Source organism: Bacteroides hominis (assembly GCF_033042785.2).
Classification (GTDB): domain Bacteria; phylum Bacteroidota; class Bacteroidia; order Bacteroidales; family Bacteroidaceae; genus Bacteroides; species Bacteroides hominis.
In genome coordinates this window covers 288079-345749 of record NZ_CP178829.1, presented here as the reverse complement: position 1 = coordinate 345749, position 57671 = coordinate 288079, and the positions used below count along the sequence as shown (strand labels likewise).

Genomic DNA, 57671 nt, shown 5'->3' with positions numbered 1-57671 from the left:
TTTATGAATGCCTATTCTTTTAATATAAAGAAGTGGAAATGCTTTTTGCCTTTGGTTGCTTTTATTCTGTTGCCGATGTTGCTGATCGTGTTACAGAAAGAAACCGGTTCGGCATTGGTCTATCTTGCTTTTTTCTTGATGCTGTATCGCGAAGGTATGCCCGGAGTTGTTTTGTTTTCAGGGGTATGTGCAGTAGTATATTTTGTGGTAGGTATTCGTTTTGATCAGGTGTTTATTGCCGACACACCTACACCGATCGGAGAATTTGCTGTTTTGATGATGATACTTTTGTTTGCAGGTTCCATGGTTTGGGTGTATAGAAAGAAATGGGAGCCTGTGCGGAATATTATAGGTGGTAGTTTGCTTGCATTGTCGATTGCCTATCTTGTTTCTGAGTATCTTGTTCCTTTTAATCTGGTTTGGGTAGAGTGGGGACTTTGTGTGGTGGTTATCTGCTATCTGCTTTACTTGTCTCTGAGCGAGCGGCAACGTGCTTATCTCCTGATAGCATTGTTTGCTTTGGGATCTATTGGTTTTCTCTACTCAAGCGATTATGTTTTCGACAATATCCTTGAACCTCATCAGCAGATTCGTATAAAGGTAGTGTTGGGAATGGAAGAGGATCTGGCTGGTGCCGGTTATAATGTTAACCAGTCTAAGATAGCGATTGGTTCTGGAGGATTGACCGGCAAGGGCTTTCTGAATGGTACGCAAACGAAGTTGAAATATGTGCCTGAACAAGATACAGACTTTATTTTCTGTACTGTAGGCGAAGAACAGGGATTTGTTGGTTCAGCTGCTGTCCTCTTACTTTTCTTGGCATTGATACTGCGTCTTATAGCGGTATCGGAGCGGCAGACCTCAACTTTTGGACGGGTTTATGGCTATTCGGTCGTGAGTATCTTCCTTTTCCATTTATTTATTAATGTCGGAATGGTGCTTGGTCTGACTCCTGTAATTGGTATTCCGTTACCTTTCTTTAGTTATGGGGGGTCGTCTTTATGGGGATTTACTATTCTGCTTTTTATTTTTCTGCGTATTGATGCAGGACGTAGCAGGAGGTTATAAGTGCTCGATTTTCAGTCCCACATCAATGATTCCGGTTATTTGTTCATCTTTCATTCCGTGTACAACTTTAAAAGTATAGTTACCGGGATGCTTGATGGAGCAGTCTTTTAAGGGGAGAGCCGATTGGTAAAGACTTCCCCAGCCGGTTCCTTTCCATTTACCTTCCTGGTCAGTCAGAGTAAACTTCAGAGTGTCTGTTTTCCATACAGTTGAATCTTCCAGATTGTAACTGATAAGGATGTCCAGATTCTGATAAGGATAATTACTGCTGTTGCGTACACCGGCAGACAATCGCAGATTGATCAGGGAGTCATTCAAAGGGACATTGAAAAAGAGTGTATCACTCTTTTTCCATCCACCTTGAGGGGTGGATTGATATGAGTGATACACAGTGTTATCGTCACATGCAGTCAGTATCCATGTCATGAGAAGCATGCAGATGCTATTCTTGAGCAGGTTTTTCATTTCCCTGGGGTTTCTCGGTGCGTTTAGGTTGTTCGTTGTTACGTGGTCCGCGGGGTTCGCGTGGAGGGCGCTGCTCACGGGGTTCATTCTTACGTGTTTCCCGATTTTCATTATTGCGCGGTTCACGAGCCTCATTATTTTTGCGCGGCTGATTGTTGCTGCGGTTATTGTTTTTGGGGCGTTCTCCTCGTGTGCGTTGTTGCCCTTGTACCGGTTGAGCTCCACTGTTCTCTTTGTTTTCTATAGCCGTCGGCGATGGGTTTTGTGTTTCAGCATTGGCGGCTTGTTGCGGACGGTTGTTATTGTTCTTTTTCTTCTTTTTGCGGTTTCCGTTTCCACCTTCTTCTTTTCCATTTCCATCTTTTCCGTTACGGCGACGGTCACGGTCAAAACGTGTCAGACTTTCTTGTTCCAACAGGTCAATTGGCTTTTTAGGTTCCGGTTTGCGTTCAGCTTCCAATAGACTATCCGGTTTGATGCCCCTTTTGTTCAGTCCTATCACTTCGAATGCCCGCTTCCCGCTGATAGTGACTAAGTTTGCGGCGAAATTCTTGTCTGTTGAATACGAAATCTGGTTGCTGAGAATATCTGCTTTGAAGAAATAATAGGTTCCGTCTTTAGTTTCCAGTTCAATCTCTCTTGAAGGCAGGCGCTTCTGCGCTTCTACATAGCAATCTACTTCGTAGTTCAGGCAACATTTTAACTTAGCACACTGTCCTGCCAGTTTTTGAGGATTGAGTGAAATGTCCTGATACCTTGCTGCGCTGGTCGATACAGACACAAAACTTGTCATCCAGGTGGCGCAACACAATTCACGTCCGCAAGGACCGATACCTCCGATGCGCCCTGCCTCCTGGCGCGCACCGATCTGTTTCATTTCGATACGTACTCTGAAAGCTTCAGCCAACACTTTAATTAACTGCCGAAAGTCGACGCGTTCGTCAGCGATGTAGTAGAAGATAGCTTTGTTGCCGTCTCCCTGATATTCTACGTCGCCAATTTTCATGTCCAAATTCAGGCTGGCCGCTATCTGACGCGCACGAATCATTGTGGCGTGTTCTTTGGCTTTGGCTTCTTCATATTTCTCCATATCCACAGCTTTGGCTTTGCGGTAGATACGTTTGATTTCAGCATCTTGTTTAAAGTTTGCCTTTTTCATCTGGAGCGGCACTAATCGTCCCGTCAGGGTAACGGTGCCGATGTCATGTCCCGGTGTAGCTTCTACGGCTACGATGTCTCCCTTCTCTAATTTGATCTTGTTGCTGTTTCGGTAGTATCCCTTGCGGGTGTTCTTGAACTGAACCTCTACCATGTCACTCTCCTCCGCATTGCCCGGTATGTCGGCCAGCCAATCGTAGGTATTTAGTTTTTTATCTTGTCGGGAACAGCTCTTACAGCAAAGGCCTCCGCTCCCATTATGCAGTTTAAATTCCATATACTTTATTTTAAAGTTATTGCTTCAACAGTACGATCATCTTCAGTGAGAAGTCGAAAAATACCATTTTAGCGTTTACATTCTGTTCAATATGTTTTTGAGCTTCACTCAGTTCGTCCATGATGCCCATCACGTTTCGTTCGTTTACAAAAGGGGCAAACCGTGTAGCGAAGTTCTGTTCATCTAATGTCATATAAGTCAATTCTTTCCGATGCAGGTTGTAGATGAAATTCTCCCGGATCATCCGTTGGCAGTACTCCAGGAAGTTCTTCTGACGTTCACGTCCCATGCCTGATACTTGTTCGCTCCACAATTTCATTTCCCGGATTTTTCTTTGGTAAGAAAGGCGCATCAGGCTGACAAATAACTCAAAAAACAGTTGATTCTCTTCATTCAGATGAATGGTTTCAAGCGCTTTGATAAAGTTTCCGTTAGCCAGGTGGGCAATCGAAATACTGGTCGTCTGCTGCACTCCATATTTGTTTTGTAAAGCGTCGGCAATGCATTGTTCGTCTATTTTGCGTAGATTGAAACGTTGTGTGCGGCTCAGTATCGTTTGGAGAATTAATTCCGGATTCTCTGATACCAGTAAGAAAATCGTTTTCTGGGGTGGTTCTTCCAGCAGCTTTAATAACTTGTTGGCACAAGCTTGCTGCATCTTTTCGGGAAGCCAAAGAATGGTAATCTTAAATCCTCCTTCGCTGGATTTAAGGCTGAGCTTTTTCATGATCTCATCACTTTCTTTGGTGTAAATCACCGCCTGTGCATTTTCTGCGTTAATTTCATTTAGCCAGTGGTTAATCGTAAAATAGGGATTATTCAGTACCAGTTTTCTCCATTCCACAATGTAATCATCACTTCTTCCGTTTTTTACTACCGGAAAAACGAAGTGAACATCGGGGTGAACCAGCTTATTGAACTTCACACACGACGGACAGACTCCACAAGCGTCTGTCTCACTGCGGTTCGTGCAACTCAGGTAGCGTGCATAGGCTAATGCCAATGGAAACTTGCCCACACCTTCAGGCCCGCAGAAAAGTTGGGCGTGTGGTATGCGTCCTTCGCTGACTTCTTGTATCAGTCGCTGCTTGGCTGCCTCTTGTCCGATGACGTCTCTGAAAAACATAGTTTAATAAATCGCTTTGGCTACTTCTTTTATACTGTCCACTGCTCCGATGGAGTAAAAGTGGATACTGGGTACACCGGCGGCCATCAGCTCTTTACATTGGTTGATACACCATTCGATACCCACTTTGCGGGCTTCCTCGTCTGTTTTGCACTTCAGTGCTTCCTGGGTTAGTTCTTCCGGAAGGTCTACCTTAAATGTTTTCGGAACCATGCTTAGTTGGGATAACTTCTTGAAAGGTTTGATGCCCGGAATAATCGGGATGTGTATTCCTGCCTGGTGTACTCTTTCTACGAAATCAAAGTATTTCTTGTTGTCATAGAACAATTGTGTCACAGCATATTCGGCTCCGGCTTCCACTTTCTTTTTCAGCCAATAGATATCCATGTCGATGTTAGGTGCTTCTTCATGTTTTTCCGGATAACAGGCCACTCCATAAGAGAAAGGAGTATTTGTTACTTTCATCTCCGAACCGTCTACAAAGATACCTTTATTGAAATTATTGATCTGTTCCTGTAACTCTAAAGCATGATGATGTCCGTCTCCTTCGGGGGTAAAAACCGATTCGTGCTTTGCTTTATCTCCACGGAGAACCAACAGATCGGTAATTCCCAGGAATTGTAGGTCGAGCAGTACGTATTCAGTTTCTTCCTGAGTAAAACCACTGCACAGAATGTGAGGTACTACCGTCATATTATACTTGTTCTGGATAGCAGCTGCTACAGCTACGGTTCCCGGACGTCTTCGTAGCCGATTGCGCTGATAAAGCCCATTCCCCAGATCTCTGTATACATATTCACTGCGGTGCGTAGTGATATTGATATACTTGGGGTCAAATTCTCGTAATGTATCTATGGTTTGATACAGCTTCTCAATACCCGTACCTTTCAGAGGAGGAAGTATTTCAAAAGAGAAGGCTGTTTTTTCGTTGCTATGTATTAAGTCAATTACTCTCATTGTTTCTTTATTGGTCGTTGCTCTCCTTATAATAAGGTGCATATTGGGACAAAAATACGAAAAAAAGATGAAATGAAATCGTTGTGGAACCCTAAAAGATTGCTATCTCTTCCGGTTATGAATCTTTTTTGGCTGTTAACCGATACTTTTAATGAATGAAAGGCAGGATTTACATGGACAGATGCCCCTTTGGGGATATTTTTAAAGTTCGGTTTTGTTGTCCCTTCTGTTGATTTTGCTGGTGTATTTGTTCTTTTATTCCTTATGACAGAAGTCTTAGAACTACCTTATGACGGTACATCTTGTTTATTTTGAAAGACCTTTGCGCTTGAATTGCGAAAGAATCATAATTAGCTGATTTTGCTCTGGAAAACGATGAAAGAAAGTTTTTGTCTGTTACTATAACTGCTTTCATATGCTTTGGTAGAACATGCCTTGTTTTTTTGGGGGGGAGAGAAATTATGGCAAAATGTGCTTTTAACATTAGTCTTTTATCTTTTCTTTTCGTCCCGTTTCACTCTTTCCCGGTCTCTTTCCTTTTTTCTTTTTGTATCTTTCATCTCCCATCCGCTTTTCTCCTCTCCTCCGCGAAATGTATTTCTATCTTCCATCTTCCACCTTTTTCAATCTTTTTGTCTGATTATCATTTAGTTAATAGGGTGGAAGATCGCGTTTTCAGCCTGTTTATCTTCCACCCTCATCTTTCATCTTCCACCCTCTGCCATCGCTTGAAAAACTTTCCTAATTCACTCGTATTCAGAAGTATACTTTCTGTTTCTTGTCAGTTTTTCCCTTAAAAAGCATTTTCATATCCCCGCTTGTTTGCTTGAAAATGCTCTGCTTTTTTCCGGAAGTCCTTTGTTATTTGCCACTTGGGATATTCTTTGCCCCCCGTCCACCCCATTCCCTGTCCGCTGTTCCCTTTCTCCCGCTTTTCCTTCCGCCGGCGCTTTCCCTCAAGCATGGTCTGTCCGAAGCATACGTTGCCTTGACGCTGCCTTTACGCGCGTACCCCCGTAACCTTGAATGCGGGTTCCATTTACCAACCGGGGTAAACGCTTTTACATGCCGAGGTAAATGGCTTTACATGCTGAGGTAAATGCTTTTACATGCCCGGGTAAATGGCTTTACATCAAGAATAAAATTCAGGTAAATATACTCTTCTGATTATCAATGATATTTAACTGCTGACCCAGCTACACATTTATCCTGGTGCCTCCTGAGAATCCCTTTCCCATATCCCCCGGAGAAATTTGAAACCGCCTGGCGGTTCGTTCCCAACACAGAGATTCCCCTCCCTCCCCAATGAATCCCCCCCTCCTTGTTTTCCAAGTATTCCCCCTCTATATATTATAATAATGTGTCTCCCTTGGCCCTCCCTTTTCCCTTCTTTTTAAAGTATGCTCTAAAACCTACCTCTCCCTCAGTCCTTTACATCTAAATTTATATTTTTATTCAAAAAAACTTCCTTATATATTTGCCTTGTATTGGTAAATCGCGTATTTTTGCACCCGCTTTCCAAGAGAGGGAGAGCCGATTGAAATTGACATGTTGCAAGTGCGTATTGATTGCCTTAACGAACAACAAAAATAATCTCCTTTTTCTTTGGAGTTTAATATTAAAATTCGTTATCTTTGCAGTCCGATTCGCGATAAAAGGCGTTTATTCCGGTGCCTTTTCCTTTCGCTAAGAGAGCCAGAGAACAGACCGGGAAAAACATTTAAAAAAAACTTCCAAAACATTTGGTGTTTTAAAATAAACCTTTTACCTTTGCACCCGCTTTTGAAACGAAGCACAATCGAAAAGAAGAGTTCTTTGAAAAATTGATAAACAATACAAGTAGTACAAGTAAATTTAGAACCGTCAATACTTATTATATAGGTATATGAAAAAATGACCGTCAATAAATTTTCGACATCCTGAACAGAGCTAATATTATCCCTTACGGGATATATAACAATACTTTTACAATGAAGAGTTTGATCCTGGCTCAGGATGAACGCTAGCTACAGGCTTAACACATGCAAGTCGAGGGGCATCAGGAAGAAAGCTTGCTTTCTTTGCTGGCGACCGGCGCACGGGTGAGTAACACGTATCCAACCTGCCCTTTACTCGGGGATAGCCTTTCGAAAGAAAGATTAATACCCGATGGGATAATGATTCCGCATGGTTTCATTATTAAAGGATTCCGGTAAAGGATGGGGATGCGTTCCATTAGGTTGTTGGTGAGGTAACGGCTCACCAAGCCTTCGATGGATAGGGGTTCTGAGAGGAAGGTCCCCCACATTGGAACTGAGACACGGTCCAAACTCCTACGGGAGGCAGCAGTGAGGAATATTGGTCAATGGGCGTGAGCCTGAACCAGCCAAGTAGCGTGAAGGATGACTGCCCTATGGGTTGTAAACTTCTTTTATATTAGAATAAAGTGCAGTATGTATACTGTTTTGTATGTATAATATGAATAAGGATCGGCTAACTCCGTGCCAGCAGCCGCGGTAATACGGAGGATCCGAGCGTTATCCGGATTTATTGGGTTTAAAGGGAGCGTAGGTGGACTGGTAAGTCAGTTGTGAAAGTTTGCGGCTCAACCGTAAAATTGCAGTTGATACTGTCAGTCTTGAGTACAGTAGAGGTGGGCGGAATTCGTGGTGTAGCGGTGAAATGCTTAGATATCACGAAGAACTCCGATTGCGAAGGCAGCTCACTGGACTGCAACTGACACTGATGCTCGAAAGTGTGGGTATCAAACAGGATTAGATACCCTGGTAGTCCACACAGTAAACGATGAATACTCGCTGTTTGCGATATACAGTAAGCGGCCAAGCGAAAGCATTAAGTATTCCACCTGGGGAGTACGCCGGCAACGGTGAAACTCAAAGGAATTGACGGGGGCCCGCACAAGCGGAGGAACATGTGGTTTAATTCGATGATACGCGAGGAACCTTACCCGGGCTTAAATTGCAGTGGAATGATGTGGAAACATGTCAGTGAGCAATCACCGCTGTGAAGGTGCTGCATGGTTGTCGTCAGCTCGTGCCGTGAGGTGTCGGCTTAAGTGCCATAACGAGCGCAACCCTTATCTTTAGTTACTAACAGGTCATGCTGAGGACTCTGGAGAGACTGCCGTCGTAAGATGTGAGGAAGGTGGGGATGACGTCAAATCAGCACGGCCCTTACGTCCGGGGCTACACACGTGTTACAATGGGGGGTACAGAAGGCAGCTACCTGGTGACAGGATGCTAATCCCAAAAGCCTCTCTCAGTTCGGATCGAAGTCTGCAACCCGACTTCGTGAAGCTGGATTCGCTAGTAATCGCGCATCAGCCACGGCGCGGTGAATACGTTCCCGGGCCTTGTACACACCGCCCGTCAAGCCATGGGAGCCGGGGGTACCTGAAGTACGTAACCGCAAGGAGCGTCCTAGGGTAAAACTGGTGACTGGGGCTAAGTCGTAACAAGGTAGCCGTACCGGAAGGTGCGGCTGGAACACCTCCTTTCTGGAGCGATGTTGAAAACGACGTTCATTGGTTCTAAAATTGTACTACTGGTACTTGTTTATTTATAGAATATAGATCGACCATCTATAGCAATATAGATAGAGATAAACAAGAGAAAAACAGAAGCCGAGTCTAAAAACAGGACACGGTTGAACTAGTCCTATAGCTCAGTTGGTTAGAGCGCTACACTGATAATGTAGAGGTCGGCAGTTCAACTCTGCCTGGGACTACCAAGACGAGATTGATATCTTGTATGATTGGGGGATTAGCTCAGCTGGCTAGAGCATCTGCCTTGCACGCAGAGGGTCAACGGTTCGAATCCGTTATTCTCCACCATTGATACGCTGGCAACGCAAGTTGCTGAATGTTATCATACGATCTTTGACATGATGTACAAAAAAAGTAAATTTAGTAAGAGCTAAAAGTATATATCGAACCATTTGGTTCAGATCCTTTTTAAGAAAAGGAGATGAACCTGGCGATAAAAGAAAGTAAATAAGGGCGCATGGCGGATGCCTTGGCTCTCGGAGGCGATGAAGGACGTGATAAGCTGCGATAAGCTTCGGGTAGGTGCAAATAACCTTTGATCCGAAGATTTCCGAATGGGACAACCCGGCATTCTGAAGGAATGTCATCCAACCAAGTTGGAGGCTAACGCAGGGAACTGAAACATCTTAGTACCTGCAGGAAAAGAAAATAAATAATGATTCCCCTAGTAGTGGCGAGCGAACGGGGAATAGCCCAAACCACCCGTGTTACGGCATGTGTGGGGTTGTAGGACCACGCTCTCGCAAGAAAGTTATTGAGAAGAAGCGACTGGAAAGTCGCGCCATAGACGGTGATAGCCCGGTATTCTAAGGTAACTGAAGCGTAGTGGTATCCTGAGTAGCGCGGAGCACGAGGAATTCTGCGTGAACCAGCCGGGACCATCCGGTAAGGCTAAATACTCCCGAGAGACCGATAGCGAACCAGTACTGTGAAGGAAAGGTGAAAAGCACTTCGAATAGAAGAGTGAAATAGTCCCTGAAACCATGCGCCTACAAGCGGTCGGAGCAGCTTATGCTGTGACGGCGTGCCTTTTGCATAATGAACCTACGAGTTACTTTTTCCGGCAAGGTTAAGCATCTTGAGATGTGGATCCGAAGCGAAAGCGAGTCTGAACAGGGCGGATAGTCGGAAGGAGTAGACGCGAAACCAAGTGATCTACCCTTGGGCAGGTTGAAGGTTAGGTAACACTAACTGGAGGACCGAACCGATAAGCGTTGAAAAGCTTCCGGATGACCTGAGGGTGGGGGTGAAAGGCTAATCAAACTTGGAGATAGCTCGTACTCCCCGAAATGCATTTAGGTGCAGCCTTGAGAATTACTAATGTGAGGTAGAGCGACTGATAAGATGCGAGGGCTTCACCGCCTATCAAGTCTTGATAAACTCCGAATGCGCATTAGTTCGATCTCAGGAGTGAGGGCATGGGTGCTAAGGTCCATGTCCTAAAGGAGAAGAATCCAGACCATCAGCTAAGGTCCCCAAATAAACACTAAGTTGAACTAACGAAGTCAGATTGCTAAGACAGCTAGGATGTTGGCTTGGAAGCAGCCATTCATTTAAAGAGTGCGTAACAGCTCACTAGTCGAGGAGTTTGGCGTGGATAATAATCGGGCATTAAGTGTTTTACCGAAGCTATGGGATACGTAAGTATCGGTAGGGGAGCATTCCACTCTGCGTTGAAGGCGAAGCGTGAGCTTTACTGGAGCGTGTGGAAAAGCAAATGTAGGTATAAGTAACGATAAAGGGGGTGAGAAACCCCCTCGCCGCAAGACTAAGGTTTCCTGATCAACGCTAATCGGATCAGGGTTAGTCGGGTCCTAAGGCTCAGCCGAACGGTGATGCCGATGGCAGAACAGGTTAATATTCCTGTACTAGCATTAAGAGTGACGTGGAGACGGAGGAGTGACAACGCCGCGGACTGACGGAATAGTCCGTTAAAGGGTGTAGATGTTGATTATCCCAGGCAAATCCGGGATAAGAGTCGAACCTGATAGTATACCAATTTCCTCGGAAAACGGTAATAGTGCGTGTAAACATACTCCCAAGAAAATCCGCTAAACTTAATCTTAATGGTACCCGTACCGCAAACGGACACACGTAGTCGGGTTGAATATACTCAGGCGCTTGAGTGAATCACGGTTAAGGAACTAGGCAAATTGACCCTGTAACTTCGGGATAAAGGGTCCCTACCCGGTGACGGGAGGGCGCAGAGAATAGGTCCAGGCAACTGTTTAACAAAAACACAGGGCTGTGCAAAATTGAAAGATCACGTATACAGCCTGACACCTGCCCGGTGCTGGAAGGTTAAGAGGAGATGTCATCGCAAGAGAAGCATTGAATTGAAGCCCCAGTAAACGGCGGCCGTAACTATAACGGTCCTAAGGTAGCGAAATTCCTTGTCGGGTAAGTTCCGACCTGCACGAATGGTGTAATGATCTGGACACTGTCTCAACCGTGAGCTCAGTGAAATTGTAGTATCGGTGAAGATGCCGATTACCCGCGATGGGACGAAAAGACCCCGTGAACCTTTACTATAGCTTAACATTGAATTTGGGTAATTGATGTGTAGGATAGGCCGGAGACTTTGAAGCAGGTACGCCAGTATTTGTGGAGTCGCTGTTGAAATACGGCCCTTTGATTATTTGAGTTCTAACTCGCTGTTGCGAGGACACTGTTTGGTGGGTAGTTTGACTGGGGTGGTCGCCTCCAAAAGTGTAACGGAGGCTTCTAAAGGTGCCCTCACGCCGATTGGTAACCGGCGGCAGAGTGTAATGGCATAAGGGCGCTTGACTGGGAGACTTACAAGTCGATCAGGTAGGAAACTAGAGCATAGTGATCCGGTGTTTCCGTATGGAAGGGACATCGCTCAAAGGATAAAAGGTACTCCGGGGATAACAGGCTGATCCCTCCCAAGAGCTCATATCGACGGAGGGGTTTGGCACCTCGATGTCGGCTCGTCACATCCTGGGGCTGGAGAAGGTCCCAAGGGTTGGGCTGTTCGCCCATTAAAGTGGCACGCGAGCTGGGTTCAGAACGTCGTGAGACAGTTCGGTCTCTATCTATCGTGGGCGCATGAAATTTGCGTGGCTCTGACACTAGTACGAGAGGACCGTGTTGGACTGACCTCTGGTTTACCGGTTGTGCCGCCAGGTGCATTGCCGGGTATCTAAGTCGGGATTGGATAAGTGCTGAAAGCATCTAAGTACGAAGCCAGCCACAAGATTAGATTTCTTTTAGGGTCGTTGTAGACTACAACGTTGATAGGACGCAGGTGTACAGGTGGTAACATCACAGCCGAGCGTTACTAATTGCCCGATGACTTTCTTTTATTGTCTTTTATGGTTTATATATCCGTTTAGCTTTACTATCGGTTTGATAGACGGCTAAGTTTACTTTTGTACATTATGTCTGCCTTATTCAGGTGACTATAGCATCAGGGTTCCACCTCTTCCCATTCCGAACAGAGAAGTTAAGCCTGATCACGCCGATGGTACTGCGTAACAGTGGGAGAGTAGGTAGTCGCCGTTTTTTTCAGAGAGTTCATCCCCTCGGGTCAGAAGACACGAGGGGATGACTTGTTTATAGACGTAGGAAAAGAAGGAGGGAGGATAATAACCGAACTGATGCACTCGTTTATAAATAAAATACTACTTAAAATACGAATATTTACTGATAATTTGTATGTTATGAGGATTATTATTCGTATCTTTGTCGCCCGAATTATGTCTACCTACTTAAGATTCAGATGAAAATTAGTTAAGTAGTACATAACGTTTGGGCTTTTTTTGTACCTTTGCAACGATTAAAAAAAAGAAGCTTTGGGAAAGTTTGATAAATACAAAATTGATTTGAAAGGAATGCAAGCAGACTCATGTAAGTATGAGTTTCTACTTGACAATCTTTTTTTCGCTCATATTGATGGCCCTGAAGTTCAGAAAGGTAAAGTCAACGTAGAGTTGACGGTTAAAAAGACCTCTCGTGCTTTTGAATTGAGCTTCCAGACAGAAGGTATCGTATGGGTACCATGTGACCGTTGTTTGGATGAGATGGAGCAGCCGGTTACTTCCTCAGATAAGTTGATGGTGAAATTTGGCCGTGAATATGCTGAAGAGGGAGATAATCTGATTGTGATCCCTGAGGAAGAAGGGGAGATCAATGTAGCTTGGTTTATGTACGAGTTTATAGCTTTGGCTATCCCGATGAAGCATGTGCATGCTCCCGGTAAATGCAATAAAGCTGTGACCAGTAAGCTGAACAAGCATCTTAGAACAAGTAGTGATGACGATGCAGAAGAATCTTTTGGCGCTGGTGAGGATATCGTTGTGGAAGATGAAGCGGAGGAACAGATTGATCCGCGCTGGAATGAATTAAAAAAAATATTAGATAATAATTAAAGTTTAAAAGAAAATGGCACATCCTAAGAGAAGACAATCAAAAACAAGAACTGCAAAGAGAAGAACTCATGATAAAGCAGTAGCTCCTACATTGGCTATTTGCCCGAACTGCGGTGAATGGCATGTTTACCACACAGTATGCGGCGCTTGCGGATACTACAGAGGTAAGCTGGCAATTGAAAAAGAAGCTGCTGTATAATTGCAGTCTGAATAAGCTTATACTTATCAAACAGCCAGAGAGCATTGCTCTCCGGCTGCTTTAAGTATTAGATGTATTGCTAAATTAAAACAGAATTGATGGAAAAAATAAATGCAGTAATCACAGGAGTCGGAGGATATGTACCTGATTATGTCTTGACAAACGACGAGATATCTAAGATGGTGGATACCAATGACGAGTGGATTATGACTCGTATCGGAGTAAAAGAAAGACGAATACTGAACGAAGAGGGATTAGGTACTTCGTATATGGCCCGTAAGGCAGCTAAACAGTTGATGAAAAAAACGGGTTCAAATCCTGATGACATTGATTTAGTTATCGTTGCAACTACTACTCCTGACTATCATTTCCCCTCAACAGCTTCTATTCTTTGTGATAAACTCGGACTAAAAAATGCTTTTGCTTTCGATCTACAGGCTGCTTGTAGCGGATTCTTGTATCTGATGGAAACAGCTGCCAATTTTATTCGTTCGGGACGATATAAAAAAGTAATCATTGTTGGTGCCGATAAAATGTCATCAATGGTGGATTACACAGAACGTGCAACATGCCCTATCTTCGGTGATGGAGCGGCAGCTTTTATGCTTGAACCGACCACGGAAGACTTGGGAATTATGGATGCTATATTGAGAACTGATGGTAAGGGATTGCCTTTCCTCCACATGAAAGCGGGTGGTTCGGTTTGTCCTCCTTCTTATTTCACGGTTGACAATAAAATGCATTATATTCATCAGGAAGGTAGAACTGTGTTCAAGTACGCTGTCTCTAATATGTCTGATGTCAGTGCAGCTATAGCAGAAAAGAACGGGCTGACAAAAGATAACATTGACTGGATTGTTCCCCATCAAGCCAATATGCGCATCATCGAAGCGGTAGCTCATCGCATGGAAGTTCCGATGGAGAAAGTTCTGGTGGATATTCAGCATTACGGTAATACGAGTGCGGGTACGTTGCCATTGTGTATCTGGGATTTTGAAGAGAAACTTAAGAAAGGCGATAACATTATTTTCACTGCGTTTGGTGCCGGATTTACTTGGGGTGCCGTGTATGTGAAATGGGGTTACGACGGGAAAAAAGAATAGTAACGAAAGTTGCTAATATAAATCACATAAAACGCATCTTATTTCGATTCGATGCGTTTTTTTGTCTAAATCAATAAATGGAAGGCGATGCATAAAGCTGGTTTTGTGAATATAGTAGGAAATCCCAATGTGGGTAAGTCGACACTGATGAATGTGTTGGTAGGCGAACGTATTTCAATTGCTACGTTTAAGGCGCAGACTACTCGTCACCGGATTATGGGTATCTATAATACGGATGATATGCAGATTGTTTTTTCGGATACTCCGGGGGTGTTGAAACCTAATTATAAGTTGCAGGAATCTATGCTGAACTTTTCGACTTCAGCATTAGCGGATGCAGATGTCTTGCTTTATGTGACAGACGTGATTGAAACTCCTGATAAGAATAATGAATTTATTCAGAAAGTGCGTCAGCAGACTGCTCCGGTTTTGTTATTGATTAACAAGATTGACTTGACTGACCAGGAAAAGCTGGTGAAGCTGGTGGAAGACTGGAAAGAGTTGCTTCCACAAGCTGAGATTATTCCGATTTCGGCAGCTACAAAGTTCAATGTGGACTATGTGATGAAGCGGATCAAAGAACTTTTGCCTGACTCACCTCCTTATTTTGATAAGGACCAGTGGACTGATAAGCCGGCCCGTTTCTTTGTCAACGAGATTATCCGTGAGAAGATCCTGTTGTACTATGACAAAGAGATTCCGTACTCGGTAGAGGTGGTGGTGGAGCAATTCAAAGAAGATGCGAAGAAGATACACATTCATGCCGTGATTTATGTAGAGCGTGATTCTCAGAAAGGGATTATTATAGGAAAACAGGGTAAAGCCCTGAAGAAAGTTGCTACAGAGGCACGGCGGGATCTGGAACGTTTTTTCGGAAAAACTGTTTTTCTGGAAACCTATGTGAAAGTAGACAAAGATTGGCGCAGCTCTGACAAGGAATTGCGGAATTTTGGTTATCAGTTAGATTAAAAAAAGAAAATTCATACGACTGTGATAGTCGCAAAAATAAAGTGTGTAAACTATGGGAAATTTAGTTGCAATCGTAGGACGACCCAATGTGGGCAAGTCTACCTTATTTAATCGTTTGACGAAAACCCGTCAGGCAATTGTGAACGATGAAGCGGGTACTACCCGTGATAGGCAGTATGGTAAATCCGAATGGTTAGGGCGAGAGTTTTCTGTTGTTGATACCGGTGGATGGGTAGTAAACTCTGACGATATATTCGAAGAGGAAATCCGCAAGCAGGTATTGATGGCAGTGGATGAAGCGGATGTGATTCTGTTTGTGGTGGATGTGACAAATGGAGTGACAGATTTGGATATGCAGGTAGCTGCCATATTACGCCGTGCCAAAAGTCCGGTCATCATGGTGGCCAATAAGACGGATAATCATGAGCTGCGATACAATGCTCCTGAGTTTTATCGGTTGGGATTGGGCGATCCTTATTGTATCTCTGCGATTAGTGGTAGTGGTACAGGAGATCTGATGGACTTGATTGTTAGTAAATTCAAGAAAGAATCCGATGAGATTCTGGATGAAGACATCCCTCGTTTCGCTGTGGTGGGACGTCCTAATGCCGGTAAATCGTCTATTGTGAATGCTTTTATCGGGGAAGAACGTAATATTGTTACAGAAATAGCCGGAACAACCCGCGATTCTATTTACACTCGTTACAATAAGTTTGGCTTCGATTTCTATCTGGTAGATACAGCCGGCATTCGTAAAAAGAATAAGGTAAACGAGGATCTCGAATATTATTCGGTTGTCCGTTCTATTCGTGCCATAGAGGGGGCCGATGTATGTATTCTGATGGTGGATGCGACCCGTGGTATAGAAAGCCAGGATTTGAATATATTCTCGTTGATTCAGAAAAACTCAAAAGGGTTAGTGGTAGTCGTGAATAAGTGGGATCTTGTAGAAAACAAGACTGATAAAGTAATGAAGACTTTTGAGGAAGCCATTCGTTCACGTTTTGCTCCTTTTGTTGATTTCCCTATTGTGTTTGCATCGGCATTGACAAAACAGAGAATTCTCAAGGTGCTTGAAGAGGCACGTAAAGTTTACGAGAACCGTATGATTAAAATTCCGACAGCTCGCCTGAACGAAGAGATGCTTCCGTTGATCGAAGCTTATCCGCCTCCTGCGACTAAGGGAAAATATATCAAGATTAAGTACGTTACTCAGCTGCCTAATACGCAGGTACCCTCGTTTGTCTTCTTTGCTAATCTTCCACAGTACGTGAAAGAGCCTTATAGAAGATTCCTGGAGAACAAGATGCGTGAAAAGTGGGATCTGAGTGGAACGCCTATCAACATTTATATCAGACAGAAGTGATTTTTGTGTCGAATAGTATTGATATATAAATGTAAAAGCCGGACTATCATAATTCCGGCTTTCTTTTTGCCCATCATTTTTGAAATAATTGATTCTTTTTGTTTCTTATATAACTCTTTTTATTTATATTTGTACAGAGCAAAAAGAAACAAACCATAAATACAGACAGAGGCTACATGGAAACGAAGGCAGAAATACTATTGGTTGACGATCATGCACTGATTCTTGAAGGGATGCAACGCATGCTTGAGTTAGTGCCGGGGGTTAAAGTTGCCGATGCGGTGACTTCGGGAACGAGAGCTGCCGAATTGATTGGGGAGAGAGACTACGACATCTATGTTTTGGATGTAAGCCTCCCCGATATATCAGGATTCGATTTGGTTGATATGATTCGTGAGATTAATGAGAGTGCACGTATTATTATTAGTACTATGCATGAAGAAATCTGGATTATCAACCGTTTGATTCGTCAGAAAGTGAATGCCGTGATCCTTAAATCATCCGAAGCTATGGAAATAGGAAATGCCGTGAAGAGCGTGCTTGCAGGTGATTCTTATGCATGTCCGCGGTTTAAGTCCATTCGTCAGAGGTTAAGCCTCAGTCCTGTACAAATTCATCCTAAAGATATACCCACAAAGCGTGAGCTTGATGTACTGAAAGCTGTCGCGAGGGGATGTAATACGCATGAAGTTGCGGCTGAATTGAAGATATCAGAAAATACTGTCGAAACATTTCGCAAAAGGCTAATACAAAAGTTTTGTGCAAAGAACGCTATCGATATGGTAGTGAAAGCTATGGCAAAAGGATGGATAGAGATTGGATGATTCTATTTATTTCAATTTGTCACGGTTTTCGGTGATGTTTTGCTGCATTTTTTTTGTTATCTTTGATGTGTAATTGGAATTATTCTCTTTTTAAGTTTTATTGAGAACTTTGGGACAGTCAATATGTCGTGATGATATATGTCGATTCTATTAACTGGTTTTTTTATAACAAAAAGTGGGCTCATGAGTTGCGATGATTCATGAGCCCTTCTATTTCAATCTGTTGAGAAGATCAGCCTTCGAGGTTTTGTATTTCTACATCCTTTACTTTACGCAGCAGGTCGGAAGCGAAAATGAAATTGTTCAGCTGTTCGTTAGTCGAAGTGAAGATGTCGTTTTTCGTGCCTTCCCACTCTTTGGTTCCCTGATAAATATAGATAATCTTTTCGCCAATACCCATTACCGAGTTCATGTCGTGAGTATTGATGATGGTGGTCATGTTGTACTCCCGGGTAATATCGTGAATCAGGTCGTCTATTACCAAAGAGGTTTTCGGGTCGAGTCCTGAGTTCGGTTCATCGCAGAAGAGATACTGCGGGTTCAGCGCAATGGCCCGTGCGATAGCTACACGTTTCTGCATACCGCCACTGATTTCGCCGGGAAATTTATCTTTAGCTTCTGTCAGGTTGACCCGATCGAGGCAGAACATGGCCCGTTTGGTTTGTTCGCGCAATGTATCGGTACCGAACATGTTGAGAGGGAACATTACGTTATCTAAAACGGACATGGAGTCGAACAAAGCCGCGCTTTGGAAAATCATTCCCATTTCGCGTCGCAAATGTTTCTTTTCTTTTTTACCCATTGCCAGAAAGTTGCGTCCGTCATAGAGTACTTCACCCTTTTCCGGTGTCAGCAATCCGACGATGCACTTCATCAATACCGTCTTACCCGAACCGCTCTGACCGATAATCAGGCTGGTTTTTCCGTTTTCGAAAGAGGCATCTATATTATGCAATACCGTTTTACCTTCGAATGATTTATAGAGTCCTTTTACTTCGATCATCCCATTAAAAGTTTAGTTAATACCAGGTCGGCAAACAAAATCAGTACGCTGCTGGAAACCACCGAATCGGTAGATGCCTTTCCCACTTCTATCGAGCCGCCCTCTACGGTATAGCCGAAAAAAGAGGATACACTGGCAATGATAAAGGCAAAAAACAGTGACTTGATGATGCCGCACCACACAAACCATTCTACAAACATATACTGGAGTCCGTATTCAAGGTCGGTGGCCGTCATAATACCGCCGAACCAGCAGGTGGCGAATGCTCCGATGATACCTGCAAAGATGCTGAAGGTCACCAGAATAGGAATCATGGTAACCATTGCCGTGATTTTGGGTAATATCAGATAGTTGGCGGAATTCACTCCCATGATTTCGAGTGCATCAATCTGCTGTGTCACACGCATTGTACCCAGTTCGGAAGCGATGTTCGATCCCACTTTACCGGCCAGGATCAGACACATGATGGAGGAGGAGAACTCAAGCAAAAGAATCTCACGAGTGACGTATCCCACCGTCCAGCGGGGCATCCATGGGCTTTCGATGTTTAGTTTAATCTGGATGGTAATCACCGCGCCGATGAAGAATGAAATCAACAGCACGATGCCGATAGAGTTTACCCCCAGTTGCTCTATCTCTTTGATATATTGCCGGAAGAACATACGCATGCGCTCGGGACGTGAAAAAGTCCGTCCCATAAGCATCATGTATCTGCCGACGGTTCTTAATGCTTTAATCATAACTCGTATATTTGTTTGCAAATGTACGTTTTTTCGGCTTATTTTTGCTACATTTGCCGCAAAATAACAAAGGATATGGAAGAAAGCAAGATGGTGCTTCGTACCGAAGACTTGGTGAAAAAGTACGGTAAGCGTACGGTAGTGAGCCATGTTTCCATCAATGTGAAGCAGGGTGAGATTGTAGGTTTGCTGGGGCCGAATGGTGCCGGTAAGACCACTTCGTTCTACATGACCGTAGGATTGATTACCCCGAATGAGGGCCGTATTTTCCTGGACGATCTTGAAATAACGAAATATCCTGTTTATAAACGTGCTCAGACCGGTATCGGATATCTGGCTCAGGAGGCTTCGGTCTTCCGCCAGATGACGGTGGAGGACAACATTGCTTCCGTGCTTGAGATGACTAATAAACCTCTCGATTATCAGAAAGATAAGCTCGAAAGTTTGATTGCCGAGTTTCGTTTGCAGAAAGTGCGGAAGAATAAAGGTACCCAGTTGTCGGGTGGTGAGCGCCGCCGTACGGAGATCGCGCGTTGTCTGGCTATCGACCCCAAATTCATCATGCTCGATGAACCCTTTGCCGGGGTAGACCCGATTGCCGTAGAAGATATCCAGCAGATTGTATGGAAGTTGAAAGATAAAAACATCGGTATCCTGATTACCGACCATAACGTACAGGAAACATTGAGTATTACCGATCGTGCCTATCTGCTGTTCGAAGGAAAAATCCTGTTTCAGGGTACCCCTGAGGAGTTGGCTGAGAATAAGATTGTGCGTGAGAAATATCTGAGTAACAGTTTCGTTTTGCGCCGCAAAGACTTCCAGTTGAAAGATTAGTCTGCTGTTTCCGTTCTCCTGTGTATCGGGGGGAGCCGTTTGAACATAGAATACATAAAAAAAACCTTTTACCGGTTCTTCTGGTAAAAGGTTTCTTTTTAATTCTTTCTCCTATCGTCAATCTCTCGGTCTGGCTTCTTTGAGTACCATAGTACGGCCTTCGTATTCCGCTCCGTTTAATTCTGCGATAGCTTTTGTTGCAGCTGCATCGTCATCCATTTCTACGAAACCAAAACCTTTTGATCTGCCTGTTTCGCGATCGATGATTACTTTACAAGAAGTTACTTTTCCGTAGTCTTCCATAACTTGTTGCAGATCTGCTTCCTTAACACGGTAGTTAAGGTTTCCAACATAAATGTTCATAATGAAAATGATAAAAATAAAATAAATGAAATAAAAAACTCTCCGGAAGATGATTTAATAATAAAAAGATTAAAGAAACAGAGAGTTTACAAAAGCGTCTTGTCGACGGGAGTAAAAACCTTGTAATCGAAATCGAGAAACTAATCGATCATCTTTCCGCAACAAAGAAACACATAAAATCCGGAATTGCAATAACTTTTTCTCTGTTTTTGTGTGTGAAACCTGTGAAATTTAACTGATTGGAGAGATCTTAGGATGAAGTCGGAAAACATAAGTTGTAAAGAAGATACTGACTTCCCGGCGTTACGGTGAAGATGGCGGAAGTTTGATAGCATTTTGTCAAAATGACAATCGTATCCTCTCATATTTGTTTATTTCGGAGGACCATTCGTCTAAGTCAGAAAAAACGTCTTCCAGCCAGTTTAGCCATTATCTTTTTGTTTACCCGATGACCGGTTTCTGGACAGACTGAAAGAGAAACATATCCTCTTGATGCATCATGTACTTTTTTATGTCAAATACTTGTTCTTCCGATAGTCCGGCCGCGTCGTTTCGCGGAGAGCAACCAGAGTGAAAAAAGAGTTTGGAAGCTTCTTTTTCCGGAACAATATATGCAATTGGGGAAAACATTTAAAGAAATCCGGAAAAGAAGTAAGCGTTTTCCGGAAATGCTAACGTCTTTCGGGGCAAATGTACCCGTCTTTTCCGCAAAAAGAAGCTTGCTTTTCAGTAAAACACAGGTTTTGTTTCCGGAAGAGGCAGGCTTTGGGAGGCAAAAAGCCACCTTCCGGAGCTCTATTTCCTCCGGATGGAGCGGAGAAACGAAAAGCCGAGTCAGCGGAAAGAAGGATTTTTGATCCTTTTGACAGTATAATCTCCGATTGTTGCTATAATTGATATTTGTGGTAGCACTCCGTAAGCAATGAACCGGTTTCCGACCTCCTTATCCACATCCGGTTGTGTTGAACTTTACTGCTTTGCCGGCCTCTGTTCCGGACTTTTCCGTCCGGGTCTGTCTTTTTGTTTTCTTCTTTTTTGGTTAATAAAAAGTAAAACGGGTTCTTTTGAAAACGGATTAATGTCTTTTCTGCCGTATGTCCGGCTGCTTTCGTCCGAAATGGCGATTCTCTGCAAATGAAATAATTCTGCAATGTTTTTTGAAATTTGAAAGATTAGCACTAATTTTGCACCCTCGTTTGAGTATAGAATAAAGTATAAATCAAATAAATAATTGTCAGAATGAACGTTTCATTACAAAACATTGACAAAGTAAGCGCATTGCTTACCGTGAAGCTTGAAAAAGCTGACTACCAGCCTCAGGTAGACAAATCGTTGAAGAACATCCGTCAGAAAGCTCAGGTTCCGGGATTCCGTCCGGGCATGGTTCCTATGAGCTTGGTGAAGAAGATGTATGGTAAGTCAGTCATTGCCGACGAGGTGAACAAATTGCTTTCTGAGAAAGTATACGAATACATTAAGGAGAATAACGTAAACATCCTTGGCGAACCGATGCCTAACGAAGAAAAGCAGCCGGATATCGATTTCGATACAATGGAAGAATTTGAATTTGTATTCGATATCGCTTTGGCTCCGGAGTTCAAAGCTGAGGTTAGCAGCCAGGACAAGGTAGACTACTATACAATCGAGGTAACTGACGAAATGGTAGAAAACCAGATTAAAGCTTATACTCAACGTAACGGAAAATACGAACAGGTAGAGGCATACGAAGAAAACGATATGCTGAAAGGTCTGTTGGCCGAACTTGATGAAGAAGGCAACACGAAAGAAGGCGGTATTCAGGTAGAAGGTGCTGTAATGATGCCTTCGTACATGAAGAACGACGAGCAGAAGGCTATCTTCGCAAACGCTAAAGTAAACGACGTACTGGTATTCAATCCGGATGCTGCTTACGAAGGCAATGCTGTTGAAATCGCATCACTGCTGAAGATCGACAAAGAAGCTGCTGCCGAAGTAAAATCCAACTTCAGCTTCCAGGTAGAAGAAGTGACCCGTTTCGTAAACGGTGAACTGAATCAGGAACTCTTCGATCAGGTATTCGGCAAAGACGCAGTGAAGACAGAAGAAGAATTCCGTGCTAAAGTAAAAGAAAGCATCGCAGCCCAGTTCGTTGCCGATAGCGATTATAAATTCCTGATCGATGTCCGCAAGGTATTGGCAGACAAAGTAGGTAAGCTGGAATTCCCGGATGCACTGCTGAAACGCGTTATGTTGATGAACAACAAAGACAAAGGCGAAGAATTCGTAAACGAAAACTACGATAAGAGCATCGAAGAACTGACATGGCACCTGATTAAGGAACAGTTGGTGAAAGAAAATGATATCAAGGTAGAGCAGGACGACGTGATCAACATGGCGAAAGAAGCTACAAAAGCTCAGTTTGCTCAATACGGTATGCTGACTATACCCGATGATATCCTCGAAAACTACGCAAAAGAGATGCTGAAAAAGAAAGAAAGCATCGACGGTTTGGTGAACCGCGTAGTAGAAACCAAATTGGCCGCTGCACTGAAAGGCAAGGTTACATTGGAGAACAAAACCGTTTCAATGGAAGAATTCAATAAGATGTTTGAATAAGCTCTTCTTTTGAACAGGACATAAAGTCACAGAAACACAGAGTTTTTATAGAATTATAACTCTGTGTTTTTTTGTGTCTCTGTGTTCTTTTTTGTTTCTTTGCAGTTACATTATTAATAATAGAAAGGAACGTAAAACAATGGATGATTTTAGAAAATACGCAACCAAGCATTTAGGTATGAATGCAATGGTGCTGGACGATGTGATTAAATCGCAAGCCGGGTATTTGAATCCCTATATTCTGGAAGAAAGACAACTTAACGTCACTCAGCTCGACGTGTTCTCACGTCTGATGATGGACCGCATTATCTTCCTCGGTACACAGATTGATGACTATACGGCCAATACGCTGCAAGCACAGTTGCTGTATCTTGATTCGGTAGATCCGGGTAAAGATATCTCAATCTATATCAACTCTCCGGGCGGATCGGTTTATGCCGGGCTGGGTATTTATGATACGATGCAGTTCATCTCGAGTGATGTGGCTACAATCTGTACCGGTATGGCAGCTTCTATGGCTTCTGTACTGTTGGTGGCCGGTGCCAAAGGCAAACGTTCGGCGCTGCCTCACTCACGTGTGATGATTCATCAGCCGATGGGTGGCGCGCAGGGACAAGCCTCGGATATTGAAATCACTGCCCGCGAAATACAAAAATTAAAGAAAGAACTTTATACCATTATTGCCGATCATTCGGGTACTTCTTTTGACAAGGTATGGGCCGATTCGGACCGTGATTACTGGATGACCGCCCAGGAAGCAAAAGAATATGGTATGATTGACGAAGTGTTGATTAAGAAATAAACATGGCTGAATCAAAGAATAATAAAAAAAGGTGTAGCTTTTGCGGCCGTTCGGAGAATGAAGTCGGATTCCTGATTACAGGGATGAACGGCTACATTTGCGACAGCTGTGCGACCCAGGCTTATGAGATTACTCAGGAAGCCATGGGAGCCGGCAAACAGAGCGCGGGAGCTACCCGACTCAATTTAAAGGAACTACCCAAACCGGTAGAAATAAAGAATTTCCTCGACCAGTACGTGATTGGCCAGGACGATGCCAAACGTTTTCTTGCCGTATCGGTATATAACCACTACAAACGTCTGTTGCAGAAAGACAGCGGTGATGATGTGGAGATTGAAAAGTCGAACATCATTATGGTGGGCAGCACCGGAACCGGTAAAACCCTTTTGGCGCGTACCATAGCCAAACTGTTGCATGTACCCTTTACGATAGTGGATGCGACCGTGTTGACCGAAGCCGGTTATGTAGGCGAAGATATCGAGAGTATCCTCACCCGTCTGCTTCAGGTGGCCGATTACAATGTGCCCGAGGCAGAACAAGGCATTGTCTTCATCGACGAGATAGACAAGATTGCCCGTAAGGGAGACAACCCCTCCATCACGCGTGATGTCAGCGGTGAAGGCGTACAGCAGGGATTGCTTAAACTGCTCGAAGGCTCTGTGGTCAACGTCCCGCCTCAGGGAGGACGTAAGCATCCCGACCAGAAGATGATTCCCGTAAACACGAAAAACATCCTTTTCATCTGTGGAGGAGCGTTTGACGGCATCGAGAAAAAGATTGCCCAGCGTCTCAACACCCATGTCGTGGGATACAATGCTTCCCGTAAGACGGCTACTATCGACAAAAACAACATGATGCAATACATCGCACCGCAGGATTTGAAGTCATTCGGACTGATTCCGGAGATTATCGGCCGTTTGCCGGTGCTGACCTATCTGAACCCGCTCGACCGGAATGCACTTCGTGCCATTCTGACCGAACCCAAGAATTCCATTATCAAACAATACATCAAGTTGTTCGAAATGGATGGTGTGCAGTTGACCTTCCAGCCCGAAGTCTTCGAATATATCGTCGACAAGGCAGTGGAGTATAAACTGGGTGCCCGCGGATTGCGCTCTATCGTGGAGACAATTATGATGGATGTCATGTTCGAGATTCCTTCTGAAAACCAGAAAGAATATGAAGTGACACTGGATTATGCGAAGCATCAGCTCGAAAAAGCAAATCTTGCGAGATTGCAAACTGCTTAAAATCAAAAGGTAAGGGCAATAATGGAGGTGAGTTCCGTTTTTTCTTGAAAAATATTAGTCTGATTATGCTTGATATTTAAGAAGTTGTTTATAACTTTGTTAGAGCGCTTTCCAAGCAAAGCGAGTGTTTTTAAGTTAAACCATGAACTGAATAAAACAACCTATATTAAGATGGCAGGGAAGATTAATTTGACAGACCAACTGAAAAAGTATTTCGGATTTGATAATTTCAAGGGGAACCAGGAGCCGATCATCCAGAATTTGCTTGATGGTAATGATACCTTTGTGCTGATGCCTACCGGCGGTGGAAAATCTCTGTGCTATCAGTTGCCTTCTTTATTAATGGAAGGTACGGCCATTGTGATTTCTCCGCTGATCGCGCTGATGAAGAATCAGGTAGATGCGATGCGCAACTTCAGTGAAGAAGACGGTGTGGCTCATTTCATTAATTCTTCTTTGAACAAGGGTGCGATTGATCAGGTGAGGTCTGACATTCTTGCCGGAAAAACAAAACTGTTATACGTTGCTCCCGAGTCGTTGACGAAAGAAGAGAATGTGGAGTTTCTGCGTTCAGTAAAGATTTCATTCTATGCTGTCGACGAAGCACATTGTATTTCCGAATGGGGACACGACTTCCGCCCGGAATATCGCAGGATACGTCCGATTATTAATGAAATAGGAAAAGCACCTCTTATTGCGCTGACCGCAACGGCCACGCCGAAGGTGCAGCACGATATTCAGAAGAACTTGGGAATGGTGGATGCACACGTCTTCAAGTCTTCGTTCAACCGTCCGAATCTGTATTACGAGGTACGTCCTAAAACTCAGAATGTAGATAAGGACATCATAAAGTTCATCAAGAACAATCCGGAAAAATCGGGCATCATTTATTGCCTGAGCCGGAAGAAGGTAGAAGAGCTTGCTGAGATACTTCAAGCCAACGGGATCAATGCCCGTGCTTATCATGCAGGTATGGATTCGGCAACGCGAACGCAGAATCAGGACAATTTCCTGATGGAAAAGATCGACGTAATTGTAGCTACTATCGCATTTGGAATGGGAATTGATAAGCCCGATGTGCGATACGTCATCCACTATGATATACCAAAGAGCCTGGAGGGGTATTACCAGGAAACAGGCCGCGCCGGAAGAGACGGCGGAGAAGGCCAGTGCATTACCTTTTATACAAACAAAGACTTGCAGAAACTCGAGAAGTTCATGCAAGGCAAACCTGTGGCAGAACAAGAAATTGGCAAGCAGCTTCTGTTGGAAACTGCTGCGTATGCTGAATCTTCCGTTTGCCGCCGTAAGACATTACTACATTATTTCGGCGAAGAGTACACGGAAGAGAATTGTGGAAATTGTGACAACTGTTTAAACCCTAAAAAACAAGTGGAGGCTCAAGAATTATTGTGTGCTGTGATCGAAACAATCATAGCGGTAAAAGAAAATTTTAAGGCAGATTATATTATTGATGTCCTGCAGGGACGCGAAACGTCTGAAGTTCAGGCACACTTACATGAAGATCTGGAAGTGTTCGGATCAGGAATGGGAGAAGAAGACAAAACCTGGAATGCCGTGATTCGTCAGGCGTTGATAGCCGGTTATCTGAGTAAGGATGTAGAAAACTACGGTTTGCTGAAAGTGACCGATGCAGGAAAGAAATTTCTTAAACATCCCAAGTCATTCAAGATTACCGAGGACAATGACTTTGAAGAAGTGGAAGAAGAAACACCGGCAAGAGGTGGAGGTTCGTGCGCAGTCGATCCGGTTCTTTATTCTATGCTGAAAGATCTCCGGAAAAAGTTATCGAAGAAACTGGAAGTGCCTCCTTACGTGATTTTCCAGGATCCCTCTCTTGAAGCGATGGCTACTATCTATCCTGTGACGCTCGAAGAACTTCAGAATATCCCGGGCGTAGGTGCCGGAAAAGCCAAACGTTACGGCGAAGAATTCTGCAAGCTGATTAAGAGACACTGCGAAGAGAATGAGATTGAACGTCCGGAGGACTTACGGGTACGCACTGTCGCCAACAAGTCGAAGATGAAAGTGGCCATTATTCAAGCCATCGACCGTAAAGTGGCTCTGGATGATATCGCGCTTTCCAAGGGCATTGAGTTCAGCGAATTGCTGGATGAAGTGGAAGCGATCGTTTATTCGGGTACTAAGTTGAATATCGACTACTTCCTGGATGAGATCATGGACGAAGATCACATGCTCGACATCTACGATTACTTCAAAGAGTCGACAACAGATAAGATTGACGACGCTCTTGATGAACTCGGGGACGAATTTACCGAAGAAGAAGTCCGTCTGGTTCGTATCAAGTTTATCTCCGAAATGGCTAATTAAAAAAGCGAAAAAAACTTGCGTGCACTTATGCAGTCTTGAATAAAAACTGTATATTTGCACGCAATAATTTTTAAACGCATAGCCCTATGTCATTTATTGCCGATAAGATTGTAATGGATGGATTAACTTATGACGACGTATTGTTGATCCCCGCTTATTCTGAAGTTTTACCACGCACTGTCGATCTCTCGACAAAGTTTTCAAAAAACATTGAGTTAAAGATTCCGTTTGTAACTGCCGCCATGGACACGGTTACCGAAGCCAAGATGGCCATTGCCATTGCGCGCGAAGGGGGAATTGGCGTGATCCATAAGAATATGTCCATTAAGGAACAGGCTAAGCAGGTGGCTACAGTGAAGCGTGCCGAGAACGGTATGATTTACGATCCTGTCACTATTAAGCAAGGGTCTACCGTACGCGATGCTCTTGCATTGATGGCCGAATATAAAATCGGTGGTATCCCGGTAGTGGATGACAATAGATATTTGGTCGGTATTGTAACGAATCGTGACCTTCGTTTCGAGCGTAACATGGATAAACGTATCGACGAGGTGATGACAAAAGAAAATCTGGTTACCACCAATCAGTCTACCGATCTGGAAGCAGCTGCGCAAATTCTGCAACACCATAAGATTGAGAAGCTGCCGGTAGTCGATAAAGAAGGAAAACTGATCGGGCTGGTTACTTACAAAGATATTACAAAAGCCAAAGATAAACCTATGGCTTGCAAAGATTCGAAAGGCCGTCTGCGTGTAGCTGCCGGTGTAGGTGTGACTGCCGACACTTTCGACCGTATGCAGGCGTTGGTGGATGCCGGTGCGGATGCCATCGTGATCGATACGGCTCACGGACACTCAAAGGGAGTGATCGACACCTTGCGCGAAGCGAAAAAACGTTATCCCAATATTGATATTGTGGTTGGTAACATTGCTACGGGCGATGCAGCCAAGGCCTTGGTGGAAGCCGGGGCTGACGGTGTAAAAGTAGGTATCGGCCCGGGTTCCATTTGTACGACACGTGTGGTTGCCGGTGTAGGCGTACCGCAACTTTCGGCTGTTTATGATGTAGCCAAAGCCTTGAAAGGTACAGGTATCCCTTTGATTGCCGATGGCGGACTCCGCTATTCGGGTGATGTGGTGAAAGCTCTGGCTGCCGGAGGATACTGTGTGATGATCGGTTCATTGGTTGCCGGTACAGAAGAAAGTCCGGGCGAGACGATTATCTTCAATGGACGTAAGTTTAAGTCATACCGTGGTATGGGTTCTCTCGAAGCGATGGAAAATGGTTCGAAAGACCGCTATTTCCAAAGTGGTGAGATGGATGTGAAGAAGTTGGTTCCGGAAGGCATTGCTGCCCGTGTGCCTTATAAAGGAACTTTATATGAAGTGATTTATCAGCTGACCGGTGGTTTGCGTGCCGGTATGGGATATTGCGGTGCTCCTGATATCGAGAAACTGCATGATGCCAAGTTTACTCGCATCACCAATGCCGGAGTAATGGAAAGCCATCCGCACGATGTGACGATTACAAGCGAATCGCCTAATTACAGTCGTCCGGAATAACAGCCTGTTTATCGGGCGTTTGGTCGTTGCCGTCTGGTTGCTGTTCTACCACAGATTACACGGATTAACACAGAACTTTTAATCTTCAATATCAATGAGATAAATTATCAATCTGTGTTAATCCGTGTCCTTTGTAGTGAACTCGATTTATTTTATTCCGATATGAATATCTCAACGTAGAATGGTATGAAGAAGATTCTGGTTGGTGCACTGACCTGTTTGTTTGGGTTTATTGCCGGCTATGCCCGGCAAGATCCTGTGTTGATGCGGATCAATGAACAAGACATTTCCCGCTCGGAGTTTGAGTCTTTCTATCATCGGAATAAGCCTTCGGGAGTATCCGGGAAAGAAGCCTTGAAGGTTTGTGTTGATCTCTTTGTCGATAAGAAGTTGAAACTGCATGCGGCACAGAGAGCCGGGTTGGATACTCTCTCTGCCTTTCGTGCGGAGATGGACAACTACCATCGTTCATTATCTAAATCCTATCTTACAGATTCGTCTGCAGAGGAAGCCTGTGCCAGAAAGCTTTACGATCAGATGAAGAGCCGCTCCATAGCCGGCGAGATCCGGGTTATGCATATTTTCCGTTATCTTCCTCAGATAGCCCTGCCCCATCATTTGCGGGAGGCGCAGGCTTTAATGGACTCTCTTTACAATGTATTGAAGACAAATCCCGATACCGATTTCAAGACTCTGGTAGACCAATATTCTGATGATAAGGCAGAATCCTGGATCAGTTGGTTGCAGACACCACAGGAATTTGAGGAGGTCGCTTTCTCTTTGAAGGATGGCGAATATTCCCAGCCGTTTTTTACTCCTAAAGGACTTCATATCGTCAAAGTAATGGGCAGACGCGAACTCCCTCCATTTGAACAGATACGGGACAGGCTAATCCGTAAACTGTCCCATCGTCCGGGTGCGGATAAAGGAACCGAAATCCTGGTAAACAAACTGAAGGAGAGCTATCGGTATACTCCGGACAAAGCGGCGATGGAAGAGTTGCTTTCTCAAGGCAAGACCTCTCGTACTCTTTTTACGCTGGACGGTAAAAACTTTACAGGGAAGGACTTTGAACGGTTTGCCGCTGCCCATCCCATGGGGACAAAGAGGCAGTTGGATGCTTTTGTGGTAAAATCAATTCTCGATTATGAGAACAGTCACCTTGAGCAGAAACATCCTGAGTTCCGCAGGACACTGCAAGAACATCGTGATCATTTGCTGTTGGCCGCTATTACCCGCCGGGAAACCCATCAGGTCAGCCTGGCAGATTCTGTTGCACTGAAGAACTTCTTCAAGGAGCACCGGACCGATTACAACTGGGATTCACCCCGCTACAGAGGTGCGGTGTTGCACGGAACCCATAAGAAAACGCTGAAGAGCGCCCGTAAATTTCTGAAAAAACTTCCGGAAGAAGAGTGGAAAGATGCCATTCGCCTGACATTTAATACCTCTGCTTCACCGGCTGTCATCCGGATAGAACAAGGGACCTTTGCCGAAGGTGACAATGTTTTTGTCGATAAGTTAGTGTTTAAAAAAGGAGACTTCGAACCATTAAAGTCCTATCCTTTTACCGTTGTTTTGGGTGAGAAAAAGAAAGGTCCGGAGTCCTACAAAGAGATTGTTTCCCGTTTGATCGAAGATTATCAGAATCATCTGGATGCACTTTGGGCAGAGCGTCTCAGGGCTTCTGCTAAGGTTGAAATTAACCAAGAGGTTTTAAAAACGGTTAATAATCACTGAAGCAACGAATTATTGTATTATCTTCGTACCTTAAATTAAGTATAATTCAGTTGACAATGCGAAAAACGGGCCTTCTGCTAATCTCTCTCCTTTTCTGTGTGTCGTGTACTGACAAGCATGATCACAAAGGACAGACTCCTTTGGTAGAGGTCGATGGAAACTTTTTGTACAAAGAGGACCTTCAGGCCGTGTTCCCCGCCGGTTTGTCGAAAGATGACAGTCTTCTTTTCGCCGAGCACTACATTCGTAGCTGGGTTGAAGATGTTTTGTTGTTTAACCAGGCGCAAAGCAATATCCCCGACAATGGCGAAATCGATAAGTTGGTCGCAAATTACCGGAAAGCATTGATCATGCATACTTATCAACAAGAACTAATCAGCCAGAAATTGTCGGGCGAGATCCCCGAACAGGAAATAGCAGACTATTACGAAAAGAACAAAGAACTGTTTAAACTGGACCGTCCGTTGATGAAAGGTCTGTTTATCAAGGTTCCCCTTACCGCTCCCCAACTGGGAAATGTCCGTAAGTGGTATAAGACGGAGACTCAGGATGCCGTTGAGCATTTGGAGAAGTATAGTTTGCAGAATGCTGTGAAGTATGAGTATTTTTATGATAAATGGGTGCGGGTAGCCGATGTACTTGATATGATCCCGTTGAAAGCGGAATCCCCGGAAGCCTATATGGATAAGAACCGTCATATCGAACTGAAAGATACGGCATTCTACTATTTTCTGAATATCAGCGATTTTCGTGTGGCAGGCGAACAGGAACCTTACGAGTTTGCCCAACCGAAAGTTAAAGATATGCTTGTCAATATCAAGCGGGTTGATTTTATGAAACAAGTAAAGGACGACTTGTACGAACGTGCAGTAAAAAGAAAGAAGATTATAAATTATTAAATACACAGAATGAAGAAGTTTGTGAACTTTAAATTTGTTGTTATGTTTGCCCTGGCACTGGTTGCTAACGTGGCATCCTATGCGCAGGACAATGTGATTGACGAAGTGGTTTGGGTCGTTGGTGACGAAGCCATCCTGAAGTCCGATGTGGAAGAAGCACGACTGGCCGCTTTGTATGAGGGGCGTAAGTTTGATGGTGATCCTTATTGTGTGATTCCCGAAGAGTTGGCGGTACAGAAACTTTATATGCACCAGGCTGTGCTCGATAGTATCGAAGTTCCTGAATCAGAAGTGATACAGCGTGTCGATTATCAGATCAATAACTATATTCAGGCTTTGGGTAGCAGAGAAAGGATGGAAGCTGAGTTTAACAAGACTTCTACGCAGATCCGCGAAGCCATGCGCGAGAATGCCCGTGACGGATTGATTGTACAGAGAATGCAGCAGAAGCTGGTAGGTGATATCAAAGTGACTCCGGCCGAAGTGCGCCGCTACTTTAAGGATCTTCCTCAGGACAGTATCCCTTATGTCCCTACTCAGGTAGAGGTGCAGATCATCACACAGCAACCTAAAGTGCCCATCTCTGAAATAGAGGATGTGAAAAGACGCTTGCGTGAATATACCGACCGTATCAATAAAGGCGAAAGTGATTTTTCTACGCTTGCCCTGTTGTATTCCGAGGACCGCGGTTCTGCCATCAAAGGTGGTGAAACCGGTTTTATGGGTAAAGGCCAGATGGTGCCCGAATACGCTAATGTCGCTTTCAACTTGCAGGACACCAAGAAGATATCTAAGATCGTAGAGTCCGAGTATGGTTTCCATATCATCCAGTTGATCGAGAAACGTGGCGACCGTATCAATACCCGTCATATCCTGTTGAAGCCCAAAGTATCGGATAAGGAGTTGAATGAAGCCAATGCACGTCTTGATTCCATAGCCAACGATATTCGTAGCGATAAGTTTACATTCGATCAGGCAGCCGCTGCTTTGTCTCAGGATAAAGACACACGCAACAATCACGGTCTGATGCAGAATCCGATGAATCAGACTGCTAAATTCGAGATGCAGGATTTGCCGCAGGAGATAGCTAAAGTGGTAGATAAGATGAATATCGGTGAGATCTCCAAAGCCTTCACTATGGTCAACCCCAAAGATGGTAAGGAAGTTTGTGCTATTGTTAAGCTGAAGGCACGCATCAATGGACACAAGGCCACTATCACCGATGACTACCAGAACCTGAAAGAAATTGTGCTCGACAAACGTCGTGAAGAGGCGTTGCAAAAATGGATTGTTGAAAAACAAAAACATACGTATGTGCGTATTAATCCGGCATGGCAGCGTTGTGACTTTAAATATCCGGGCTGGATTAAAAAAGACTGATCCTGATTTGATATGTTTAGATTAAACAAAGAACATAAATTCCACGGCAGGCATAGATTTCTCTTAGCGGGTATTCTATGCCTGCTTGCCGTATGTTTTCTGGTGGCCCAGGACAAGAAACCGCAGCACGACAAGAAGCCACAACAGGAGAAGAAGGCTGAACCGGAAAAGCCAACGGGAAATAAAAAGACCCGTGTCGATTTGCTCCATGCCGATCGGGGGCAAGCCGATAAACTGGCGCGTCCTGATGTTCAGGTGCTGATTGGTTCGGTTAAGTTGCGTCACGACAGCATGTATATGTATTGTGACAGTGCCCTGATTTACGAAAAAACGAATTCATTCGAAGCATTTAGCAATGTGCGTATGGAGCAGGGAGATACTCTTTTCATCTATGGTGACTATTTGTTTTATGACGGCATGACTCAGATAGCGCAACTGCGTGAGAATGTGAAAATGATCAACCGGAATACTACCCTGTTGACAGACAGCCTGAATTATGACCGTCTGTACAATTTGGGTTACTATTTTGATGGGGGTACGTTGATGGATGAAGAAAATGTGTTGACTTCCGACTGGGGTGAGTACAGTCCTGCCACTAAACTTTCTGTTTTCAACCATGATGTCAAGCTCGTGAACCCCCGTTTCGTGCTTACTTCCGACACCCTGAAGTATAGTACGAATACTAAGATTGCCACCATTCTGGGCCCTTCCAATATTGTAAGTGAGCAAAATCACATCTATTCCGAGCGGGGCATTTACAATACCGTTTCCGGACAAGCCGAACTGCTCGACCGCTCGGTTTTGACCAATGAAGGTAAGAAGTTGACCGGTGACAGCCTTTTCTATGACCGTAAAGCGGGTTATGGTGAGGCGTTCGATAATGTCCAGATGAACGACACTGTCAATAAGAACATGCTTACCGGTGATTATTGTTATTATGACGAGTTGAAGCAGAATGCTCTTGCCACCAAGCGAGCTGTTGCCGTGGATTATTCACGGGGTGACAGCCTCTTTATGCATGCCGATACGTTACTGATGAATAGCTATAATCTCGACACCGACTCCCTTTTCCGTGAGATGCGCGCTTTTCATAAGGTACGTATGTACAGCGCTGATCTGCAAGGCGTTTGCGATTCTTTGGTCTTTAATACGAAAGACTCTTGCCTTACCATGTATCGCGATCCTATTATTTGGAACGAAGGGCAACAACTGCTGGGAGAAGAGGTTAAGGTATATATGAACGACAGTACGATTGATTGGGCTCATATCATCAATCAGGCGCTCACGGTGGAACAGAAAGACTCCATTCATTTTAATCAGATCTCAGGAAAAGAGATCAAGGCATACTTTGCCGAGGGTGAGGCACGCAAAATAGATGTGATAGGGAATGTCCTTGTAGTATATTATCCTCAGGAGCAAGATAGCACTATGATTGGTATGAACACCTCCGAAACCAGTCTGTTGAATATGTATCTCAAAGACCGGAAAATGCAGAAAATGGTCATGAGTCCCAAATCGAATGGAACACTTTATCCAATGGATCAGATTCCACCCGACAAAATGAAATTGCCCACTTTCAGTTGGTTTGATTATGTCCGTCCCTTGAATAAGGAAGACATTTTCAACTGGAGAGGGAAAAAGGCAGGTGAGGCTTTACGTAAAACAGAGCGCAAGGTCATCAGTGGTCCTAAACGTGAAATAATTAATATGAAATAGCTATGGGAATGTTCAATGTACGAAAGCCGCGTGGATTCAATCATCAATATATCTATGTGGACGAGCGGAAAGAAAAATTGACGAAAATGGAAGAAGATGCCAAGCGTGATTTGGGAATGTTACCCGAAAAAGAATTTTCTCCGGAAGATATTCGCGGAAAGTTCATCGAAGGCACCACACATCTGAAGCGTCGTAAGGAGAGTGGGCGTAAGCCTGCTCATTTGGGTGTCATTCTGGCTATCATTGCCCTGCTTATTTTTCTATGGCATTATTTGCAGACCGGTAGCTGGTCTTTTTAAGTCCTATAAATTAATCAGTCAAAGCTAAATCTATTATGAGCGATATCATTCATTTATTACCCGATTCGGTTGCCAACCAGATAGCTGCCGGAGAGGTGATACAACGTCCGGCATCTGTCATCAAAGAGTTAGTCGAGAACGCCATCGATGCTGAGGCACAAAATATTCATGTATTGGTTACCGATGCAGGCAAGACCTGTATACAGGTGATTGATGACGGTAAGGGAATGTCCGAAACCGATGCACGCCTCTCTTTCGAGCGGCATGCCACCTCAAAGATCCGCGAGGCATCCGATCTGTTTGCTCTTCGCACGATGGGCTTTCGTGGTGAAGCGCTGGCTTCCATTGCCGCCGTTGCTCAGGTAGAGCTGAAGACTCGTCCCGAATCCGAAGAGTTAGGGACCAGGATTATCATTGCGGGCTCCAAAGTGGAGAGTCAGGAAGCAGTGTCTTGTCCCAAAGGAAGCAACTTTTCCATTAAGAACCTTTTTTTCAATATTCCTGCCCGGCGTAAGTTCCTGAAGGCCAACTCTACCGAGTTGAGTAATATTCTGGCCGAATTTGAACGTATTGCCCTGGTACATCCTGAGGTTGCTTTCTCACTGTATAGCAATGACTCCGAACTGTTCAATCTTCCCGCCTGCCATTTGCGGCAACGTATTCTTTCTATTTTTGGTAAGAAGCTCAATCAGCAATTGCTCAGTGTGGAAGTGAACACTACGATGGTAAAGGTTTCAGGCTATGTGGCCAAGCCCGAAACAGCCCGTAAGAAAGGTGCCCATCAGTATTTCTTTGTGAATGGCCGTTACATGCGTCATCCTTACTTCCATAAAGCGGTGATGGATGCTTACGAACAGTTGATTCCCGCAGGCGAACAGATTTCTTATTTCATCTATTTTGAAGTCGATCCTGCCAACATCGATGTCAATATCCATCCTACCAAAACAGAGATCAAATTTGAGAACGAACAGGCTATCTGGCAGATTCTTTCTGCCTCGGTAAAAGAGTCGTTGGGCAAGTTCAATGCCGTCCCTTCTATCGATTTCGATACGGAAGACATGCCCGATATCCCTGCATTTGAACAGAACTTGCCTCCTGCGCCGCCTAAGGTGCATTTCAATTCCGATTTCAATCCATTCAAACCTTCGGTGCCCTCTTCCGGCGGTGGCAATTACTCCCGTCCGAAAGTGGACTGGGAAGATTTGTACGGTGGTCTTGAGAAAGCCAGTAAGATGAATCAGCCTTTCGCCGAACCCGATCCCGAACCGGAAGAATTTGCGGTAATTGAAGAGGAAAGTATTGTTACAGCCGCTCCTGCAACTCTTTATGCCGGTGAGTCGGCCATAATGGAGAAGGGGACCCAGCACTTGCAGTTCAAGGGACGTTTCATTCTTACTTCTGTAAAGTCCGGATTGATGCTGATCGATCAGCACCGGGCCCATGTTCGGGTGCTCTTTGATCGGTATCGTGCCCAGATTCAGCAGAAACAAGGTTTCTCACAAGGCGTTCTCTTCCCCGAAATTCTGCAACTTCCGGCTTCTGAGGCAGCCGTATTGCAAGACATTATGGACGATTTATCTGCGGTAGGTTTCGATCTCAGCGATCTTGGTGGAGGCAGTTATGCCATTAACGGAGTACCTTCAGGCATCGACGGACTGAATCCGGTCGATTTGGTGCGCAGCATGTTGCATACCGCTATGGAGAAAGGCAACGATGTCAAAGAAGAAATTCAGGATATCCTTGCGTTGACCCTTGCCCGCGCGGCTGCCATTGTCTATGGGCAGGTGCTGAGTAATGAAGAGATGGTCAGTTTGGTCGATAATCTGTTTGCCTGTCCTTCGCCCAACTATACGCCGGATGGTCGTGTGGTATTGACTACCATAAAAGAAGAAGAGATCGATAAACTTTTCCGGTGATCATCATTCTTCTGTACTTATCAGAGTAAGTATTATGTCAGTTCCATTCTATCTCACACGATCAACAGATTTTATCTGTTTATTACATTTTTTTTCTAATGGACTGATAACCAGCAGAATATACTATTAATATCCTCCCTGTACGAAGTTAACTTTAACATTGTGTTAAAGTTAACTTCGTACAGGGAGGATATTAACTTCGTACATCCGGGAAGTTAAGAGCCTGTTCGCACCCTATTCATCACCTGAAAATCTTGTTAATAGTGTTAATAAACATGTTCCTAAAAGAATAACACTCTACGAATAGTTCGTATATTTCAGCATGCTTTTTAGAACAGTATGTTTTTGTTTTAAACTAAAATCTATTTTATATGAAGGCAAGATATTTTTTTTACCCGTTTCTATCTCTTTTTTCGGTTGCAATGTTTGCTTCCTGCTCTTTATCTGTACCCAAAGAGGGGGATATAATAGAAGATTCCGCCTTTCGTTCTGTTGATTTGCGTATAATAGAGAAGACCAAAGGGACAGTGATGTCTTTGGGTGATTTAATGGAATCATACGAAATCATTAGATTGGACAATAGGGATGAGGCGCTTATTAAAACCTATCCATATGGTGTATATGTGACGGATAATTATATCTTGTTGCGACCTGCTGACGTTGTATCTCCTGTTAAGCTATTTACGCGCAAGGGACGATATGTGGCTGATATTGGCGGAGTAGGTCAAGGTCCGGGAGAGTATTTATATTTATTTTCATGGTTGGTGGATGAGAAAGAAAACCGTATTTATTTGGGTCCGGGAAGAACCGACAAGGTGCTTGTCTATGATTTAAAGGGGAATTATCTGCCGGATGAGGTTATTCGTTTCGGGGAAATAGTACATAAGTCTCAGATATGGGTGGACTATGATAAAAAAAACGTAGTTGTGGTTACTTTACCCTTTTCTGCTAATGTGAACTCGAACTTTGCAATTAGTAAGAATGTGTGCTGGGTGCAAAATAGGGAGGGTGATATCGTGCATCGGATTCCTGTAAATCATTACGGTTTAATTGGAGATTACAGTAATGCTTTAGTGGCACGTCGGAATGTGGATGCGATTTCTTTTTCTATTTCTGAAGTACCCATGTTGCGTACTCGTCCTGATACTTTGTATCACTATGATGCGGTAAAGAATATAATAACTCCATGCTTTACAATAGATCATGTTGTTTCTGAAAATCAAAGTGTTTGCACTGTTTTATATGAAACTTCAAGGAGTTATTGGGCGCAAGTCACTTTATATCCTAATAATCTTTCCTCAAGTGTTTCTTCTGTTCGTTTACCAGCCTTTAATGTTTGCGTTTCGAAAAAAGATGGCAATGTACGGCGCATTGATCGCTTTACTGATCCTCTTTTAGGTTTATCTCATCTTTTTTTGATGATGAATAATGGATATATTTGTATCTCTTATGATCCTCTTGAACTGATGGATGCTTTAGATAAAGTTCTTACCCAAACAGATTTGGAGCCTGACGTACGTAAACGGGCCACCGATTTACGAAATAGTCTGCACGAGAATGATAATGACATTCTTATCATTGGAAAACTGAAACAATAACTATAAGTAATCTATAAATTTCGATTGTATCTCTAAATGCTATCAGGCCGAATCACTGAAGGTTCTCAAGTATATGTGATATTGATAGATCGTGCAAAATGTCCACGAGGATGATAATCCAATTATTGCCATTTACAAATTGAAAGACTGAAAAATTTTGAATGAGATGCTTTTTAACATATCCTTAATAGAATAACATTCTACGAATAATTCGTATCTTGCAGTATGCTTTGTGAAAAGTAGTTTTTTACTTTCAGCCAAAATCTATTTTTATATGAAGACAAGATACCTTTTATACCCGCTTCTCTTTCTTTTTTCGGTTGCAATGTCTGCATCCTGCTCTTCATCTGTACCCAAAGAGGGGGATATAAAAGAAGGTTCCGCCTTTTACGCTGTCGATTTACTGGAAATAGAGAAAATAAAGGGTGAGGAAATGTTGTTTTCTGATTTGATAGAATCATTGGAAATTATTAAGTTGGATGGCAGAGAAGAGGCATTGGTTGCCACTTATCCTTTTGGTATCGATGTTTCAAGCAATTATATCTTAATAGAGCCGGATGGCGTTTCTGCTTTGAAATTATTTACTCGTAAGGGACGATATGTGGCTGATATAGGTGGAGTTGGTCAAGGCCCCGGAGAGTACAAATATGCTGTGAATAGATTTCTTGATGAAAAGCAGGGACGTATAGCTATTGCCGAGAATCAAAAAATGTTATTTTTTGATCTTAAAGGCCGATTTTTATCGAAAGAGAGTATTTCATTGCCGGAAACGATAACGAAGAGTTCCATTTGGATAGATTTGGAAAATGAAAAAGCTGTAGTGGTCGTTCTTCCCTTTGCTGATATAGGAAATCCTAAAGCACCGATCAGTAAGAATCTATGCTGGGTACAAGATTTTAAGGGGAATATCTTGCAAAAAATATCTGCTGTAAATTATGCGATTGTGCCGGATTATAGTAATGAAGTATTGGCTCCCCGGAATGTTGATGGCTATTCTTTTTCCCTTTGTCAGGTTGTCGGGCGTACACGCCCTGATACTCTATATCACTATGATATTGCTAATAATGTATTGAAACCTTGTTTTACTTTGGATAATGTAATGCAGGAGGATAAATATATTGTAACGTCATTGTATGAGACTCCGGAATATTATTGGAGTAGAGTAACTATTGGACCGGCTAAAGTGCCATCAGATGGTTCTCCCGTTCGTATGACTGTATTTAATGTTCGTGTTTCTAAAAAAGATGGTAGTGTGAAGCGCATTGATCGTTTTACAAATGACTTTTTGGGACTTTCTTATCCTTTCTTGACTATGCGCAACGGTTATGTCTGTATCTCTTACGAACCTCTTGGACTGATGGATGCTTTAGATAAAGTTCTTGCCCAAACTGATTTAAAGCCTGAAATACGTAAACGAGTCACTAATCTAAGAAATAGTTTACACGAAAATGATAATGACATTCTTATGATTGGGAAACTTAAATCCAACTATTAGTAACCTATAAATTATCGTCCTATGAAGTTAGATTGTATCGCATTGTTTTTGATATTGTTTTTTCTTGCTGCTTGTGGCAGCAAGCCTTCTTCTCCGGATATGGTGGATGATAACGCTTTATCGGCTGAGGAGACCTTTAAAGATATTGATCTTGCTAACAACCTGAAAGATTGCGGCAAGCCTTTATTGCTGAGTGACATCGTAAAAGATGTGGAGTATGTGAAGCTGGAGACGCAGGATAATATATTAGTCGGTAGTATAAATCAGCTAAAGCGGACGGAGAAGTTTGTCTTTATTTATTCATGGCATCAGAACCATGTCATGATGTTTGATACTTCGGGAAAGTTTATCCGTAAAATCGGTCGTGTAGGTCAGGGTCCTGGAGAAATAGCTAATATTCACTGTTTCACAGTCAGTGATAGTTTAGTGTTTATTTATCCATTCGGCCACAATGGCAGCCTAATTGGTTATGATATGCGTGATAATCGTTTCGTCAGGAGAATTTCCCTGAAACGGCCTGCTTTTCATAGTAATATGATCGATGTGATGGGGGATTGCTTGGTTTATTATCCCGGCACTGTTCCTAATGGGAATGAACGAATCTTTATAACCGCTTGTGTTGTGAATGGAAAAGGGGAGACATTGATGGAGCAAATTCCTTACTTGCCTGTTGGAGGTGATAAGTCGGAGATGAATCTTTCCTCTGATGCTTCGTGGATCTATCAAGGGAGGAGTAATGTCTATTCTCAAATCAACGATACGATCTACGGCATTACCTGTGACTCCATTTATCCTCGTTATCATTTATCTCTTGGTAAATATGGTTTGCCTTTGGGAAGATATGACGTTAAGGATCTTGGTCTGAAAGATTTTATAATGATGCAGAGTGTTTGTGAAAATAAAGAGTGTCTGCTCTTTAAATTTTCCTATAATAAAAAGATGTGGTTCAGCCGGTACGATAAAAAGACAGAAAAGATAGATTCCTGGGAACAGACTCCTTTAAAAGGTATCGGTTGGATGGCGATCGAAAGTCCGGGTATAACGAATGATATTGACGGTTCTCAATCGTTCGATGGAATCAGGTATGCAGGTGAAAATAGTTTCTATTTTGCAATCACACCGGACAATTTGGATCAGGTGAGGCGCAACGTCACTGAAGCTAAGGTCAAGTTCCCTGCAAAGCAGGCCGAACTGCTGAAGTTTCTTGATGAAATGGGCGAGGATGACAATCCGATTATTGCCATTTACAAGTTAAAAAATTGAAGGGGAGCTATGATGGGATGGGCTGGCAAAAGACTACTTAATTATGAGATAGCAGTAAATAGGCATGTATTGCGAATAGATACATCAGATTAAGCACCTTTCTTAGTTGTTAAATTGGCGAGTATCTCTTTTATGTCCTGTTTGCGAATTTATTAGAATATAGAGTTTTTTTAATTCTATTATATTAAAAATCAGTTAGTTTGCTCTATTTGTTTTGGGCGATTAGAAGACTTGTTTTAACACACTGTTAAAACAAGTCTTTTGATGATAAGGAACAGCTCTTTTAAATGCAAAAGACTTGTTCTTTGCATCCTCTAAAAAGATATTTTGGAATGACTGTTAACAGTGTTAATTTGAATAAAAGAATTTGATACCTTTTTTGAATTTCACCAACCGGAATTATCCGACTTATTGTTGATTTTTAAAAATATAATTGTATTTTTGAGGATGGGTTCATGGTGCTGATACAGTTAAACCATTTGTTAGATTGCCTGCTTTTAATTTACGGAGGTCTGACATGTGACAATATTTAATTCTCATAAATTAGTATAAATGAAAGTAAGTCGTCTATTTGTTGGGATATTTGGGCTTTATGCACAAATCTGCCGCAGGTCGGAGTGAAGGTGGAGAAGGAGGAAAAGGCTGTTCATGCAGATTCTATCTGAGAAAAACTTTATACATTTTTTAATAGATTTATAATGAAAAACCTATATTTGATTTTAGTGCTTAGTGCGTTGGTGGCCTGTACCGGTAGTTCTCAAAAAGAGAAGCCGGCATGTGTAAATACTCCTGTCGAGCCGTTCACCGGATTGCCTGTTTTTGATTTGCAGGGGCAATACCCCGAGAAAGAAATCATTCTTCAGGATATCGCCGATGTAAGATATGTCGTATTGGAAACCGGCGATAGTTCATTGGTCGGTACCCGTACCATCCTTATGACGGACAGCTTACTTGTTACCGTAAACAAGAAAAGTGATGTTATCTTTTTTGATAAGTCAGGGAAATATCTTCATTCTTTTAATCATACAGGCATGAGCGGAGAAGAATATGGGGATGTTGTCAGCGGTTATTGTATAGATGAAAAAGCCCGGGAGATATTCATCTATGACGGGTTACAAAGCAGAATTCAGGTGTATGGTTATGGCGGCGCATACAGGCGCACGCTTAAACTGCCGCAAAACCGCATGTTTGCTTCGTCGATATTTGAGTATGATGAAAATTTCCTGTTTGGCGAAGATTATCGCCTTGTCGACTCTCAGATTGGGAAGTATCCTGTTAATAAAACGCCTTATTACAAGATTTCCAAGAAAGATGGGAAATTAACGTCGATTCCCATCACGGTCAAGGAGAGAATAAGGGATGGACTGTCTTATACAGTAGGAGACGGTGCGTCTGGTTATGTAAGTTTATTAATGTCTCCCGTCGCCCGTTTGGGTTCGGATATTCTGATTGCCGATTATTCTTTGGATACGGCGTATGTATATCGTGATGACCGTTTGATTCCATTGACTGTCCGGCGGAACCATACAAGCGAAAACAATATTCCGATTTTAGCGACGGTTGATGTGATGACCGACCGTTATTTGCTTTGGTACACGATAGTAAAGGATATAGATGTGAAGAATAATCATGTTTCTGATCCGGTAGCTTATTTGTATGACAGGTTTACTAATGAATATTGCCAGGTCGATCTGGTAAACAGAGATGTCGTGTCCGCTACCAATGTTCCGGCATTCCAGATGCGATTGTCCGCCAATTATCATGTGGTGCCTGAAAACTATGCCATACAATGTTATCCGGCTGAGGAGCTCATCGAACTTAACGGGCAAGGAAAGTTGAAAGGAGAGTTGAAAGAGATTGCTTCAAAATTGAATGACGAAGATAATCCGGTGTTGCTTATCGCCAAGTTTAAGGAATAATATTTATAGTATAGCCCTTTGGCAGAACCACTGAAAAACTAATGCTTTTTCTAAATTAAAGAATATGAAATCAATTATAGGCAATGGATTGATAAAGTGTATTGTTTTTCTTCTTTTGCAAGCTACTGCCTTAGGCAGTTGTACGGAAATATCCCAAAAGAATGAAGAGTGTGCGAGAGCTCATTTCACAATTGATCCTTTAGATAGAAAGATAGTGCTTCCCGTGTTATTTAATGATAGCATTGTTGCAAATTTGGTATTTGATAGTGGGGCTTCTTTGGGAGCTTTTATTGTTGACTCTACTTTTTGTTCAGTTCACCCTTCTATCTTATCGAATTTGTCTCCTGACACTATTGCTCCATATGGGTGTGCATGGTCTGTATTACGTATGCCCGCATCTATGTATACAATTGTTCCGACTATAAAAGTAGGGAATGCCAATTTGATATATGATAAAATGTTAGTTTATAATTTGAGAGATTATATGGGAGGTACTCAATTGGATGGTGTGTTTAATATTCCACAAAATGATACTGTTAATATATGGGAGTTTAACTTTGAACATCATTATATGGCTATCCATTCATTTCAAGATTTTATTATGCCTGAGAATTGTATTCTGATTCCTTTTGTGAGAGGGAATGATAAAAGCTCACTTTTTTATGTTAATCTGCCTTTAAATATTAGATGTGCTGATGGAGACACACTGATGCTTACTCATACTTATCTTGTAGATACAGGTATGCCACAAGACATAGCTCTGATGGCTCAAGCTTCTGAATTGTCCTTTTTTTCTAAGAAAAAGAATGCCGTTTGGACGCAGGCACCATCTGGATATTATAGTCACCATAATGTAAATGCTACTTTGTTTGGTGGCATACAACTCGATTCCTTGCGGATTTATATATTTGATCAACCTAATCAAGTACCTTGTGATTATCTTATTGGTCTGAATTTTCTTAAAAGATTTAATGTTTTTTTCGACATGAAATCACAAAGATTAGGTTTGCAGCCAATAAAGAACTACGAACGAGTGGTCAACCCTCGGAAGAAACGATTCCACATGTCATCCCGTATGAATAGCCATGGAAAAATTATTATTACTAAAATTGCCGATTATGAGGGGAATTATGTTAAAGAATCTGGTTTGTTAGAAGGTGATGAAATTATTGCTATAAATGAAATTCCTATTAAAACGATCTCTTTGGAAGAGGATGCGGAGCTAAGCCGGCAAGACACATTGATATACGATATTGTCCGTCAAGGTAAATCTTATAAAATACCGGTGGTTATTGATAGAAATGAGCTTCAAGGTGATTGAATGAAATGATAATATTAACGTGAGCTCGATACAATCTCAGAATAATCTTAACTGCCCGTCATTGACAAAGTCTACATCAATGGCGGGTTTCTTATTAAAGAAACAATATGCTGTAATAACCGACAAGGTATTTGCAATAAAATTATTAAATGATCCACCGGATAGATATATACTTTTCCGGAAAAAGAATAGGACTGTCCTATTCTTCATTTTACTTATTGTTGATTTTTAAAAATATAATTGTACTTTTGAGGATGGGTTCATAGAACTTATTTTATTCTTTATTTTGGATTATATTTGAAGACAGATGAAATCATCTTATATCTGCTGCGTATTGTTATTTGTTTTGTTTTTGGTAAGTTGCACCGATGGGCGTTCTGAGGGGCAAGTAGCCCGTTTGTTGCGTCAGGCCGAAACGTGTATGGAGGAATATCCCGATAGTGCTTTAGTATATCTTCATCAAATACCGGATCCGGAAAAGTTGACGGGAGAAAACCAAGCTGATTATTGTTTACTGTTGACCCAGGCAATGGATAAGAATGATTTACCGTTGAGCTCGGATTCGTTGATACAAATAGCTGTTGGCTATTATTCAAATGGAAAAGATAGGCTAAAAAAGGGTAAGGCGTCATTCTATTTAGGAAGGGTTAAATCTTCAAGAGGTATGTTAGAGGATGCACAAAAATATTTTTTAGAAGCTCTCTCTGTATTGAACGTAACAGACAATCTTAAATATCAGGCATTGGTACGTAATCATTTGGGACAACTATATATGAATTTGGATCTGTACCAAGATGCTTTAATAATGAATAGTCAATCGGTCTCCTTATTTCAACAATTAACTGATACAGCCAATCTTGTGTATGCAGAGCGTGATATGGGGCGGATTTATTTATTAAAGGGTCAGCAGGACAGCGCTTCTTTTTATTACCAACAGGCTATCAACGATGCTTTCAATTATTCTAAATCGGATGTGTACAAGGATATCGTTTCTGAGTGGGGACAGGTTGTAATGTATTTAGAGATGTCTCCTTCAGCAGAACAAATGCTTTTGTCAAATTTGGAATCGGATTTAGTCTTAGATAAAACTCCAGTATGTCTTAGTCTTGGAATTTATTATTTGTCTAATAAACTCTATTCTAAAGCAGAAGGATATTTGTTGAAAGCAGCTACTTCTTCGCGACCATATACCCGTGTTTCTGCATATAAATATTTGGGGCATCTTGAAACACGAAATTTAGATTTGATTTATTGGGATCAATATGAACAAGCTCTTGATTCTTTGGAGCGACAGAATTTAGCTTATGCAGTGAAAGAGATTCAGGAAAAATATAATAATGCTGCGTTGCAAGCCCACACTTTTAAATTGGAAAATGAAAGACTTCATTCTGCTATATCCTATTTATCTATAATTCTATTACTGTTGAGCATAACTGCATCTATCTATATATTTTATATTAAAGAAAGGCGTAAACGACAGTTGGAGAGGGAAAAATTCAACAGATGCATGAGAAAATATAAACGAGATCGGGAAGGGCTGTTGAAAAAGTTGGATGACTCTAAATTGCATATAGCAGTTCTTGAAGCATCAAAGGAAAAACAGGAACAAAGTTCTTCAGAAGAGCGAGAGAGGACGAATATACTTCTGAAACAGGAAGAAGAGAACTCTTGTAAAATAAAAGAACAATTGGAAGAATTGGAAAAAAAATGGAAAGGTCAATTGGCGGTAAATAAAAGGTTGAGAGCTGAAAATAAGGACTTGTCGGATAAGATAAAGTCATTGAAGGAGTCTGATATAAAAAATGTTCCAGGACTCTATCAATCGATCAATTTATTGGTCAGAATATTAACGTGTGACCCTTTAGAAATTGAATCTTTAAAAGTGGACGATTGGGAAGGGCTGTTTCGGTGTATTGATTTGCTGTATGGTAATTCATTGAGAAAATTTATAGATCAGTACCAAAAGCAACATGATGGAGAGTTGGATAGAGAAGTGGTTGCCATTTGTTATTTTGAATATATCAAAGTGAAACATGCTCGTCAAGCTGCTATTTTGAGAGTTTCAACTCAGGCTTTGAGTAAGCGTAAACAGAGGCTTAAAATTGAACTTGGGATTCCTGATATGGCTTCTGTTGGACGGACAATCAAAAAGGTTTGTCCATCAAACAAAAAGTAATTGGTGTAAGCGATTGATTTATAGCTGAATATATTTGAATATTGTCCATCTTTAGATTTGCTTTTCATTTTCGAAACCTGTAGTTTTGTAGCAAAAGTTTATTAATGCTTAATTAAAAATTAATTGCTATGAAACACTTATTAAGTACAATTATTTTTCTATTTGCTGTTATTTCTGGAGGAAATGCTGAATCTTATGTCCTTCCTTCTATCTCTGAAATTAATAGTGTAATTAATTTGGATTTGAAAGGAATATTCAGTAGCACTCATACAAAGTCACTTCCTCTGACACCTGTGGAAGCTTCTCTTGTAGATAATGCTCTTCTTAATATATCTTTTGTAGTTCCTTCCGGAGAAGTTACTGTACGTATTCTCTCTGAGAAGGGTATATTGTATTCTTCTTGTATAAATTCAGAGCAGCAAAACTCTTTAGCCATTTCAGTAGAAGATTTTGAAAAGGGAGACTATAAGCTGGAGTTGACAACGCCAACAGGGGGATACATCTATGGTTGGTTCACTATTAATTGGGAATAAGTATTTCTTGGTTAGGGAGTTAGTTCAGGCAGGACGTTCTACGTCCTGTCTCGGGCTAACCAACGGCAAAATGGGGATTGCCATTGCTCTTTTCCGCTATGCCCGCCTTTCCGGTGAGGCGGTCTGTGAAGAGATAGCCGGTGAGTTGCTCGATGAAGTTTGTGAGCGTCTGGATTATTCAATGCCTGTATCTTTTGGTGACGGATTATGTGGCATTGGTTGGGGAATTGAATATCTGGTACAGCATGGTTATGTGGAAGGAGATACAGATGAAATTCTGAAAGAAATAGACTTGTGTGTGGTAAGGAATATCCATATCTATGGGATATCAGGTCTTTCTTTACAGAACGGGATAGTCGGACTTGGTCGCTATATGCTCATTCGGATTCTTCCTACGTTTGTATCGGTAGATACCTCTTCAAGTGCATTGTTGAAAGAGTATCTCATTTATTTGATTGATTGGTTGGAAGAGGAATTGAAGCGTGTAGATGAGCCTGTTGATGATTTGCTTGATTTTTTATTTGAACTATATCCTACAGGGTTTTATCAGACAAAAGTTTCTGACTTGATAGAATATTGTAGGAATAAATAAAAAGACAATGAAGTACTCCGAACAAATAACAATTGGCATCCCTGTGCGGATAGATAGTCCGGCAAGAATGAGAAATCTTCGGGCCTTACTTCGTCATTTGTCTTTGCCGGGAATAAAAGTACATGTATGGGAAGCAGGTGATGTAAGAAGTGAATTGTCCGGTTTTGCCAGTAATAAAGACACCTATACTTACGAAAGAGATGAAAGTTCGGTTTATCATAAAACATTGTATGTCAATCGATTGCTGAATATTGCTTCTACACCTGTTGTTGCAATTTGGGATGCTGATATACTACTCCCTTTATCGCAAATAGAGGCTTCTGTACTTGCGATTATTGAGCAAGGCTATTTGTTAAGCATTCCGTATGACGGAGTCGTGAAAATGCTTTCGGAGGCTCAGAGTGAGGCGTTTGAATATTCCGGGCAAGGATGCGACTATCTGACAATGTTCGCTGCTACATACGCCCGTCTGATGAGACGCCCTTCGTGTGGTGGAGTATTTGTTGTTGATCGGGAGAAGTATTTGCATTGGGGAGGAGATAACGAACGTTTTGTCAGTTGGGGACCGGAAGATGCCGAACGTATCCGGCGAATAGAGATATTGGGATATCCTGTGCATTGGGTAAAAGAGGGCCCTTTATATCATTTATGGCATCCTCGAGGAGAAAACTCCGGGTACGCTACAGAGGAGTTGGCGTTTCAAAACCGGATGGAGTTTATAAAAGTGTGCAGCATGGAGCGTAACGAATTGCGTGAATATATAAAATCCTGGAAAAACAATGGGTAAAGTGGACGAAGCATTATTAAAACGAATAGCCGATCACCAGATGTTGCATGGGAGTTTCCGCAGAGATCTGGGAGTACTGAATGGCAAAATGGGGATTGTATTGTTCTTTTTCCATTATGCCCGTTATACGGGGCGTGTACTTTATGAGGACTTTGCCGGGGAAATGCTGGAGGAAGTAATTCAGGAACTTCACAGCGATTTGCCGATTCGTTTTTCCGATGGTTTATGTGGGATTGGCTGGGGGGTTGAGTACCTGATTCAGAATGCTTTTATAGCAGGGGATTCAGATGAGATATTGGAAGATTTAGATCAAAAAATAATGGAATGGGATCCTCGGAGAGCTACAGATCTTTCATTTGAGTCGGGGTTAGAGGGAGTCGCTTGTTATGTCTCTTCCCGTTTAAAATCTACTGTCCGGAATCGGATGCCTTTTGATCAAGTCTACCTAAGCGAATTGGAAATGGCTGTTCAGCAAAAGGGACTGAGGATGAGGTTAGAATTGGACGATATATTTGTGAGAGTGATTGATACAGGGAATATAGAAGAAGAAGTGTCCTGGAAATATGGATTAAAGATGATAGCTTTATGAAACATATTTATTTAATAGGGAATGGAAGCCGTGCCGCTCAGTATGGAGTTGGGACTTATATTCGGCAAATGCTTGAATTTTTCAGGCAGACTTCTTCTGTGAGATTAACTATTGTTGAACTGAACTCGGAGGTAAAAGAGGTGACGGAAGAGTGTGATAATTCGGGAAAAGTGCGCTATTTGAAAATTCCTGCTCAAAAGAGTGAGGGAAGAAAAGGAGATGTTGCGCATTGTTATCGGAATATAGCTTATTTGCTTGCGCTGCATTTCTTGAAGGATGAGCAAAACGTGTTGCATCTGAATTATTTGCATCATGCCCCTTTAGCAGACTGGCTGAAGAAGATAGGAGTGGAATTCTATTTACTTGTGACTATTCATTATTTGGATTGGTGTTTCATGTTAAAGGGAAATACTCGATTGTTTCGTTCGATCATTCATAAGGAAGAGCAGTCGAATGAGTGGGGCAAGAAAATACGGAATAGTTATGAGCGGGACAAACGATTGTTTCAGCATTCGGATAAAGTGATATGTTTGAGCCAATATACTCAGAATTTGCTGCGTGAAGACTATGGAGTGGAAAAAGAAAAACTGGTTGTGGTTTATAACGGCTTAAAGGATGAAGTGATTAAGCTGAGTAAGGAAGAGCGTTTGGAAAAGAGATCTGCATTAGGATTTAGGGAGACGGATAAGATTATTCTTTTTGTAGGACGCTTAGATCGGATTAAAGGAGTTCAATATTTGATTGAAGCTTTTCGGCAAGTCATCAGAAAGAATCCGAATAGTCGGTTAGTGATTGTTGGGGATGGTGATTATGATAAATATCTGAAACAATGTGCTGGTATATGGTCTTATGTCGTTTTTACGGGGAAGGTAGAGAAAGAGGTGCTGTATACTTTTTATCAGATAGCTGATGTTGGAGTTTTGCCTTCTTTTCATGAGCAATGTAGCTATGTAGCCATTGAAATGCTAATGCATGGATTGCCTTTAATAGGAACAGGCTCTACCGGTTTAAAAGAAATGGTAGAAGGGATGTATTGTTTACCATTGAAAGAAGAAGATGATAGTGTAGATCTACCTATTGATTTATTGGTGCAGTGGTTAATCGAAGATCAAGAGCATCTACGGTCGGAGAAGTATAGAAGGCGATTTGAGGAACGATATACTTTACGGAAGATGTCAGAGAATATGTTTTCTATCTATTTAAATTTGTAACTCGAGTTAGTGAGATATATAATTAAATTATTAATTTAAAATTTTGTGATACATGAAAAAACTTAGTAAAATTAAATTAACCAATCTTTCTCAGGAAGATTTGGCGGATCGTGAAATGAATGCACTTCGCGGAGGACATACTTGTGGATGTGGGTGTACTGGACCGAGTTCTAAAGCAGATAACCATAGTGATAATGAAGATGGGGATAAATATACTGCTAGTGGTAGTGTGATATGTACTTGGACAGGTTCTTCTACTTCAGAAGTTATTGTATACGGTGGAAGTAAAGCACCTGGTATGCCTTGAGTAGATTAAATTAAGAGCTGTAATAAAAAAACGAACATGGTTGGCGATAATTACATATTTATGTAGTTATCGTACATAGAAAGCCCGTCGGGACTGAGTGCTCAATCCCTTGTTGCATTGAGTTATAGCTTTTTGAGGAATTGACTCAGTGATTTTTTACAAATTTATTTTATCAATGGCAAGCAACTGATCATCGCTTGTCATTGATAATTAAAAAGAAAATTTATGAGAAAGTATTTATGTTGTGTTGTTCTTGTGATTTTATGTTCGTGTTCAACTGATAAAATGAAAGTTAAAGATGAATATGATAATTTTTATTCAGTTGATTTGCGTACGATAGAGAAAGCAGAAGGGATAGAGATGTCTTTGGATGATTTAATGGAGTCATGCGAGATTATTAAATTGGAGAATAAGAATGAGGCGCTTATTAAAACCTTTTCATTTGGTGCTTTTGTAACGGATAATTATATTTTGTTAAAGCCGGATGCTATATCTCCTGTTAAGTTATTTACTCGTAAGGGACAATATGTGGTTGACATTGGCGGCATAGGGCAAGGTCCTGGTGAGTATAAAACATTACATTCATGGGTAGTGGATGAAAAGCTAAGCCGTATTTATTTAGGTCCGGGAAGAGCCAACAAGGTGCTTGTCTATGATTTAAAGGGGAATTATTTGCCGGATGAGGTTATTCGTTTTGAGGAGATAGTACATAAGTCTCGGATTTGGGTAGATTATGATAAAAAAAACGTGGTTGTAGTTTCTTTGCCATTTTCTGATAATGTGAACTCGAAGTTTGAAATTAGTAACAATTTGTGTTGGGTGCAAAATTTTAAGGGCAATATACTACAACAAATTTCTGCGAAGAATTATGGTTTAAGTGGAGATTATAGCAATGAGCTAATTGCATTTCGAAATGTGAATGCAGTTTCTTTCTCCATATCTGAGGATCCGACGATGCATATGCGTACTCGTCCTGATACTTTGTATCATTATGATGTTGAAAGGAATATAATAACTCCTTGTTTTACATTAGATAATGTTGTTGCTGAAAATCGAAAAGTTGGAACTATTTTATATGAAACGTCAAAAAGCTATTGGGCACGTGTTATATTATATCCTAATGATATTTCTTCAAGTGCTTCTCCCGTACGTATGACTACCTTTAATATTTGTGTTTCGAAAAAGGATGGTAATGTAAGACGGATTAATCGTTTTACTGATAATCTTTTAGGTTTATCTTATTCTTTTTTGGTAATGCAGAATGGTTATGTCTGTATCTCTTATGAACCTCTTGAATTGATGGAAGCTTTGGATAAAGTTCTTGCCCAAACCGATTTAAAGCCTGACGTACGTAAACGGGCCACCGATTTACGAAATAGTCTGCACGAGAATGATAATGACATTCTTATCATTGGAAAACTGAAACAATAACTAAATTTTAAATATCATGAAAACATTAAGACGTATTAAATTGAATAGTTTAAGTCAAGAAGATTTGGCAGACCGTGAAATGAATATGCTTCGTGGTGGGAGTAACTGTTCTTGTGGCTGTATGGGTGTTAGTTCTAAGGCAAGTAATTTAGAGGGTAATAAGGATTGCGGATACCCTTTATCTTGTACATGTGGCTGTACTGGACCTTATGCTTTAGCAGCTAATCAGGAAGCTAATAAAGGAGCGGGGATATAAAGTTAGGGAGTTATTGAGGAGAAGATATACTTTTACGAATTAAGTATATTCTCTATCTATTTGAATTTGTAACTTGAGTTAGTGAGATACATAATTAAATTATTAATTTAAAATTTTGTGACCATGAAAAAACTTAGTAAGATTAAATTGACCAATCTTTCTCAGGAAGATTTGGCGGATCGTGAAATGAATGCGCTTCGCGGGGGGCATACCTGTGGATGTGCTTGTAAGCAAGGAGCAGATTTTAAAGCTACTAACTATAGTTTTAATGTAGCTAATGACATGTATTCTCCTGAAGGTAATATTATTTGTAACTGGGTAGGGGGCAGTGGTTCTGATATGGCCGTTTATGGCGGAAGTAAAGTTCCTGGCATGCCTTAGGCAAATTGGGCTAATTTCAAATTATAATTTCTTTGAGGGATTAATTTGATATTCGTTGAGTCATGAATGTATTTTATCAATGACAAGCGGTTGATTATTGCTTGTCATTGATAATAGCTAAAGAGAGTATATGAAAAAATATTTATACTTTATTGTTTTTGTAACTTTATGGTCGTGTTCAGCTGATAAGGTTAATGTAAAAAGTGAGGATAATTCTTTTTACTCAGTTGATTTGCGTATAATAGAGAAGACAAGAGGGACAGTGATGTCTTTGGGTGATTTAATGGAATCATACGAAATCATTAGATTGGACAATAGGGATGCGGCGCTTATTAAAACCTATTCATATGGTGTTTATGTGACGGATAATTATATTTTGTTGCGACCTGCTGACGATGTATCTCCTGTTAAGCTATTTACGCGTAAGGGACGATATGTGGCTGATATTGGCGGAGTAGGTCAAGGCCCGGGAGAGTATTTATATTTATATTTGTGGTTGGTGGATGAGAAAGAAAACCGTATTTATTTGGGTCCGGGAGGAGCCGACAAGGTGCTTGTTTATGATTTAAAGGGGAATTATCTGCCGGATGAGGTTATTCGTTTCGGGGAAATAGTACATAAGTCTCAGATATGGGTGGACTATGATAAAAAAAACGTAGTTGTGGTTACTTTACCCTTTTCTGCTAATGTGAACTCGAACTTTGCAATTAATAAGAATGTGTGCTGGGTGCAAAATAGGGATGGTGATATCGTGCATCGGATTCCTGTAAATCATTACGGTTTAATTGGAGATTACAGTAATGGTTTAGTGGCATGTCGGAATGTGGATGCGATTTCTTTTTCTATTTTTGAAGACCCCATGTTGCGTACTCGTCCTGATACTTTGTATCACTATGATGCGGTAAAGAATATAATAACTCCATGCTTTACCATAGATCATGTTGTTTCTGAAAATCAAAGTGCTTGCACTGTTTTATATGAAACTTCAAGGAGTTATTGGGCGCAAGTCACTTTATATCCTAATAATCTTTCCTCAAGTGTTTCTTCTGTTCGTTTACCAGCCTTTAATGTTTGCGTTTCGAAAAAAGATGGCAATGTACGGCGTATTGATCGCTTTACTGATCCTCTTTTAGGTTTATCTTATCTTTTTTTAGCTATGAAGAATGGTTATGTCTGTATCTCTTATGATCCTCTTGAACTGATGGATGCTTTAGATAAAGTTCTTACCCAAACAGATTTGGAGCCTGACGTACGTAAGCGGGCCACCGATTTACGAAATAGTTTGCACGAGAATGATAATGACATTCTTATCATTGGAAAACTGAAACAATAACTAAATTTTAAATATTATGAGAGCATTAAGACGAAATAAAGTTGAATAGCCTTAGTTAAAGAAATCTGGCAGATCACAAGATATATGTATTTTGTGGAGGAAATAATAGTATTTGTAATTATGTTAGATCTATTGCTTTCGAGGCAAATCAGGAAGCAAGTAAATACATAGATATATGAAAAATGATATTGCATTTTCTACTCCGTTTCATGCTTATGTTTATTCGTTTCGGCATAAGGAATATTTGCCTCTTCATCCGATCTTGAAAAGGATTTATACGGTTGTGGAAGAAAAGAAAAATATTGAGGAAGATGAAGAACTGAAATGTTATCCTAAAGAGCAGATACTTCACTATTTACAAAAATATAAATTTCTGAAGGAAAACGAATTTATTGGTGAAAAAGTGAAGACGGAGTTTGGAGAGATCACTGAAACTATGGTCCGAAGAGAAGTTGAGAACCTGACAGTTCTTACTTTCGAGGTTACAGAACGTTGTAATCTTCGTTGCCGCTATTGTGCTTTTGGTGATTTATATTATGGATACGATGAGCGGAAAGGTGAGAATTTAGATTTTCCAAAGGCAAAACAAATACTTGATTTTTTATTTGGCATTTGGGAGAAAATACCTCACTTATCAGTTGCTCGCACTCTTACTGTTGGTTTTTATGGTGGTGAACCACTTATGAATATGGATCTGATAAAGCAGATTGTTTCTTATATTGACGAACATAAACCTGAAGGTATGAAATTTGCATATAATATGACAACCAATGCCATGTTATTGCGTGTATATCAAGATTTTTTGGTTGAGCATAAGTTTCATCTTTTGGTTAGTTTGGATGGTACTGAAGCTGATGACTGCCATCGGGTAACAGTGAATGGTAAAAGTTCGTTTGCACAAGTTTTTGAGCAAATAAAGAATTTACAATTTTGTTATCCTGAGTACTTTAAAAAGTATGTAAGCTTTAACAGTGTAATTCATTCTGAAAGCAATATTGAAAGAATTGTGGATTTTTTTCGGGCGGAATTTGATAAACAGACTTCTCTGTCAGAGTTGAACAATTCCAGTATCGCCCAAGAAGGGAAATATGCCGAAATGAGAAAAAGTGTTTTTCAAAGTATTGCTCTTTCTCCTCGTAGGAAGGAAATAGATCAGCAGTTGATGTATAATGCACCGGATATTTCTACTGTGACTTACTTTTTGCATCATTTATCGAATGAGGTCTTCAGAGATTATCGATCGATGTTTTATGGGAAAAGGAATTTTAAATTATTGCCTACGGGGACTTGCATACCTTTTAGTCGTAAAATGTATGTAACGGTACATGGGAAAATATTAGTTTGTGAGCGTATTGATCATGACTTTGCTGTTGGGCATGTGACTGATGAAGGTGTTGAACTGAATTTTGCCCATGTTGCTGAGAATCACAGAAAATATTGTTCTAAGCTTTTGTCACAGTGTAAACAATGTTATATGCAGGAATCTTGTTCTCAGTGTATGTATTATACCAATGTGTTGGCAGATAAAGTTGTTTGCCGGAATTTTAAAAACCGAGAAATGTTTGCCGGATATTTAGCGATGAATGTAGATTATTTGGAGCATAATCGTTGGGCATATTCAAAAGTGATGAAAGAGATTTTTATTTTTTAGTACTTAATATTTAATGCAATGAATTATTACTTATATATAGAACCTTATACTCTTTTTTTTCGAAAAAAGGGTGAATGCCTTTTCTATAATACTTTAAATAAGAAGGTATTGAAAATAGATGTATCTAATGATATGTATTTTATTCTGGATAAACTGGAAACAGATAAATACACTATATTATCAGACGAAAATCTTCAAACTCAAACGGTATCTTTTTGGGTGAATAGACTTAGAGAAACGTTTAATGGTGATATTCTTCCATTTTCAGACGGGAGCGTTCCTCCCGCCATCTTTCCTCCTTTCATAAATAATCAGAGGGATTTTGAAAGATTGAATACTTATGAATGGGTAGAGAAGGATAATCAAGTTATGAATTACTTAGAAGAAATATATCTTTATTTGAATGGTTGTGAGGAAGAGGACGATTCAATCTGGAAACAGATCCCTTCATATTTATGTAGCGATAAAGAGATGGATAGCAGAAAACTCCTGCAATGGTTAGATGGTTGTATAGATAAGCAAATAAGTCAAGTCTATTTATTGGGTGGAGATGTGTTGATGTATAAAGACTTAAATGAAATATGGGGAATGCTGGAGCAAAAATCTATGAGTATTCAGCTTTATTATCGATACGACCTTTTTACAGAAAACCATAAAAAACTTTTGAATGCTACAATCGGGCAGTTAACTTTTGTGGTACCGATGTGGAAATTTGATGAGGAACTATTTTCTTCTCTGAGCTGCACGGTAGAAGGCATAGAACAGAATAAACGGTGGTTATTCCTGATTACATCGGATAATGAGTATGAACTTGCTGAGCAATTGGTAAGCAAGTACTCATTAGAGAGTAGATCAATAAGACCTGTTTATAAGGAAGATAACCTTTCTTTTTTTAAAGATGCTGTATACTTGGAAGAGACTGATATTTGTAATACTTGTTTGGAGAAGAGAGATTTTTATGTCAGTCAGAAAATAAATAAGAATGATTTTGGGCGATTAACTGTCTTACCTGATGATAAAATATATGCAAATGTTAACCATGCTGAGATTGGAGTTATGGAGAAAGATACAATAGCATCTGTATTGTATAAAGAGATGACCGAAGGTCATTCCTGGCTTCGCATCCGCGATCAAAAACCTTGTTGTGACTGCATTTACCAATGGCTGTGTCCTTCGCCTTCTAATTATGAATTGGCTATTGGAAAACCGAACCTCTGTCATGTGAAACCATAAATGATAATAGCTTATGAATCGTACTTTCTGTTTTGTTCCGGTTCGCAAAGGGAGTAGAGGTATTCCCGGTAAGAACCTGCGTATGCTGGGAGATAAACCTCTGGTATGTTGGATTATCGATACCATCCTTGCTTCCGGCATAGCGGACGAGGTATGTGTAGCGACAAATTGTGATGAAATGGAAAGTTTGATACGAGGCCGTTACAAAGGAGTTGTACAGATATTCAGGCGCAGTGAGTGGAGTGCAAGGGATGAGGCTCCCAGTCTGGAAGTTGTACAGGAATTTTTCCATTTTCGCAAGCCGGACCGGAATGATGTTTTTATTTTGTTACAGGCTACTTCTCCTTTTACGATTGCACAAGAACTAAGGGGGCTTGCAGAAGAGATGAAAAGGGGTGAGGCGGATTCCTATGTTGCCTGTTGCCGTTTGAAGAAGTTTCGTTGGAGTGATGAGGGGAGACCTTTGGACTATTCATTCGAAACCAAACCTCGCCGGCAGGAGTACAAAGGTTTTCTGATAGAGTCGGGAGCTTTCTATGCTTCTACGGTGGGGAGAATACTGGACTCCGGGCAGCTTCTTTCGGGAGTTGTGAAGGTGGTGGAGATCGGGCCTGCAGGGGTGATAGATATCGATGAAGAAGCGGACTGGAGACTGGCTGAACATTATATTGAAACCGGGCTTTAATAAAAAAAG

General features: G+C 41.7%; 45 protein-coding genes, 2 tRNA genes, 3 rRNA genes and 1 pseudogene (1 of these 51 running past the window's edge). 43 read left to right on the top strand and 8 right to left on the bottom strand.

Annotated elements, in window-relative coordinates; all coding sequences use genetic code 11:
* Positions 1–1068 carry the 3' portion of a rod shape-determining protein RodA gene (gene rodA / locus R3O62_RS01530; RefSeq protein ID WP_022011752.1) on the top strand. 390 nt of this gene lie to the left of the window's left edge, so only the last 1068 of its 1458 coding nucleotides appear in the window; the start codon falls outside the window, past its left edge; the stop codon is at positions 1066–1068.
* On the opposite strand, the gene gldH is transcribed toward rodA, so the two are convergent.
* From gldH to metF, 4 genes are read right to left on the bottom strand one after another with little or no spacing between them, the layout of a single operon-like run.
* Complete coding sequence (gldH, locus tag R3O62_RS01525) at positions 1063–1533, bottom strand: gliding motility lipoprotein GldH (RefSeq protein WP_005783084.1); 471 nt, start codon at positions 1531–1533, stop codon at positions 1063–1065. The two genes, rodA and gldH, sit on opposite strands and share 6 nt — an antisense overlap.
* Positions 1511–2968 carry a PSP1 domain-containing protein gene (gene ricT, locus R3O62_RS01520; protein WP_032541051.1) on the bottom strand — a complete coding sequence of 486 codons (1458 nt, stop codon included), beginning with the start codon at positions 2966–2968 and terminating at the stop codon, positions 1511–1513. The genes gldH and ricT overlap by 23 nt, the downstream gene beginning before the upstream one ends.
* Before the next feature lie 16 nt (positions 2969–2984).
* Positions 2985–4094, bottom strand: coding sequence for an ATP-binding protein (locus R3O62_RS01515; RefSeq protein ID WP_022011750.1), 1110 nt, complete (start codon positions 4092–4094; stop codon positions 2985–2987).
* 3 nt (positions 4095–4097) lie between these two features.
* The gene (gene metF, locus R3O62_RS01510; RefSeq protein WP_005783089.1) at positions 4098–5051 is read right to left on the bottom strand and encodes a methylenetetrahydrofolate reductase [NAD(P)H]; all 954 of its coding nucleotides are present in this window, start codon (positions 5049–5051) and stop codon (positions 4098–4100) included.
* A 1967-nt stretch (positions 5052–7018) separates the two neighbouring features.
* Here metF and R3O62_RS01505 point away from each other — a divergent pair.
* The 11 genes from R3O62_RS01505 to R3O62_RS01455 all read left to right on the top strand — a co-directional run bounded on the left by R3O62_RS01505 (position 7019) and on the right by R3O62_RS01455 (position 17447).
* Positions 7019–8547: ribosomal RNA gene (locus tag R3O62_RS01505) — 16S ribosomal RNA — on the top strand.
* A 156-nt stretch (positions 8548–8703) separates the two neighbouring features.
* Positions 8704–8780 (top strand) — tRNA-Ile (locus tag R3O62_RS01500).
* Positions 8781–8806: 26 nt separating this feature from the next.
* Positions 8807–8883: transfer RNA gene (locus R3O62_RS01495), tRNA-Ala, on the top strand.
* Between the two features lie 149 nt (positions 8884–9032).
* Positions 9033–11920: ribosomal RNA gene (locus R3O62_RS01490) — 23S ribosomal RNA — on the top strand.
* Positions 11921–12009: 89 nt separating this feature from the next.
* Positions 12010–12120, top strand: a 5S ribosomal RNA gene (gene rrf / locus R3O62_RS01485).
* The 16S, 23S and 5S rRNA genes sit together here with 2 tRNA genes alongside, the layout of an rRNA operon.
* A gap of 290 nt (positions 12121–12410) precedes the next feature.
* Positions 12411–12986: a YceD family protein gene (locus tag R3O62_RS01480; RefSeq protein WP_005822044.1), complete on the top strand. Its 576-nt coding sequence runs from the start codon at positions 12411–12413 to the stop codon at positions 12984–12986.
* A 13-nt stretch (positions 12987–12999) separates the two neighbouring features.
* Positions 13000–13185 (top strand): 50S ribosomal protein L32, encoded by a 186-nt coding sequence (gene rpmF / locus R3O62_RS01475; protein ID WP_002562387.1) that lies wholly within the window; start codon positions 13000–13002, stop codon positions 13183–13185.
* Between the two features lie 98 nt (positions 13186–13283).
* Complete coding sequence (locus R3O62_RS01470) at positions 13284–14288, top strand: beta-ketoacyl-ACP synthase III (protein WP_005811282.1); 1005 nt, start codon at positions 13284–13286, stop codon at positions 14286–14288.
* A gap of 87 nt (positions 14289–14375) precedes the next feature.
* A complete protein-coding gene (era, locus tag R3O62_RS01465) occupies positions 14376–15257 on the top strand; it encodes a GTPase Era (protein ID WP_005782288.1) in 882 nt (293 codons plus the stop codon).
* Between the two features lie 52 nt (positions 15258–15309).
* Entirely contained in the window at positions 15310–16623 is a 1314-nt protein-coding gene (der, locus tag R3O62_RS01460; protein ID WP_005782289.1) for a ribosome biogenesis GTPase Der, read from the top strand.
* Positions 16624–16799: 176 nt separating this feature from the next.
* The gene (locus R3O62_RS01455; RefSeq protein ID WP_005782290.1) at positions 16800–17447 is read left to right on the top strand and encodes a response regulator transcription factor; all 648 of its coding nucleotides are present in this window, start codon (positions 16800–16802) and stop codon (positions 17445–17447) included.
* A 232-nt stretch (positions 17448–17679) separates the two neighbouring features.
* Here the strand turns inward: R3O62_RS01455 and R3O62_RS01450 are convergent, their stop codons facing one another.
* A complete protein-coding gene (locus R3O62_RS01450; RefSeq protein WP_317473051.1) occupies positions 17680–18450 on the bottom strand; it encodes an ABC transporter ATP-binding protein in 771 nt (256 codons plus the stop codon).
* On the bottom strand, positions 18447–19190 hold the full coding sequence (locus R3O62_RS01445; RefSeq protein ID WP_005782292.1) for an MlaE family ABC transporter permease: 744 nt from the start codon (positions 19188–19190) through the stop codon (positions 18447–18449). The genes R3O62_RS01450 and R3O62_RS01445 overlap by 4 nt, the downstream gene beginning before the upstream one ends.
* A gap of 75 nt (positions 19191–19265) precedes the next feature.
* Here R3O62_RS01445 and lptB point away from each other — a divergent pair, with 75 nt between their 5' ends.
* Positions 19266–20027 carry an LPS export ABC transporter ATP-binding protein gene (gene lptB / locus R3O62_RS01440; RefSeq protein WP_005782293.1) on the top strand — a complete coding sequence of 254 codons (762 nt, stop codon included), beginning with the start codon at positions 19266–19268 and terminating at the stop codon, positions 20025–20027.
* A gap of 117 nt (positions 20028–20144) precedes the next feature.
* Here lptB and R3O62_RS01435 read toward each other — a convergent pair whose 3' ends face one another.
* A complete protein-coding gene (locus R3O62_RS01435) occupies positions 20145–20390 on the bottom strand; it encodes an RNA recognition motif domain-containing protein (RefSeq protein ID WP_005811280.1) in 246 nt (81 codons plus the stop codon).
* A gap of 1239 nt (positions 20391–21629) precedes the next feature.
* Between R3O62_RS01435 and tig the strand changes: the two genes are divergently transcribed.
* The 16 genes from tig (at position 21630) to R3O62_RS01355 (ending at position 44497) form a co-directional block, all read left to right on the top strand.
* Positions 21630–22985: a trigger factor gene (tig, locus tag R3O62_RS01430; RefSeq protein ID WP_005782303.1), complete on the top strand. Its 1356-nt coding sequence runs from the start codon at positions 21630–21632 to the stop codon at positions 22983–22985.
* 139 nt (positions 22986–23124) lie between these two features.
* Complete coding sequence (gene clpP, locus R3O62_RS01425) at positions 23125–23787, top strand: ATP-dependent Clp endopeptidase proteolytic subunit ClpP (RefSeq protein ID WP_005782306.1); 663 nt, start codon at positions 23125–23127, stop codon at positions 23785–23787.
* A gap of 2 nt (positions 23788–23789) precedes the next feature.
* Positions 23790–25037, top strand: a complete 1248-nt coding sequence (gene clpX / locus R3O62_RS01420) for an ATP-dependent Clp protease ATP-binding subunit ClpX (protein WP_005782309.1) — start codon at positions 23790–23792, stop codon at positions 25035–25037.
* Positions 25038–25208: 171 nt separating this feature from the next.
* Positions 25209–27389: a DNA helicase RecQ gene (recQ, locus tag R3O62_RS01415; protein WP_005811277.1), complete on the top strand. Its 2181-nt coding sequence runs from the start codon at positions 25209–25211 to the stop codon at positions 27387–27389.
* Between the two features lie 86 nt (positions 27390–27475).
* Positions 27476–28951 (top strand): IMP dehydrogenase, encoded by a 1476-nt coding sequence (gene guaB, locus R3O62_RS01410; protein WP_005782313.1) that lies wholly within the window; start codon positions 27476–27478, stop codon positions 28949–28951.
* Positions 28952–29137: 186 nt separating this feature from the next.
* Positions 29138–30691, top strand: a complete 1554-nt coding sequence (locus R3O62_RS01405) for a peptidylprolyl isomerase (RefSeq protein ID WP_317473052.1) — start codon at positions 29138–29140, stop codon at positions 30689–30691.
* A gap of 56 nt (positions 30692–30747) precedes the next feature.
* Positions 30748–31590, top strand: coding sequence for a peptidylprolyl isomerase (locus tag R3O62_RS01400; RefSeq protein WP_005811274.1), 843 nt, complete (start codon positions 30748–30750; stop codon positions 31588–31590).
* A 9-nt stretch (positions 31591–31599) separates the two neighbouring features.
* On the top strand, positions 31600–32970 hold the full coding sequence (locus R3O62_RS01395) for a peptidylprolyl isomerase (protein WP_005811273.1): 1371 nt from the start codon (positions 31600–31602) through the stop codon (positions 32968–32970).
* A 12-nt stretch (positions 32971–32982) separates the two neighbouring features.
* Positions 32983–34686 carry an OstA-like protein gene (locus R3O62_RS01390; RefSeq protein ID WP_317473053.1) on the top strand — a complete coding sequence of 568 codons (1704 nt, stop codon included), beginning with the start codon at positions 32983–32985 and terminating at the stop codon, positions 34684–34686.
* Between the two features lie 2 nt (positions 34687–34688).
* A complete protein-coding gene (locus R3O62_RS01385) occupies positions 34689–34985 on the top strand; it encodes a hypothetical protein (protein WP_005782322.1) in 297 nt (98 codons plus the stop codon).
* 35 nt (positions 34986–35020) lie between these two features.
* The gene (mutL, locus tag R3O62_RS01380) at positions 35021–36901 is read left to right on the top strand and encodes a DNA mismatch repair endonuclease MutL (RefSeq protein ID WP_005782324.1); all 1881 of its coding nucleotides are present in this window, start codon (positions 35021–35023) and stop codon (positions 36899–36901) included.
* A 371-nt stretch (positions 36902–37272) separates the two neighbouring features.
* On the top strand, positions 37273–38499 hold the full coding sequence (locus tag R3O62_RS01375) for a 6-bladed beta-propeller (protein ID WP_137568982.1): 1227 nt from the start codon (positions 37273–37275) through the stop codon (positions 38497–38499).
* A gap of 274 nt (positions 38500–38773) precedes the next feature.
* Positions 38774–39994 carry a 6-bladed beta-propeller gene (locus R3O62_RS01370; protein ID WP_234212736.1) on the top strand — a complete coding sequence of 407 codons (1221 nt, stop codon included), beginning with the start codon at positions 38774–38776 and terminating at the stop codon, positions 39992–39994.
* A gap of 21 nt (positions 39995–40015) precedes the next feature.
* On the top strand, positions 40016–41257 hold the full coding sequence (locus R3O62_RS01365) for a 6-bladed beta-propeller (protein WP_188520882.1): 1242 nt from the start codon (positions 40016–40018) through the stop codon (positions 41255–41257).
* Between the two features lie 698 nt (positions 41258–41955).
* Entirely contained in the window at positions 41956–43176 is a 1221-nt protein-coding gene (locus R3O62_RS01360; protein WP_270721992.1) for a 6-bladed beta-propeller, read from the top strand.
* 64 nt (positions 43177–43240) lie between these two features.
* On the top strand, positions 43241–44497 hold the full coding sequence (locus tag R3O62_RS01355) for a PDZ domain-containing protein (RefSeq protein WP_317473015.1): 1257 nt from the start codon (positions 43241–43243) through the stop codon (positions 44495–44497).
* 36 nt (positions 44498–44533) lie between these two features.
* Here the strand turns inward: R3O62_RS01355 and R3O62_RS01350 are convergent.
* Positions 44534–44650 (bottom strand): annotated as a pseudogene (locus R3O62_RS01350) (IS982 family transposase); the annotation flags it as partial.
* Positions 44651–44804: 154 nt separating this feature from the next.
* On the opposite strand from R3O62_RS01350, the gene R3O62_RS01345 reads away from it, so the two are divergent.
* The 14 genes from R3O62_RS01345 (at position 44805) to R3O62_RS01280 (ending at position 57662) form a co-directional block, all read left to right on the top strand.
* Positions 44805–46673 carry a tetratricopeptide repeat protein gene (locus tag R3O62_RS01345; RefSeq protein ID WP_217738190.1) on the top strand — a complete coding sequence of 623 codons (1869 nt, stop codon included), beginning with the start codon at positions 44805–44807 and terminating at the stop codon, positions 46671–46673.
* A gap of 128 nt (positions 46674–46801) precedes the next feature.
* Entirely contained in the window at positions 46802–47206 is a 405-nt protein-coding gene (locus tag R3O62_RS01340; protein ID WP_317473014.1) for a DUF3244 domain-containing protein, read from the top strand.
* Positions 47178–47798, top strand: coding sequence for a hypothetical protein (locus R3O62_RS01335; RefSeq protein WP_317473013.1), 621 nt, complete (start codon positions 47178–47180; stop codon positions 47796–47798). Before R3O62_RS01340 ends, R3O62_RS01335 begins: the two co-directional genes overlap by 29 nt.
* Positions 47799–47805: 7 nt before the next feature.
* Entirely contained in the window at positions 47806–48585 is a 780-nt protein-coding gene (locus tag R3O62_RS01330) for a galactosyltransferase-related protein (RefSeq protein WP_413958294.1), read from the top strand.
* Entirely contained in the window at positions 48578–49174 is a 597-nt protein-coding gene (locus tag R3O62_RS01325; RefSeq protein WP_217738191.1) for a lanthionine synthetase LanC family protein, read from the top strand. Before R3O62_RS01330 ends, R3O62_RS01325 begins: the two co-directional genes overlap by 8 nt.
* Positions 49171–50385 (top strand): TIGR04157 family glycosyltransferase, encoded by a 1215-nt coding sequence (locus R3O62_RS01320; protein ID WP_217738192.1) that lies wholly within the window; start codon positions 49171–49173, stop codon positions 50383–50385. The genes R3O62_RS01325 and R3O62_RS01320 overlap by 4 nt, the downstream gene beginning before the upstream one ends.
* A gap of 52 nt (positions 50386–50437) precedes the next feature.
* On the top strand, positions 50438–50692 hold the full coding sequence (locus R3O62_RS01315) for a TIGR04149 family rSAM-modified RiPP (RefSeq protein WP_032571421.1): 255 nt from the start codon (positions 50438–50440) through the stop codon (positions 50690–50692).
* A gap of 285 nt (positions 50693–50977) precedes the next feature.
* The gene (locus tag R3O62_RS01310; protein WP_250705261.1) at positions 50978–52123 is read left to right on the top strand and encodes a 6-bladed beta-propeller; all 1146 of its coding nucleotides are present in this window, start codon (positions 50978–50980) and stop codon (positions 52121–52123) included.
* 16 nt (positions 52124–52139) lie between these two features.
* Positions 52140–52379, top strand: coding sequence for a TIGR04149 family rSAM-modified RiPP (locus R3O62_RS01305; RefSeq protein ID WP_008770266.1), 240 nt, complete (start codon positions 52140–52142; stop codon positions 52377–52379).
* 123 nt (positions 52380–52502) lie between these two features.
* Positions 52503–52760, top strand: a complete 258-nt coding sequence (locus R3O62_RS01300; protein ID WP_217738194.1) for a TIGR04149 family rSAM-modified RiPP — start codon at positions 52503–52505, stop codon at positions 52758–52760.
* A 130-nt stretch (positions 52761–52890) separates the two neighbouring features.
* Positions 52891–54093, top strand: a complete 1203-nt coding sequence (locus tag R3O62_RS01295) for a 6-bladed beta-propeller (protein WP_234058730.1) — start codon at positions 52891–52893, stop codon at positions 54091–54093.
* A gap of 175 nt (positions 54094–54268) precedes the next feature.
* The gene (locus R3O62_RS01290) at positions 54269–55744 is read left to right on the top strand and encodes a radical SAM peptide maturase (RefSeq protein ID WP_217738116.1); all 1476 of its coding nucleotides are present in this window, start codon (positions 54269–54271) and stop codon (positions 55742–55744) included.
* 18 nt (positions 55745–55762) lie between these two features.
* Positions 55763–56977 (top strand): TIGR04150 pseudo-rSAM protein, encoded by a 1215-nt coding sequence (locus R3O62_RS01285; protein WP_413958293.1) that lies wholly within the window; start codon positions 55763–55765, stop codon positions 56975–56977.
* Positions 56978–56990: 13 nt separating this feature from the next.
* Positions 56991–57662 carry an acylneuraminate cytidylyltransferase family protein gene (locus R3O62_RS01280; RefSeq protein WP_217738114.1) on the top strand — a complete coding sequence of 224 codons (672 nt, stop codon included), beginning with the start codon at positions 56991–56993 and terminating at the stop codon, positions 57660–57662.
* Positions 57663–57671 lie beyond the last annotated feature (9 nt).

Excerpts from the sequence above, each read along its gene's own strand:
- guaB (WP_005782313.1), top strand. The coding sequence starts at position 27,476 with ATGTCATTTATTGCCGATAAGATTGTAATGGATGGATTAACTTATGAC.
- der (WP_005782289.1), top strand. The coding sequence starts at position 15,310 with ATGGGAAATTTAGTTGCAATCGTAGGACGACCCAATGTGGGCAAGTCT.
- R3O62_RS01400 (WP_005811274.1), top strand. The coding sequence starts at position 30,748 with ATGCGAAAAACGGGCCTTCTGCTAATCTCTCTCCTTTTCTGTGTGTCG.
- R3O62_RS01290 (WP_217738116.1), top strand. The coding sequence starts at position 54,269 with ATGAAAAATGATATTGCATTTTCTACTCCGTTTCATGCTTATGTTTAT.
- R3O62_RS01390 (WP_317473053.1), top strand. The coding sequence starts at position 32,983 with ATGTTTAGATTAAACAAAGAACATAAATTCCACGGCAGGCATAGATTT.
- recQ (WP_005811277.1), top strand. The coding sequence starts at position 25,209 with ATGGCAGGGAAGATTAATTTGACAGACCAACTGAAAAAGTATTTCGGA.
- R3O62_RS01300 (WP_217738194.1), top strand. The coding sequence starts at position 52,503 with ATGAAAAAACTTAGTAAGATTAAATTGACCAATCTTTCTCAGGAAGAT.
- R3O62_RS01325 (WP_217738191.1), top strand. The coding sequence starts at position 48,578 with ATGGGTAAAGTGGACGAAGCATTATTAAAACGAATAGCCGATCACCAG.
- R3O62_RS01280 (WP_217738114.1), top strand. The coding sequence starts at position 56,991 with ATGAATCGTACTTTCTGTTTTGTTCCGGTTCGCAAAGGGAGTAGAGGT.
- R3O62_RS01455 (WP_005782290.1), top strand. The coding sequence starts at position 16,800 with ATGGAAACGAAGGCAGAAATACTATTGGTTGACGATCATGCACTGATT.
- mutL (WP_005782324.1), top strand. The coding sequence starts at position 35,021 with ATGAGCGATATCATTCATTTATTACCCGATTCGGTTGCCAACCAGATA.
- R3O62_RS01395 (WP_005811273.1), top strand. The coding sequence starts at position 31,600 with ATGAAGAAGTTTGTGAACTTTAAATTTGTTGTTATGTTTGCCCTGGCA.
- R3O62_RS01370 (WP_234212736.1), top strand. The coding sequence starts at position 38,774 with ATGAAGACAAGATACCTTTTATACCCGCTTCTCTTTCTTTTTTCGGTT.
- R3O62_RS01450 (WP_317473051.1), bottom strand. The coding sequence starts at position 18,450 with ATGATCGAAGTAAAAGGACTCTATAAATCATTCGAAGGTAAAACGGTA.
- R3O62_RS01320 (WP_217738192.1), top strand. The coding sequence starts at position 49,171 with ATGAAACATATTTATTTAATAGGGAATGGAAGCCGTGCCGCTCAGTAT.
- clpX (WP_005782309.1), top strand. The coding sequence starts at position 23,790 with ATGGCTGAATCAAAGAATAATAAAAAAAGGTGTAGCTTTTGCGGCCGT.
- R3O62_RS01515 (WP_022011750.1), bottom strand. The coding sequence starts at position 4,094 with ATGTTTTTCAGAGACGTCATCGGACAAGAGGCAGCCAAGCAGCGACTG.
- R3O62_RS01375 (WP_137568982.1), top strand. The coding sequence starts at position 37,273 with ATGAAGGCAAGATATTTTTTTTACCCGTTTCTATCTCTTTTTTCGGTT.
- metF (WP_005783089.1), bottom strand. The coding sequence starts at position 5,051 with ATGAGAGTAATTGACTTAATACATAGCAACGAAAAAACAGCCTTCTCT.
- R3O62_RS01470 (WP_005811282.1), top strand. The coding sequence starts at position 13,284 with ATGGAAAAAATAAATGCAGTAATCACAGGAGTCGGAGGATATGTACCT.
- ricT (WP_032541051.1), bottom strand. The coding sequence starts at position 2,968 with ATGGAATTTAAACTGCATAATGGGAGCGGAGGCCTTTGCTGTAAGAGC.
- R3O62_RS01360 (WP_270721992.1), top strand. The coding sequence starts at position 41,956 with ATGAAAAACCTATATTTGATTTTAGTGCTTAGTGCGTTGGTGGCCTGT.
- R3O62_RS01285 (WP_413958293.1), top strand. The coding sequence starts at position 55,763 with ATGAATTATTACTTATATATAGAACCTTATACTCTTTTTTTTCGAAAA.
- tig (WP_005782303.1), top strand. The coding sequence starts at position 21,630 with ATGAACGTTTCATTACAAAACATTGACAAAGTAAGCGCATTGCTTACC.
- R3O62_RS01405 (WP_317473052.1), top strand. The coding sequence starts at position 29,138 with ATGAAGAAGATTCTGGTTGGTGCACTGACCTGTTTGTTTGGGTTTATT.
- R3O62_RS01385 (WP_005782322.1), top strand. The coding sequence starts at position 34,689 with ATGGGAATGTTCAATGTACGAAAGCCGCGTGGATTCAATCATCAATAT.
- R3O62_RS01315 (WP_032571421.1), top strand. The coding sequence starts at position 50,438 with ATGAAAAAACTTAGTAAAATTAAATTAACCAATCTTTCTCAGGAAGAT.
- lptB (WP_005782293.1), top strand. The coding sequence starts at position 19,266 with ATGGAAGAAAGCAAGATGGTGCTTCGTACCGAAGACTTGGTGAAAAAG.
- R3O62_RS01305 (WP_008770266.1), top strand. The coding sequence starts at position 52,140 with ATGAAAACATTAAGACGTATTAAATTGAATAGTTTAAGTCAAGAAGAT.
- gldH (WP_005783084.1), bottom strand. The coding sequence starts at position 1,533 with ATGAAAAACCTGCTCAAGAATAGCATCTGCATGCTTCTCATGACATGG.
- R3O62_RS01355 (WP_317473015.1), top strand. The coding sequence starts at position 43,241 with ATGAAATCAATTATAGGCAATGGATTGATAAAGTGTATTGTTTTTCTT.
- clpP (WP_005782306.1), top strand. The coding sequence starts at position 23,125 with ATGGATGATTTTAGAAAATACGCAACCAAGCATTTAGGTATGAATGCA.
- era (WP_005782288.1), top strand. The coding sequence starts at position 14,376 with ATGCATAAAGCTGGTTTTGTGAATATAGTAGGAAATCCCAATGTGGGT.
- R3O62_RS01445 (WP_005782292.1), bottom strand. The coding sequence starts at position 19,190 with ATGATTAAAGCATTAAGAACCGTCGGCAGATACATGATGCTTATGGGA.
- R3O62_RS01345 (WP_217738190.1), top strand. The coding sequence starts at position 44,805 with ATGAAATCATCTTATATCTGCTGCGTATTGTTATTTGTTTTGTTTTTG.
- R3O62_RS01365 (WP_188520882.1), top strand. The coding sequence starts at position 40,016 with ATGAAGTTAGATTGTATCGCATTGTTTTTGATATTGTTTTTTCTTGCT.
- R3O62_RS01330 (WP_413958294.1), top strand. The coding sequence starts at position 47,806 with ATGAAGTACTCCGAACAAATAACAATTGGCATCCCTGTGCGGATAGAT.
- R3O62_RS01335 (WP_317473013.1), top strand. The coding sequence starts at position 47,178 with ATGGTTGGTTCACTATTAATTGGGAATAAGTATTTCTTGGTTAGGGAG.
- R3O62_RS01340 (WP_317473014.1), top strand. The coding sequence starts at position 46,802 with ATGAAACACTTATTAAGTACAATTATTTTTCTATTTGCTGTTATTTCT.
- R3O62_RS01435 (WP_005811280.1), bottom strand. The coding sequence starts at position 20,390 with ATGAACATTTATGTTGGAAACCTTAACTACCGTGTTAAGGAAGCAGAT.
- R3O62_RS01310 (WP_250705261.1), top strand. The coding sequence starts at position 50,978 with ATGAAAGTTAAAGATGAATATGATAATTTTTATTCAGTTGATTTGCGT.
- R3O62_RS01295 (WP_234058730.1), top strand. The coding sequence starts at position 52,891 with ATGAAAAAATATTTATACTTTATTGTTTTTGTAACTTTATGGTCGTGT.
- rpmF (WP_002562387.1), top strand. The coding sequence starts at position 13,000 with ATGGCACATCCTAAGAGAAGACAATCAAAAACAAGAACTGCAAAGAGA.